Annotated in this window: 55 protein-coding genes and 7 pseudogenes (2 of these 62 only partly in view); 27 read left to right on the plus strand and 35 right to left on the minus strand. The window is 55.5% G+C overall.

Annotated elements, in window-relative coordinates:
• The 10 genes and pseudogenes from hemL to ACQ86N_RS47690 form a co-directional block, all read right to left on the minus strand.
• A protein-coding gene (gene hemL / locus ACQ86N_RS47645) for a glutamate-1-semialdehyde 2,1-aminomutase (protein WP_431213205.1) crosses the window boundary here: on the minus strand, window positions 1-1,239 show its 5' portion. 51 nt of this gene lie to the left of the window's left edge; 1,239 of the gene's 1,290 nt are visible here — the first part of the coding sequence; the start codon lies at window positions 1,237-1,239; its stop codon lies beyond the left edge, outside the window.
• Between the two features lie 15 nt (window positions 1,240-1,254).
• Window positions 1,255-2,232, minus strand: coding sequence for a porphobilinogen synthase (gene hemB, locus ACQ86N_RS47650; RefSeq protein ID WP_431213206.1), 978 nt, complete (start codon window positions 2,230-2,232; stop codon window positions 1,255-1,257).
• Window positions 2,233-2,240: 8 nt separating this feature from the next.
• Entirely contained in the window at window positions 2,241-3,158 is a 918-nt protein-coding gene (hemF, locus tag ACQ86N_RS47655) for an oxygen-dependent coproporphyrinogen oxidase (protein WP_431213207.1), read from the minus strand.
• A 3-nt stretch (window positions 3,159-3,161) separates the two neighbouring features.
• A complete protein-coding gene (gene hemE / locus ACQ86N_RS47660; protein ID WP_431213208.1) occupies window positions 3,162-4,193 on the minus strand; it encodes a uroporphyrinogen decarboxylase in 1,032 nt (343 codons plus the stop codon).
• Window positions 4,190-4,363: pseudogene (locus tag ACQ86N_RS47665) on the minus strand (hypothetical protein); the annotation flags it as partial. The pseudogene ACQ86N_RS47665 and the gene hemE, both read right to left, overlap by 4 nt.
• On the minus strand, window positions 4,354-4,479 hold the full coding sequence (locus tag ACQ86N_RS47670; RefSeq protein ID WP_431213209.1) for a hypothetical protein: 126 nt from the start codon (window positions 4,477-4,479) through the stop codon (window positions 4,354-4,356). The gene ACQ86N_RS47670 and the pseudogene ACQ86N_RS47665, both read right to left, overlap by 10 nt.
• Window positions 4,443-4,853, minus strand: a complete 411-nt coding sequence (locus ACQ86N_RS47675; protein ID WP_431213210.1) for a uroporphyrinogen-III synthase — start codon at window positions 4,851-4,853, stop codon at window positions 4,443-4,445. The genes ACQ86N_RS47670 and ACQ86N_RS47675 overlap by 37 nt, the downstream gene beginning before the upstream one ends.
• On the minus strand, window positions 4,846-5,760 hold the full coding sequence (gene hemC / locus ACQ86N_RS47680) for a hydroxymethylbilane synthase (protein WP_431213211.1): 915 nt from the start codon (window positions 5,758-5,760) through the stop codon (window positions 4,846-4,848). The genes ACQ86N_RS47675 and hemC overlap by 8 nt, the downstream gene beginning before the upstream one ends.
• A 19-nt stretch (window positions 5,761-5,779) precedes the next feature.
• Complete coding sequence (gene hemA / locus ACQ86N_RS47685; RefSeq protein WP_431213212.1) at window positions 5,780-6,742, minus strand: glutamyl-tRNA reductase; 963 nt, start codon at window positions 6,740-6,742, stop codon at window positions 5,780-5,782.
• Window positions 6,730-7,011 carry a hypothetical protein gene (locus ACQ86N_RS47690; RefSeq protein WP_431213213.1) on the minus strand — a complete coding sequence of 94 codons (282 nt, stop codon included), beginning with the start codon at window positions 7,009-7,011 and terminating at the stop codon, window positions 6,730-6,732. The genes hemA and ACQ86N_RS47690 overlap by 13 nt, the downstream gene beginning before the upstream one ends.
• Before the next feature lie 239 nt (window positions 7,012-7,250).
• Between ACQ86N_RS47690 and ACQ86N_RS47695 the strand changes: the two genes are divergently transcribed.
• From ACQ86N_RS47695 to ACQ86N_RS47730, 8 genes and pseudogenes are all read left to right on the plus strand, one after another.
• The gene (locus ACQ86N_RS47695) at window positions 7,251-7,376 is read left to right on the plus strand and encodes a ferrochelatase (protein WP_431213214.1); all 126 of its coding nucleotides are present in this window, start codon (window positions 7,251-7,253) and stop codon (window positions 7,374-7,376) included.
• Between the two features lie 2 nt (window positions 7,377-7,378).
• Entirely contained in the window at window positions 7,379-8,875 is a 1,497-nt protein-coding gene (locus ACQ86N_RS47700; RefSeq protein ID WP_431217897.1) for a ferrochelatase, read from the plus strand.
• 932 nt (window positions 8,876-9,807) lie between these two features.
• Entirely contained in the window at window positions 9,808-10,332 is a 525-nt protein-coding gene (locus tag ACQ86N_RS47705) for a class I tRNA ligase family protein (RefSeq protein ID WP_431213215.1), read from the plus strand.
• Window positions 10,333-10,604: 272 nt separating this feature from the next.
• Window positions 10,605-10,928 carry a hypothetical protein gene (locus ACQ86N_RS47710; protein ID WP_431213216.1) on the plus strand — a complete coding sequence of 108 codons (324 nt, stop codon included), beginning with the start codon at window positions 10,605-10,607 and terminating at the stop codon, window positions 10,926-10,928.
• A pseudogene (locus ACQ86N_RS47715) lies at window positions 10,868-11,837 on the plus strand (class I tRNA ligase family protein); the annotation flags it as partial. The gene ACQ86N_RS47710 and the pseudogene ACQ86N_RS47715, both read left to right, overlap by 61 nt.
• Window positions 11,838-11,873: 36 nt before the next feature.
• Entirely contained in the window at window positions 11,874-12,323 is a 450-nt protein-coding gene (locus ACQ86N_RS47720) for a class I tRNA ligase family protein (RefSeq protein WP_431217898.1), read from the plus strand.
• Window positions 12,230-13,741, plus strand: a complete 1,512-nt coding sequence (locus ACQ86N_RS47725) for a DUF5915 domain-containing protein (RefSeq protein ID WP_431213217.1) — start codon at window positions 12,230-12,232, stop codon at window positions 13,739-13,741. The genes ACQ86N_RS47720 and ACQ86N_RS47725 overlap by 94 nt, the downstream gene beginning before the upstream one ends.
• Entirely contained in the window at window positions 13,728-14,057 is a 330-nt protein-coding gene (locus ACQ86N_RS47730; RefSeq protein ID WP_431213218.1) for a TraR/DksA family transcriptional regulator, read from the plus strand. Before ACQ86N_RS47725 ends, ACQ86N_RS47730 begins: the two co-directional genes overlap by 14 nt.
• Before the next feature lie 34 nt (window positions 14,058-14,091).
• Here the strand turns inward: ACQ86N_RS47730 and ACQ86N_RS47735 are convergent, their stop codons facing one another.
• Window positions 14,092-14,763, minus strand: coding sequence for a PLDc N-terminal domain-containing protein (locus tag ACQ86N_RS47735; RefSeq protein WP_431213219.1), 672 nt, complete (start codon window positions 14,761-14,763; stop codon window positions 14,092-14,094).
• A gap of 811 nt (window positions 14,764-15,574) precedes the next feature.
• Here ACQ86N_RS47735 and ACQ86N_RS47740 point away from each other — a divergent pair.
• Window positions 15,575-17,544: pseudogene (locus tag ACQ86N_RS47740) on the plus strand (DPP IV N-terminal domain-containing protein).
• A gap of 134 nt (window positions 17,545-17,678) precedes the next feature.
• On the opposite strand, the pseudogene ACQ86N_RS47745 reads toward ACQ86N_RS47740, so the two are convergent.
• A pseudogene (locus ACQ86N_RS47745) lies at window positions 17,679-19,489 on the minus strand (ABC transporter ATP-binding protein).
• A gap of 54 nt (window positions 19,490-19,543) precedes the next feature.
• Here ACQ86N_RS47745 and ACQ86N_RS47750 point away from each other — a divergent pair.
• The gene (locus tag ACQ86N_RS47750) at window positions 19,544-19,939 is read left to right on the plus strand and encodes a ribosome-binding factor A (RefSeq protein WP_431213220.1); all 396 of its coding nucleotides are present in this window, start codon (window positions 19,544-19,546) and stop codon (window positions 19,937-19,939) included.
• Window positions 19,936-21,156 carry an FtsX-like permease family protein gene (locus ACQ86N_RS47755; RefSeq protein ID WP_431213221.1) on the plus strand — a complete coding sequence of 407 codons (1,221 nt, stop codon included), beginning with the start codon at window positions 19,936-19,938 and terminating at the stop codon, window positions 21,154-21,156. The genes ACQ86N_RS47750 and ACQ86N_RS47755 overlap by 4 nt, the downstream gene beginning before the upstream one ends.
• 89 nt (window positions 21,157-21,245) lie before the next feature.
• On the opposite strand, the gene ACQ86N_RS47760 is transcribed toward ACQ86N_RS47755, so the two are convergent.
• A complete protein-coding gene (locus ACQ86N_RS47760) occupies window positions 21,246-22,079 on the minus strand; it encodes a transketolase (protein WP_431213222.1) in 834 nt (277 codons plus the stop codon).
• Window positions 22,080-22,319: 240 nt separating this feature from the next.
• Here ACQ86N_RS47760 and ACQ86N_RS47765 point away from each other — a divergent pair, with 240 nt between their 5' ends.
• The 8 genes from ACQ86N_RS47765 to ACQ86N_RS47800 all read left to right on the plus strand — a co-directional run bounded on the left by ACQ86N_RS47765 (window position 22,320) and on the right by ACQ86N_RS47800 (window position 28,597).
• Entirely contained in the window at window positions 22,320-23,456 is a 1,137-nt protein-coding gene (locus ACQ86N_RS47765) for an MraY family glycosyltransferase (protein WP_431213223.1), read from the plus strand.
• Window positions 23,457-23,602: 146 nt separating this feature from the next.
• The gene (gene frr, locus ACQ86N_RS47770; protein WP_431213224.1) at window positions 23,603-24,121 is read left to right on the plus strand and encodes a ribosome recycling factor; all 519 of its coding nucleotides are present in this window, start codon (window positions 23,603-23,605) and stop codon (window positions 24,119-24,121) included.
• A gap of 179 nt (window positions 24,122-24,300) precedes the next feature.
• Entirely contained in the window at window positions 24,301-25,050 is a 750-nt protein-coding gene (locus tag ACQ86N_RS47775; RefSeq protein WP_431213225.1) for a PPK2 family polyphosphate kinase, read from the plus strand.
• A 51-nt stretch (window positions 25,051-25,101) separates the two neighbouring features.
• A complete protein-coding gene (locus ACQ86N_RS47780; protein ID WP_431213226.1) occupies window positions 25,102-25,338 on the plus strand; it encodes an MscL family protein in 237 nt (78 codons plus the stop codon).
• Complete coding sequence (locus ACQ86N_RS47785) at window positions 25,335-25,478, plus strand: hypothetical protein (RefSeq protein WP_431213227.1); 144 nt, start codon at window positions 25,335-25,337, stop codon at window positions 25,476-25,478. Before ACQ86N_RS47780 ends, ACQ86N_RS47785 begins: the two co-directional genes overlap by 4 nt.
• Window positions 25,479-25,562: 84 nt before the next feature.
• On the plus strand, window positions 25,563-26,549 hold the full coding sequence (locus tag ACQ86N_RS47790; protein ID WP_431213228.1) for a DUF3078 domain-containing protein: 987 nt from the start codon (window positions 25,563-25,565) through the stop codon (window positions 26,547-26,549).
• Window positions 26,550-26,783: 234 nt separating this feature from the next.
• Complete coding sequence (locus ACQ86N_RS47795; protein ID WP_431213229.1) at window positions 26,784-27,659, plus strand: segregation and condensation protein A; 876 nt, start codon at window positions 26,784-26,786, stop codon at window positions 27,657-27,659.
• 209 nt (window positions 27,660-27,868) lie between these two features.
• Window positions 27,869-28,597: a pirin family protein gene (locus tag ACQ86N_RS47800; protein ID WP_431213230.1), complete on the plus strand. Its 729-nt coding sequence runs from the start codon at window positions 27,869-27,871 to the stop codon at window positions 28,595-28,597.
• Here ACQ86N_RS47800 and ACQ86N_RS47805 read toward each other — a convergent pair.
• Window positions 28,594-29,325 (minus strand): murein L,D-transpeptidase catalytic domain-containing protein, encoded by a 732-nt coding sequence (locus tag ACQ86N_RS47805; RefSeq protein WP_431213231.1) that lies wholly within the window; start codon window positions 29,323-29,325, stop codon window positions 28,594-28,596. The two genes, ACQ86N_RS47800 and ACQ86N_RS47805, sit on opposite strands and share 4 nt — an antisense overlap.
• Window positions 29,326-29,555: 230 nt before the next feature.
• Here ACQ86N_RS47805 and ACQ86N_RS47810 point away from each other — a divergent pair, with 230 nt between their 5' ends.
• Window positions 29,556-30,581 (plus strand): aldo/keto reductase, encoded by a 1,026-nt coding sequence (locus tag ACQ86N_RS47810; protein WP_431213232.1) that lies wholly within the window; start codon window positions 29,556-29,558, stop codon window positions 30,579-30,581.
• On the opposite strand, the gene dxs is transcribed toward ACQ86N_RS47810, so the two are convergent.
• Window positions 30,582-32,513, minus strand: a complete 1,932-nt coding sequence (gene dxs / locus ACQ86N_RS47815; protein WP_431213233.1) for a 1-deoxy-D-xylulose-5-phosphate synthase — start codon at window positions 32,511-32,513, stop codon at window positions 30,582-30,584.
• 479 nt (window positions 32,514-32,992) lie between these two features.
• On the opposite strand from dxs, the gene ACQ86N_RS47820 reads away from it, so the two are divergent.
• The 5 genes from ACQ86N_RS47820 to ACQ86N_RS47840 are packed head-to-tail and all read left to right on the plus strand — an operon-like array spanning window position 32,993 to window position 37,352.
• On the plus strand, window positions 32,993-33,352 hold the full coding sequence (locus tag ACQ86N_RS47820; RefSeq protein ID WP_431213234.1) for a hypothetical protein: 360 nt from the start codon (window positions 32,993-32,995) through the stop codon (window positions 33,350-33,352).
• Complete coding sequence (locus tag ACQ86N_RS47825) at window positions 33,349-34,050, plus strand: sensor histidine kinase (protein WP_431213235.1); 702 nt, start codon at window positions 33,349-33,351, stop codon at window positions 34,048-34,050. Before ACQ86N_RS47820 ends, ACQ86N_RS47825 begins: the two co-directional genes overlap by 4 nt.
• Before the next feature lie 18 nt (window positions 34,051-34,068).
• On the plus strand, window positions 34,069-34,803 hold the full coding sequence (locus ACQ86N_RS47830) for a LytR/AlgR family response regulator transcription factor (RefSeq protein ID WP_431213236.1): 735 nt from the start codon (window positions 34,069-34,071) through the stop codon (window positions 34,801-34,803).
• Window positions 34,804-34,810: 7 nt separating this feature from the next.
• Entirely contained in the window at window positions 34,811-36,097 is a 1,287-nt protein-coding gene (locus ACQ86N_RS47835; RefSeq protein WP_431213237.1) for a M28 family peptidase, read from the plus strand.
• 10 nt (window positions 36,098-36,107) lie between these two features.
• A complete protein-coding gene (locus tag ACQ86N_RS47840) occupies window positions 36,108-37,352 on the plus strand; it encodes a hypothetical protein (RefSeq protein ID WP_431213238.1) in 1,245 nt (414 codons plus the stop codon).
• Between the two features lie 77 nt (window positions 37,353-37,429).
• Here the strand turns inward: ACQ86N_RS47840 and glgP are convergent.
• From glgP to ACQ86N_RS47935, 19 genes and pseudogenes are all read right to left on the minus strand, one after another.
• Window positions 37,430-39,978, minus strand: a pseudogene (glgP, locus tag ACQ86N_RS47845) (alpha-glucan family phosphorylase).
• A gap of 26 nt (window positions 39,979-40,004) precedes the next feature.
• Entirely contained in the window at window positions 40,005-40,610 is a 606-nt protein-coding gene (locus ACQ86N_RS47850) for a hypothetical protein (RefSeq protein WP_431213239.1), read from the minus strand.
• Entirely contained in the window at window positions 40,580-41,641 is a 1,062-nt protein-coding gene (locus ACQ86N_RS47855) for a hypothetical protein (protein ID WP_431213240.1), read from the minus strand. The genes ACQ86N_RS47850 and ACQ86N_RS47855 overlap by 31 nt, the downstream gene beginning before the upstream one ends.
• 201 nt (window positions 41,642-41,842) lie before the next feature.
• The gene (locus tag ACQ86N_RS47860; RefSeq protein WP_431213241.1) at window positions 41,843-43,273 is read right to left on the minus strand and encodes an amidohydrolase; all 1,431 of its coding nucleotides are present in this window, start codon (window positions 43,271-43,273) and stop codon (window positions 41,843-41,845) included.
• A 92-nt stretch (window positions 43,274-43,365) separates the two neighbouring features.
• The gene (locus tag ACQ86N_RS47865; RefSeq protein ID WP_431213242.1) at window positions 43,366-44,754 is read right to left on the minus strand and encodes a hypothetical protein; all 1,389 of its coding nucleotides are present in this window, start codon (window positions 44,752-44,754) and stop codon (window positions 43,366-43,368) included.
• 28 nt (window positions 44,755-44,782) lie between these two features.
• Entirely contained in the window at window positions 44,783-46,090 is a 1,308-nt protein-coding gene (gene argH / locus ACQ86N_RS47870; protein ID WP_431213243.1) for an argininosuccinate lyase, read from the minus strand.
• A gap of 11 nt (window positions 46,091-46,101) precedes the next feature.
• Window positions 46,102-46,458, minus strand: a complete 357-nt coding sequence (locus ACQ86N_RS47875; RefSeq protein WP_431213244.1) for a hypothetical protein — start codon at window positions 46,456-46,458, stop codon at window positions 46,102-46,104.
• Window positions 46,455-47,213 carry a M20/M25/M40 family metallo-hydrolase gene (locus ACQ86N_RS47880; RefSeq protein ID WP_431213245.1) on the minus strand — a complete coding sequence of 253 codons (759 nt, stop codon included), beginning with the start codon at window positions 47,211-47,213 and terminating at the stop codon, window positions 46,455-46,457. Before ACQ86N_RS47880 ends, ACQ86N_RS47875 begins: the two co-directional genes overlap by 4 nt.
• Window positions 47,206-47,988, minus strand: a complete 783-nt coding sequence (gene argB, locus ACQ86N_RS47885) for an acetylglutamate kinase (protein ID WP_431213246.1) — start codon at window positions 47,986-47,988, stop codon at window positions 47,206-47,208. The genes ACQ86N_RS47880 and argB overlap by 8 nt, the downstream gene beginning before the upstream one ends.
• Before the next feature lie 2 nt (window positions 47,989-47,990).
• On the minus strand, window positions 47,991-48,959 hold the full coding sequence (locus tag ACQ86N_RS47890) for an acetylornithine carbamoyltransferase (protein ID WP_431213247.1): 969 nt from the start codon (window positions 48,957-48,959) through the stop codon (window positions 47,991-47,993).
• 29 nt (window positions 48,960-48,988) lie between these two features.
• Entirely contained in the window at window positions 48,989-49,804 is an 816-nt protein-coding gene (locus ACQ86N_RS47895; RefSeq protein WP_431217899.1) for an aspartate aminotransferase family protein, read from the minus strand.
• Entirely contained in the window at window positions 49,801-50,148 is a 348-nt protein-coding gene (locus ACQ86N_RS47900; RefSeq protein WP_431213248.1) for an aminotransferase class III-fold pyridoxal phosphate-dependent enzyme, read from the minus strand. Before ACQ86N_RS47900 ends, ACQ86N_RS47895 begins: the two co-directional genes overlap by 4 nt.
• 48 nt (window positions 50,149-50,196) lie before the next feature.
• The gene (locus tag ACQ86N_RS47905) at window positions 50,197-50,814 is read right to left on the minus strand and encodes an Asd/ArgC dimerization domain-containing protein (RefSeq protein WP_431213249.1); all 618 of its coding nucleotides are present in this window, start codon (window positions 50,812-50,814) and stop codon (window positions 50,197-50,199) included.
• Between the two features lie 89 nt (window positions 50,815-50,903).
• Entirely contained in the window at window positions 50,904-51,185 is a 282-nt protein-coding gene (locus ACQ86N_RS47910; protein WP_431213250.1) for a hypothetical protein, read from the minus strand.
• Window positions 51,182-51,541 (minus strand): cupin domain-containing protein, encoded by a 360-nt coding sequence (locus ACQ86N_RS47915; RefSeq protein ID WP_431213251.1) that lies wholly within the window; start codon window positions 51,539-51,541, stop codon window positions 51,182-51,184. Before ACQ86N_RS47915 ends, ACQ86N_RS47910 begins: the two co-directional genes overlap by 4 nt.
• Window positions 51,538-52,733: pseudogene (locus tag ACQ86N_RS47920) on the minus strand (argininosuccinate synthase). Before ACQ86N_RS47920 ends, ACQ86N_RS47915 begins: the two are co-directional and overlap by 4 nt.
• 17 nt (window positions 52,734-52,750) lie before the next feature.
• A complete protein-coding gene (locus ACQ86N_RS47925; protein WP_431213252.1) occupies window positions 52,751-53,131 on the minus strand; it encodes a hypothetical protein in 381 nt (126 codons plus the stop codon).
• A gap of 35 nt (window positions 53,132-53,166) precedes the next feature.
• On the minus strand, window positions 53,167-53,484 hold the full coding sequence (locus ACQ86N_RS47930; protein ID WP_431213253.1) for a hypothetical protein: 318 nt from the start codon (window positions 53,482-53,484) through the stop codon (window positions 53,167-53,169).
• A gap of 400 nt (window positions 53,485-53,884) precedes the next feature.
• The gene (locus ACQ86N_RS47935; protein ID WP_431213254.1) at window positions 53,885-54,643 is read right to left on the minus strand and encodes a geranylgeranylglyceryl/heptaprenylglyceryl phosphate synthase; all 759 of its coding nucleotides are present in this window, start codon (window positions 54,641-54,643) and stop codon (window positions 53,885-53,887) included.
• Between the two features lie 85 nt (window positions 54,644-54,728).
• Between ACQ86N_RS47935 and ACQ86N_RS47940 the strand changes: the two genes are divergently transcribed.
• The gene (locus ACQ86N_RS47940; protein ID WP_431213255.1) at window positions 54,729-55,040 is read left to right on the plus strand and encodes a GNAT family N-acetyltransferase; all 312 of its coding nucleotides are present in this window, start codon (window positions 54,729-54,731) and stop codon (window positions 55,038-55,040) included.
• A gap of 46 nt (window positions 55,041-55,086) precedes the next feature.
• On the opposite strand, the gene ACQ86N_RS47945 is transcribed toward ACQ86N_RS47940, so the two are convergent.
• A complete protein-coding gene (locus ACQ86N_RS47945) occupies window positions 55,087-55,746 on the minus strand; it encodes a DUF2490 domain-containing protein (RefSeq protein ID WP_431213256.1) in 660 nt (219 codons plus the stop codon).
• 467 nt (window positions 55,747-56,213) lie between these two features.
• On the opposite strand from ACQ86N_RS47945, the pseudogene ACQ86N_RS47950 reads away from it, so the two are divergent.
• Window positions 56,214-57,671: pseudogene (locus ACQ86N_RS47950) on the plus strand (hypothetical protein) (its annotated part continues 1,323 nt past the right edge of the window); the annotation flags it as partial.

The following is a 57,671-nucleotide window of genomic DNA, read 5'->3' on the forward strand; positions in this document are numbered from 1 at the left end:
CAGATCGGTAGTACTCAATGCATTATTCAAAAACCAGCTTTCGAACGCAGATGGCGGCAGATAGACGCCCCTCTTCAGCATGGAATGGAAAAAGCCCTTGAAGCGCTGATTGTTGGCCCCCGACGCGGAGGTAAAATCAACAACAGGATGATCGCTGAAGTGGACGCTGATCATCGAGCCCAGCTGGTTGATCCGGTAGGGCTGCCCCCACGCCCGGAACACTTTGTCCAGCCCATCCCGAAGATAGATGGTTTTTGCTTCGAGCTCTTTATAAACAGAAGGATTGTTCTTCAACTCGTTCAGCATCGTAAAGCCCGCGATCATCGCGATCGGATTGCCGCTCAGCGTCCCGGCCTGATAGACGCTGCCCAGCGGCGCGATATGCTCCATGATCTCCTTTCTTCCCCCAAAAGCGCCCACCGGCATACCGCCCCCGATGACCTTACCATAAGTGACCAGATCGGCCCTGATGCCAAGCCGCTCCTGCGCACCGCCCGGAGCCAGCCGAAAACCGGTCATGACCTCGTCGAAGATGAACACGATGCCTTCCCGGTCACAGAGGGACCGCAGGCCCTCCAGAAATCCCGCCGACGGCAGGATACAGCCCATATTGCCGGCCACCGGCTCCACGATGATTGCCGCGATCTGACCCGGATGTGTCGCCACCAGCTGCCTTACCCCTTCGGGGTCGTTGTAGGCCGCCGTCAGCGTATCCTGCGCCACGCCCGGCGTGACGCCCGGCACGGTCTGTATGTTGAAGGTCGCCACGCCGCTGCCCGCCTTCACCAGAAAAGGATCGGCATGCCCATGGTAGTGGCCCTCGAATTTGATTATCTTATTGCGACCTGTATACCCGCGGGCCAGCCGGATAGCGCTCATGCAGGCCTCGGTACCGCTGCTGACCATCCGCACCAGGTCCACGTTCGGCACCATGCTCTTTATCAGCTCGGCCATCCCGATCTCCAGCTCCGTAGGCGCGCCGAAGGACGTCGAATAGCCCGCATATTCCTGAATGGCCTTCACCACCGGGTCCCACGCATGACCCAGGATCATCGGACCCCAGGACGCGATATAGTCGATATAGCGGTTGCCGTCGACGTCATAGAGATAGGCGCCCTTCGCGCTTTTCATAAAGACCGGCGTGCCGCCCACGCTGCGGAAGGCGCGTACGGGTGAATTGACGCCGCCTGGGATACTCTTCTGTGCCCTTTCAAAAAGTTCTTTGCTCCTGGTATACATAGCTGCAAGATAAGACTACCGGTTCAACAACTTCACCGCATCTTTTGCAAAATAGGTGGCGATCAGGTCGGCGCCTGCCCTTTTTATCGAAGTCAGCGTCTCGATGATGGCCTTGTCCTCATTGATCCAGCCCATCTTTGCCGCAGCCTTGATCATGGCGTACTCGCCGCTGATATTATAGGCGCTCACCGGCACGTGGACCGATTCCTTTACCTCCCGGATAATATCCAGATAGGGCAGGGCAGGCTTTACCATCACGATATCCGCCCCCTCTTCCACGTCCATCAGCGCCTCTTTTATCGCTTCCAGCCGGTTGGCCGGATCCATCTGGTAGGTCTTCTTGTCCCCGAAACCCGGCGCCGAATCCAGCGCGTCGCGGAAAGGCCCGTAGAAACAACTGGCGTATTTCGCACTGTACGCCATTATCCCCGTCTTTGTATAGCCACTCTCTTCGAAGGCCTGCCGGATCGCCCCGATACGTCCGTCCATCATATCGCTCGGCGCCACCCAGTCCGCTCCCGCAGCCGCATGGCTGAGGCTCATCCTTATCAGCGCCCCGACCGTTGCGTCGTTGACGATCTCGCCGTTCTCGACTATGCCGTCATGCCCGTAAGAAGAATAGGGGTCCAGCGCCACGTCGGTCATCACCACGATATCGGGAACCGCGTCCTTTATCGCCTTTATACTCCGCTGCATCAGTCCGTCCGGATTCCAGGCTTCCTTCCCCGTATTGTCCTTAAACTCGTCCTTGCTCTTGACAAAAAGCAGCACGCTCCGGATCCCCAATCCCCACAGCTCTTTTACCTCCGCAACGGTGCCGTCGAGGCTCCTGCGGAAATAGCCCGGCATCGACGGGATCTCCTGCACCACACCGGTGCCCTCATCGATGAAGAGGGGAACAATAAAATCATTCGGGGTCAGGATCGTCTCCGCCACCATGCTCCTTATCGAAGGAGTCTGTCTGAGGATTCTGTTACGACGTTGCAGGAACATATAAAAAGTTATTGTTTTAACCAGTCTTTCGGATGCAAACAGGCATCCAGCAGCAGCGCTTCGGGGCTCCCGGCCCCGGGCTGATAGTTATACCCCCACCTCGCGCGGGGAGGCAGGCTCATCAGGATACTCTCGGTACGGCCATTGGTCTTTAATCCAAAGAGGGTCCCGCGGTCATGTATCAGGTTGAACTCGACATACCGTCCCCTTCTGATCTCCTGCCACTCTATCTCCCGGTCACCATATCTCTCTGCCTTCCTTCGGCCAACTATCGGCAGATACGCCGGCAGGAATGCGTTCCCGTTCGCCTGCTGAAAAGCAAACAGACGCTCTGCATCAGCGTCGTCCTTAGGCCGCAGATGGTCGTAGAACACGCCGCCGATGCCCCGCATCTCGTCTCCCCTGTGCTTGTTGACAAAATATTCGTCACACCATTTCTTGTATTTCGGATAGAGCTCGCCGCCGAACGGTTCCATGGCATCTTTAAAGCATCGGTGAAAATGCTCCGCATCCTCTTCAAAAAGATAGTAGGGCGTCAGGTCGGATCCGCCTCCGAACCACCGGTCGGTCACGTTGCCCGCGGCATCGTAGGTCTCGAAATAGCGCCAGTTGGCGTGCGTGGTCGGAACATAGGGATTCACGGGATGGATCACCAGCGAGAGCCCGCAGGCAAACCAGCTGTCGCCTTCTATCTTCAGCTGCGCGCGCATCGGCTCGGTCACGGGGCCCCAGACCACCGAAGTATTGACGCCGCCTTTCTCGATGACATCGCCGCCCGCAATGACCATTGTCCTGCCGCCGCCACCGCCTTCCCTTTCCCACTTGTCGAGGACAAACACGGCCTTTCCGTCCTCCTGCTCCAGCGCTCCGCAGACGCGCAGCTGCAGGTCATGAATGAATTCTATCCATCGGTCCCTGAACGCCATAAACTAAAATTTGTATTCTTTCACCGTCTCCACAAAAGCCTTCGCATGATCCACCGGAACATCGGGCAGTATGCCATGACCGAGGTTCGCGATATGCGGGTAACCTTTAAATGCATCCAGCATCGCCTTCACTTCTTTCTTAATTACAGGTATCGGCCCCAAAAGTTTGGCCGGGTCGTAGTTGCCCTGCAGGGCTATGTGCGGACCCGCCAGCTGCCGCGCGGTAGAAGCTTTGATACACCAGTCGATGCCGAGCCCGTGCGCGCCTGTAGCGGCCATGGCGTCCAGCGACTGCCAGGCGCCTTTGGCAAAGATGATCGTGAGGACCTCGTCCTTCACGGCCGCCACGATCTGACGGATATACTGAAGAGAAAGAATTTCGAAATCATCGGGACCAAGCAGTCCGCCCCAGCTGTCGAAGATCTGCACTACGTCGGCGCCGGCCCTGACCTGCCCTTTCAGATAGGCGATAGTCGTATCCGTTATCAGTTGCAGAAGACGGTGGGCGGTCTCCGGCTGCGTATAGCAAAATGCCTTTGCTTCGTCAAAGGTCTTCGAGCCCTTGCCCTGTACCATATAGCAGAGAAGGGTCCAGGGAGAGCCCGCAAAACCTATCAGCGGGACCCTGCCGTCGAGTGTTTTCTTCGTGAGACGCAGCGCGTCGAAAACATAACCCAGCCGCTCTTCGACGTCGGGAACGACCAGCTTATTCAGATCGCCGGCCTTTTTGATGGGGTCGGGCAGGAAGGGACCTTTGCCTTCTACCATCTGCACTTCCATGCCCATGGCCTGCGGCACCACCAGAATATCGGAGAAGATGATGGCGGCGTCTACCCCCACCTGTTCTACCGGCTGAATGGTGATCTCCGTGGCCAGCTCAGGTGTCTGGCAACGCTCGAAAAATGTATATTTTTCCTTTAGCTTCATATAGTCCGGCAGATAGCGTCCGGCCTGACGCATCATCCATACCGGCGGGCGTTCTGTCTTCTCTCCTCTTAAGGTTCTTAATAATAGGTCGTTCCTGAGTGTTGTCATATCTTATTTTGAAAATGCTCGTTTACTTTATCCAGCAGCGCGCCGGCCTCGGGCCGATCGCTGACCACTACATTGTATCCTTTGAGAGCCGCCGCCGTCGTCCGTCCTATCGCAAAGAGTACCGTTCCTTCCGGGACCGCGTTCATCGAAAGATAGCTCTCTACGGCGCTGGGGCTGAAAAAAGAATACCCTTATAGTCCGTGACGATCTTCTGCGGCGTTGCCTCCGTCCGGTAAACGACGACCTCCCTTACATCGGCGCCCGTCCTGCGCAGGGCAGCCGGCAACTCTTCTCTTCTGAGGTCCCCGCAAAAAAATATACTTCCTTTTCCGCGATCAGTTCCGCCAGTTGGGACGCCGAATCCGCCGTACCCGCGATCACCGCTGATCCAAGACTTTCCTCTACCGCCCGGCGCGTGGCTCCGCTGAGACAATAGACCTTCCAGTCTCCTCCTTCTCCTACGGCCCCGACCGCATTGGCGCTGGTAAACACTGCCGTCAGCGGGCGTTCCTTCAGCGGGCGCAGCAGTTGTTCATCGGCAACCGTCGTCGTCACTATAAAAGGTATAACGTCGATGGCTATTCCTTTGCTCCGGGCGTTTTCGATCAGCGCGGCAGACAAAGGCCGGGTGGATAATACGCGTATATCGGGATCAGACATTTGAATTGGCTGCCTTTATCGCTTCTACGATGGCCCTTCCCCCGTTGTCGAGCAGCTCTTCGGCCGCCGTCTTTCCAATAACTTCCGCCATATCGATGGGCAGTATCTTTTCTATCGCGACTTTTTGCTTTCCGTCGGTCGACAGCAGCTCGCCGGCGAAATAGACGTCCCCGTCCTCTATCTCGGCCAGTGCGCTGATAGGGGCGGAGCAGCCGCCGAGAAGGGTCCTGAGGAAGTCCCGCTCGATCTTTGTACAGAGAGCGGTGTCGGGGTCATTCAGCGGCTGACAGGCCAGCCAGCTTGCCTCGTCTTCGGTGCGGCAGGCGACGAGGATGGCGCCCTGCGCGGGGGCCGGCAGCATCCAGTCGAGGACGATGCTTTTCCCGGGCCGGACGTTTATGCGCTCGAGTCCCGCCTGTGCGAAAATGGCGGCGTCCCAGGGTTCTTCGGACAGTTTTCTCAGCCTGGTATTGACGTTCCCGCGGAGGTTATTCAACTGGTGGTTGGGATATTTATGCAGCCACTGCGCCCTGCGGCGAACGCTGCTGGTGGCTATCTGCGCGGGTGCGGATGAATGGAGGAATTCGAGCCCCGTCTTGTAGACGAGGAGGTCGCGAACCGGTCCTCTCGGGAGCACCGCCGCCTGCCGGATGCCTTCGGGCAGTTGCGTCGGCACGTCCTTCATGGAGTGAACCGCGATATCGATCCTGTCGTTGATCAGGGCGGTATCGAGGCTGCGGGTGAACACCCCCTGCACGCCCATCTCGTAAAGAGGCGTCTTGAGATCGATGTCGCCCTCGCTCTTTATAAAGACCAGCTCCGCAGACAGACCCTCCTTTTCAAGGAGTTCCTTTACCTGTGTGGCCTGCCAGACGGCAAGCTGACTTTCTCTCGTGCCAATCCGCATCGGTGTTCGCATGGTGGAATTAATTCGCGGCAATATACTCGTTAATTGCCTGTATATAATGGCAGCCGCCCTGGTTCTGCTGGCGCATTCTGGTCGCCATGCCGTTGATCACCTGTTGAATTTGTTCGTCCATATCCGAAGTGCAGGGAATGGACTGTCCCGACAGCTGGCTGAACAATGGGCTTGTATGCAGTTCTTTCAGTTTGCTCTTTACCGCCCTAAGGACGGGTACGTGCCTGCGCATTTCGTACCATTCCATGAGTTCGGAGATATGCTCGGCGATGATCGCCTTTGCTTTCGGTACTTCCGCCTCTCTCTTCTGCAGCGTCTCGTCCTTTATCTTCGAAAGCTCGTCGACATTTATCAGGGTGATACCCGGAACCCCGACGACCGATTCCTCGATATTGCAGGGTATCGAAAGATCGATCAGCAGCTTCGGCCCGTGCCCTTCGACATGGCTGCGCAGCAGTGTGGGCAGTTCGGCGTTGGTGGCTACGAGGATGATATCGGCAGCGGCGGCCTTCTCTTCGATCTGCTCTAACGGCGCGGACTGTACGCCCATCTCGGCGGCCAGCTCGTCGGCCCGGCTCTCCGTACGGTTGATCAGCGTGATATTGCGCGTGGACAGGTAGTCTACCATATTCCGGCAGGTGTTCCGTCCGATCTTACCGGTGCCGATCAGCAGGATATTCTTTCCGGAAAGATCGTTTACGTTTTCGCGGATGTACTGTATTGCGGCAAAAGCGACGCTCACTGTCCCGCCGCTCAGCGCCGTCTGATTCTTGATGGATTTGGAGGACTGGAGAACGCAGTTGACGAGCCGCTCGGTAGAAGCCCCGATGAACTGACGTTCCCGCGCGAACTTTACGGCCTGTTTCAGCTGTCCGATGATCTCATAGTCTCCGAGGATCTGCGAGTCGATGCCGGCGCCAACGAGGAAGAGATGCTCGATTGCCTGCGATCCTTTTTTTACATACGCCATTTCCATAAAGCTGTCGACGTCTCCGATGGTCTCCGTGCAAAGCAGGCCGGCCAGCGCTGGCTGGCGTTGTCGGCAAATCCGTAGATCTCCGTCCGGTTGCAGGTAGATAAGATGAAGAGTTCGGTGAGATGGAGGGTGGGAGCGAGGGTGAGAATGCGTTCGTACTGTTCGTTATTGATGGCGAACTGGCCTCTGATAGCGGCGTCTGTCTTTTTGTAATTGATCCCCACAACGTAAAATCCCGAGATATCAGAGGTCCTTGTAACCATTTCTACAGCTTATACTTTATGAACGCAAATTTACTTTCAAGGGTTTCTATAAAACGAATTTTTCTGTCATTAGACTGTCATGTTTTTGTCTGACATTTCTCAGCCATACCCCTGATATTGATCTTAATCATCATATCCGGGCATTTCGGCAGCTTCCATGAGTAGCCAGGCTAAATGTCAACCATTCCCGTACCTTTACGCCCGATATGACACCTACAGGCAAGCGCGCTATCCTTTTAATGAATCTCGGATCGCCGGATTCCACCGCGACAAAAGACGTTCATACCTATTTGATGGAATTTCTCATGGATAAAAGAGTCATCGATTATCCCTGGCTTTTCAGAAAGATACTGGTCGGGGGTTGATCGTGCCCTTCCGTGCAGCCAAGTCCGCGGAAGCCTATTCCACTATCTGGACAAAGGAAGGCTCGCCCCTCATCGTCCTCACGCGTCAGCTGCAGGAAGCCCTTCAGTCCCACGTGAAGGAGCCGGTGGAGATCGCCATGCGCTATGGCAATCCGTCCATGGAGCACGCCTTCGAGCAGTTGCTGAAAATAGCGCCGCAGCTGGAGGAAGTCGTCGCCATTCCGTTGTACCCGCACTACGCCATGGCCTCCTACGAGACCGCCGTGGAGTGGGCACAGGAAGTCCACCGCAAAAAAGGCTACGGCTTCAAACTGAATTTTATCAAACCCTTTTATAACGAGCCCCACTATCTGCAGGCGCTCAGCGAACAGATCAGGCCCTTTCTTCAGCAGGACTATGACCATATCCTGTTCAGCTATCACGGCGTTCCGGGCAGGCACGTGCAGAAGACCGATCCAACCGGCAACCACTGTCTGCGCTCGGCCGGCTGCTGCGAAACGGCCTCTCCGGCGCACGCCTTTTGCTACCGGCACCAGTGTTTCGTTACGACAAAAGAGATGGTCCGCCTGCTGAATATTCCGGAGGGCAAATACAGCAACTCTTTCCAGTCGAGGCTTGGGAAGGGGTGGCTGGAGCCCTTTACCGACGTGCGTTTGGAAGAGATGCCGAAAGAGGGTATCAAGAAGCTGCTGATCCTTTGTCCCGCCTTTATCAGCGACTGTCTGGAAACGCTCGAGGAGATCGCCGTCCGCGGGAAGGAGTCGTTCCTTGCTGCCGGCGGGGAAGCCTATACCATGATCCCCTGCCTGAACGTCCATCCGAAGCTGGGTGCAGACGCTGGCCGGCTGGGTCAACGGCTATGCGGCGGGGGACAGGTCCATGCTGCTGGACCAGGAGGGCCGCAACTGACGCTGGGTGGGCCACCCATGACCCCGGATTCGGGTGGCCGTACACGCAAATTCCTTCCTATGTATAATTATGTAAAAGCGCTGCACATTATTTTTATCGTCACCTGGTTCAGCGGGCTGTTCTATATCGTGCGCCTGTTCGTTTATAATGCGGAGGCCGCGGAGAAGCCCGAGCCGGAACGGACGGTTCTCCAGAATCAGTTCAGAATTATGATCCGCCGACTATGGATGGGGATCACCTGGCCTTCGGCGATACTGACCCTTATCTTCGGCCCCTGGATGATGATCATGCTGGGTTCTGTGCCGACCTGGCTGGCCATCAAGCTGGGCTTTGTTATAGGACTCTATGCCTATCATTTTTCACTGCAGGCGATCTTCAGTCAGCAGATGCGCGGCGATTTTCGTTGGACCTCCCAGCGTCTGCGCATATACAACGAGGTCGCGACTATCTTTCTCGTCGCGATCGTGATGCTCGTCGTCGTCAAGCAGAATATGAGCTGGATCTACGGTCTTCTCGGGTTATTCCTGTTTGTGATCCTGCTGATGAGCGCGATCCGAATCTATAAGATCGTTCGTACCCGTAAAGGGTAGCCGCCGCCGGCGGAGTCCCGTCCCGACTACGGCACCCCGACGTCAATCACAATGGTTCACGCGAGTCTGCAATGGATATAAAAGGAAAACCCTCCCGGCAATTGGCCGGGAGGGTTCTTTCATCCGGGGTAAAAAGGTAGGTTTTCCGGAAACGAACTTCTTGTGCGACTTGGTAATTCAGGAATTGAGATCTTGGAGCCTGGTGCTTGTCGAACGGGTTTTTTGCAAGGTAATATCAGAGATTAAAAACGGGATGGCTACGGATCTCCATTGAATAAGGTAAAGAAAGAAGGTACACGGAATAAGGAGGAATGGGGTTGAGAACAGAATACGGCAGGCTTATATTAAAAGGAAGGGGAGTAGGAATACCCCCTTTTTAACCCCTAAACCCTAAACCGTAGAAAGAGTTGATGTATATAATACGGAGTGATTTGATCACTCTCTTTGTATCGCTTTTCTGCGGAATAAGTATCCATAAACTATGCCAAAGCTGGTTAATGTGGATAACTACGATGTAAAATTAGGTATTTTGGGCCGGTTTTCAGGCCGTTTTTACAAACTATTAACAAGGCTTTTCGGAGCGTTCGAGGCCACGACCCGCCTCAGTTTGCGGTCACTGCGCCCCTGCCGCAGCCGCCATTCGCGGGACCGCGGCCCGCCGCGGTTCACCACCCACGTTCCCCGCGGTTCACCACCCACGTTCCCCGCGGTTCACCACCCACGTCCCCCGCGCTTCACCAAGCCCGTCCCCCGCGGTTATCCAATCCCCTCCGAGTCCGTCGCCAACCCTCTCCCCGGCGGTATTCAGTGGAAAATTTCGTAAATTCGCGTCCCTTTATAATAGTATATGGCCAAGTATAAGGAATACCAACAATTGAACCTACCCGCAATAAGCCAGGAAGTTCTGGCAAAATGGGAGGCAGACCGGGCATTTGAAAAAAGCGTCGAACTCAGGGAAGGAGCTACCCCTTCGTATTCTACGAAGGCCCCCCAGTGCCAACGGACTCCCTGGTATTCACCACGTTATCAGCCGTACCCTCAAAGACCTCGTCTGCCGCTATAAGACGATGAGTGGCTTCCAGGTCAAACGCAAGGGCGGATGGGATACCCACGGCCTCCCCGTCGAACTCGGCGTCGAAAAAATGCTCGGCATCACCAAGGAAGATATCGGGAAAAAGATCTCCGTAGCCGAATACAACGAGACCTGCCGCCGCGAAGTCCTCAAATACAAGGATAAATGGGACGAACTGACCCGCCGTATGGGCTACTGGGTCGACCTCAAAGACCCCTATATCACTTTTGAAAGTAATTATATAGAGTCTCTCTGGTGGATCCTCGGCGAACTCTACAAAAAAGGGCTCCTCTACGAAAGCGTCAGCATCCAGCCCTACTCCCCGCCGCCGGCACAGGTCTCAGCTCGCACGAGCTCAACCAACCCGGCTGCTACAAGGACGTAAAGGATACCTCCGCCGTAGTCATGTTCAAGGCCATCAAAGACAAAAAAGCGATTTTCTCTTCAAAGACCTGGGCGCGAACGAAGAACTCTTTTTCATGGCCTGGACCACCACGCCCTGGACACTGCCTTCCAACCTCGGTCTGACCGTGGGCCCCAAAATTGACTATACACTTGTAAAAACATTTAATCCATACACACATCTGCCGGTAAACGTGGTGCTTGCGAAAGCTCTGCTGGGGAAATATTTCAAACCCGAGGCCGAAAACGGGGATTTTGCTTTCCCACTCCCCCGAGTCAAAAATCCTGCCATGGAAAATCCTCGGGGAGTATAAGGGCGCGCAGCTCGAAGAGCTACGCTATGAACAATTGCTTCCCTATGAAGCAAATACGCCGGAAATAGCCGGCGGCAATCCCTTTCGCATATTGCTGGGCGACTTCGTCACCACCGAAGACGGTACCGGCATCGTCCACACCGCTCCCGCATTCGGCGCAGATGACTATAAGGTCGGAAAAAGTACGATATCGGTATGCTGGTCATGGTCGACCGTCAGGGCAAGTTCATCGACGGCCTCGGCGAATTCAGCAACCGCTATGTAAAGAACTATAAGGACGATCCCAACTATATCGACGTGAATGTCGACATCAGCGTCAAGCTGAAGAAGGAGAACCGCGCCTTCCGCATCGAGAAATACGAACACAATTACCCCCATTGCTGGCGTACCGACAAGCCGGTACTATACTATCCCCTCGACGCCTGGTTCATCAGGACCACCGCGCTAAAGGACAGAATGGTAGAACTCAACAAGACCATCAACTGGAAACCCAAATCCACCGGCGAAGGCCGGTTTGGCAACTGGCTCGAAAATATGGTCGACTGGAACCTTAGCCGCAGCCGCTACTGGGGTACCCCTTCCTGTCTGGCGCACCGAAGATAAAGGAGAAGAGGTCTGTATCAGCAGTGTAGCCCAGCTGAAGGAAGCCCTCCGCGCGTCCATAAAGGCCGGCTTCATGTCACCCCCCGTAGGCGACGACGTCGGGTCCTATATAAATAAGATGACCTCCGACCTTCACAAACCCTATGTGGACGAGATCATCCTGGTCAGCCCGTCCGGTAAACCCATGCAGCGGGTCGCCGACCTCATAGACGTCTGGTTCGATAGCGGCGCCATGCCCTACGCCCAATGGCATTTCCCGTTGGAAAACAAAGAGACCTTCGCCAGCAACTATCCCGCAGACTTCATCGCCGAAGGCGTCGACCAGACCCGCGGGTGGTTCTATACGCTTCATGCCCTGGGCGCCCTGCTGAAGGAGTCGGTCCACGAAGAGCTGAAAAAGATCCTTCCTCCAGGCACAGACCTGGACGCAAAATACCCCGGCCTGGCGTACAAGACGGTTGTCAGCAACGGACTCGTTCTGGACAAGAACGGCAACAAGATGAGCAAACGCCTCGGCAACGTCGTCAACCCCTTCGAGACCATCGACAAGTTCGGCGCCGACGCCACGCGCTGGTACCTGATAACCAATGCCTCCCCGTGGGAAAGCATGAAATTCGACATCGAGGGCATCAGGGAAGTACAGCGCAAGTTCTTCGGAACGTTATATAACACCTACCAATTCTTCGCGCTCTACGCCAATGTCGACGGGTTCGACTTCAGGGAGGCCTATATCGCTCCGGTGGAAAGGCCGGAGATCGACCGCTGGATCCTCTCTTCTCTTAACAGCCTGATCGTCAAGGTTACAGAAAACCTCGACGACTACGAGCCGACCATCGCCGGACGCCTGATAGAAGAATTTGTAGACGAACACCTTTCCAACTGGTATGTGAGGCTTTGCCGGCGCCGGTTCTGGAAGGGCGAGTACGAACACGACAAGATCTGCGCCTACCAGACGCTCTATGAGTGCCTGGAAACCATCTCCCGCCTCATGGCCCCGATCTCCCCTTCTTCTCCGACTGGCTTTTCACGAATCTGGAGGATGCGACGGGCCGCATAAAGGCCGCCTCGGTACACCATGCCGACTTTCCGGTCGCCAATGCGGACTTTATCGACTTGCCCCTTGAAGAAAGGATGCAGATGGCGCAGGACGCGTCGTCTTTAATCCTCTCCCTGCGTAAGAAGGTCAATATCAAGGTCCGCCAACCCCTGCAGAAAGTCCTGATCCCCGTGCTCAACCCCGGGATGAAAGACCAGCTCGAAAAGGTGCAGGACCTCATCATGGCCGAGGTCAACGTGAAAGAAGTACAATATCTCTCTGGTACTGATGGCTTTATCAAGAAGAAGATAAAACCCAATTTTATTGCTCTCGGAAAGAAGCTGGGACCTAAAATGAAGGCCGTCAGCACTGCGCTGGCCGAATTCAGCCAGGAGAATATAGAAAAATTGGAAAAAGAAGGTAATATTACTTTATTTATTGATAAAGAACCCTTAATATTGACAATTAACGAAGTCGAGATCACCAGCGAGGATATTCCGGGCTGGGTAGTGGCCAACAAGAACGCCCTTACCGTCGCCCTCGACGTAACAGTCACCCCTGAGCTGGCCCAGGAAGGCAATGCGCGAGAATTCGTCAATCGTATCCAAAAGATCAGGAAAGACAATGGCTATGATCTAACAGACAGAATTTTAGTAAAAGTAGCAGACGTACCCGCCCTTTCAGATTCCCTTAACCGATTTAATGAGTATATTTGCGCGGAAATTTTGGCAGACTCGATCGAATTGGTTAAGGAGCCAGCCAATGGCACTGAAATTGAAGTGAATGATATTCTTTTAAAAGTGTTTGTTACTAAAAAGCCTAACTGTATGGCAACCAAGAAGAAGGCGGCGAAGCCCGCCAAAAAGACGGCGACAGTCAAGAAAGTAGCACCGGCGAAAAAATCGGCCTCAAAACCTGCCCACTCGTCAGGTTCGGGGAAGGCCGTGAAGAAGGCGCCGGTTGCAAAACCTCTTGCTAAACCCGTGGCTAAAAAGGTTGTCGCAGCTCCGGCCGTTAAGAAATCCGCCCCCGTCCAGACCAAAAAAACCGCTGTATCCAATATATCCAAGGCTACATCTGTAAAGGTTCCACCGTCGGTTGGCAAGACTCCGGTGCCCACCGCAGTATCGAAGACCTCCGCTACCCCTGCTGCTGCCGCTAAACAAAGCGTCACCGCACCTGTTGTAGCTAAGACAGTAGCAACTCCCCCTCCACCCCCTGTGGCGGCTATCCCGCCAAAAGCTGGAACCGAAGAAACCGGCTGCTCCACCCAAACCGGTGAAGGTAGTCATCCCGGAAATAAAGACAAAAACGGTTCGCAAATACGAGCCGGAATTCACAAAATCAGTATTAGACACCCCGCAAGAGGAACAAACTGGACCCACTATGAGATACAGCGACGCAGAACTTACCGAATTCAGGGATTTGATCAATCGTAAACTTGATATAGCTAAAAAGGAATTATCATATTTACAAGGTTTGATCACTCGCAAGGACGAAATGGGCGGCGACAACGACGACGCCCGGTATATGACCATGGAAGATGGAAGTATGAGTATGGAACGTGAGCAGCTTAGCCAGATGGCCAGCCGCCAGATCACTTTCATCGATCATCTGGAAAAAGCCCTGATGCGCATTGAGAACAAGACCTATGGCATTTGCCGTGTAACCGGCAAGCTTATCGATAAAGCAAGACTCAGAGCTGTTCCCCATGCTACCCTAAGCATCGAGGCGAAGCAGATGATGAACAAATAGGGTCAGCGTTCCTGTTGTCAGGTTGGCACCAATCTCAGCGATTTAGCTCTTCCTTTGCCTTGCCGATCCAGTTGCGGTTAGACCGTCTTTCCCTGGAGCTAAGGTGAGGGGCCTCGTCAGCTATGTCACCGAATACAAGCCGGGCCTCTTTCCCGCGTCCCGACGCGCGCAGGAACAGTCCATAGTGATACCTCGCCTCAAAATCCGCAAACCGCCCCTTCATTTTCAAATACTCCCGCTCGGCCCCTTCCAGGTCCCCCGTATTTTCCAGGGCCCGGGCATATAGCACGTGCTCTTTCGACCGGGCGAACTGCGGCCGGCCATACAGCTTCTTCGCCATGGCGATCGTCTCAGCGTACATCCCCTTCTGAAAATACGCCACGATCAATTGCTTGATCACGTGCTCATTCTCCGTAAAGGCGCCCGTCAGACTCTCCGTATATAATCCGATCGCCTCGTCCGTCCGTCCCACAGCCAGATAGGTATCGGCCAGCATTACACGATTGTTGAAGGTATCCGCAAACCGCAGGGTATTCTCCATCCTTCTGATCCGGCCCGCCGGATTGATGAGTCCGCTGAAGCTGCCCGGCTGCGGGGACCTTAAGCGCCGCAGGTCGACGACCTCTGTAAAAAAATAGGCGAGACAGCCGATCATCGGCAGGAAAATGATGAGATAGATCCATCTCTGTTCGTTGTGCTTCCGCAAACAATGGATTACGCAAATGGCTTGCAGCGCAATAGATATAAAATAAAAATAAACGGGAAGGCTGGGAAGGAGTGGTACCATATTCATCAGGTCTGGGTCTGAAACGAAGATATCCATTTATCCTCAATTGCTGCCGTGTATGGATATTAGTGATACAGGCTGCAGAAAGATGTTTTAACATAGTAGCCTCAAAACTCTACTGCACATGCCAAGGCTACTCCTCATCGCGCTGATGGTCATCGCTCTTAACAGCTACGCCCAGCAGCCCCCGTAACTACAGCCAACTACCAGGCTGCCGCCCGATTCTCACCGAAAAAGCTGGAGAAGATGATCTTCTCCACGCAGGTAGACCCCCACTGGCTGAAGAAAGGCAACCGCTTCTGGTATATGTACGAGACCACAGACGGGAAGCAAGTGGTATATCGTCGACCCGGTAAAAGGGGAGAAGAAGCCCATGTTCGACCGGGACCGGCTGGCCGCGGCCATCTCCCGTATCGTAAAAGATCCTTTCGAAGCCAAACACCTCGGCCTCGACAGCCTCAAATTCATTAAGGACGAGAATTGGATACAGTTCGAGGTAAAGAGCTCGCAGGACGTAGAGAAGAAAGATAGCTCGAAAAAGGCCGCCACAACCAACGCCACCGCCGCCGCCGCAAAAGAGAAAAAGATCTATTACTTCGAATACAACCTCAACGACGCCACGCTCAACGAACTCGTCGGGTTCAAAAAGCCCAAACACAAACCCAACTGGGCCAGCATTTCTCCCGACAGCAACACCATCGTATTTGGCAAACACTACAACCTCTACTGGATGGATCGCGCCAACTACGAAAAGGCATTGAATAAAGAAGACGACTCCACGATCGTCGAACACCAGCTGACTACCGACGGCGCGGAATACTACAGCTATCATGGCACCGGCGCACTGGGTGGCGGCGGCGGCGAGACCAACGTCGACAAGGAGAAGAACAAGGACAAACGCAAGCCAGCACAGCTGTTCTGGAGCCCGGACTCGAAACACTTCGTGATGTCCCGCGCCGACCAGCGCAAGGTGAAGGACCTCTGGGTCATCAACTCGCTCGCCGACCCCCGTCCAACGCTGGAGACCTACAAATACATGATGCCCGGTGACAAAGAGGCGCCGGTCGAACAGCTGCTGCTCTTCGACGTTAGTGCCAAAACACACCACACGATCAGCGCCGGTCAGTTCAAAGACCAGGACCTGGCGATATGGTCGGCTCCTCGCGCCGAACGCCAGCGCGACGACGAATATCGCCCGCAGCTGTGGCTCGGCACCGCCGGCAAATTCTATTTCACCCGCACCAGCCGCGACCTGCACCGCATCGACGTCTGTGAAGCTTCCGTCGACGACACGGCCGCCAAAGCCATTATCCAGGAACGGCTCAACACTTATGTGGAAGTCCGCCGCCTCGGGCTCGTGGACCGGGGCCGCGAGCTCATCGAATGGAGCGAACGCGACGGATGGGCGCATTTCTATCTCTATGACGGCGCCGGCAGGCTGAAGAACCAGATCACGAGCGGTCCCTTCCACTGCGAAGACATCGTCGGCATCGACGACAAAAAACGCATCCTCTATTTCTCCGCCAACGGCAGAGAGCAGGGCGAAGACCCCTACTATCTGCACCTGTATAAGATCGGATTTGACGGCAGCGGCCTGACCCTGCTGAACCCCGGCGAGTTCGAGCACGCCATGAGTATGGACGACGACCAGCAATACTACGTCGACAATTTCTCCCGCGTCAATACGGTTCCCAAATCCTCCCTCTACAACAGCCTCGGCAAAAAGGTCATGGACCTCGAGACTGCCGACCTCAGCTCGCTGTTCGCGGCAGGATATAAATTCCCGCAACCCTTCAAAGCAAAAGCCGATGACGGCATCACCGACATCTATGGCGTGATCTACAGACCCTTCATCTTCGATTCGACCCGGCGCTACCCGCTGATGGAATACGTCTATCCCGGTCCGCAGACAGAAGCCGTCAACAAGGCCTTCGGCCGCAGCATGGACCGAATGGACCGGCTCGCGCAACTAGGCATGGTCGTTGTAACCCTGGGCAATCGCGGCGGTCACCCTTCCCGAAGCAAATGGTATCATAACTACGGCTATGGCAACCTGAGAGACTACGGTCTGGCGGATAAGAAGGCCGTCGCCGAACAACTCGCCGACCGCTATCCCTATATCGACATCAACCGCGTGGGCATCCACGGCCACAGCGGCGGCGGCTTTATGAGCACCGCGGCCATGCTGGTCTATCCCGACTTCTTCAGCTGGCGGTATCGTCCTCGGGCAACCACGACAACGCCATCTACAACCGGTGGTGGAGCGAAAAACACCACGGGGTCAAAGAGGTGGTCAGCGAGAAAGGGGATACATCGTTCGTATATAGCATCGAGAAGAACCCCGAGATCGCGAAGAATCTGAAGGGGCATCTGCTGCTCTCCACCGGCGACATCGACAACAACGTCCATCCCGGCAATACCATCCGCGTGGCCAACGCCCTGATCCGCGCCAACAAGCGCTTCGACCTGGTCCTGCTCCCCGGGCAGCGCCATGCCTACGCCGACATGACCGAATACTTCTTCTGGAGGATGGCGGACTATTTCTCGCGCTACCTTATCGGCGATACTTCCGACCGTCCCGTTGCGATCGAACAGATGGACCGGGAGACCGAACAGGTGGGGACCAAAGCCCCGGCCGGCCGCAGCCCGGAAGACGAAGAGGGGTGGGGGGATGAGGGCGACGACGAGGACCTGGAATAGCGCCGCGGCGCTATTTCTTTTTTCATCTGCTTGCTCAGGGCCGCCATGGGCTTATGCTGCGAATAGGCTGCAAGTGGCCCCGGGGAGGAGCCAGATCAAAAGAAGGGAACAATATCTCATTTGTAAGGTTGAATCTACTTCACCTCCTGCATCTCCACCAGCTTTTTATAAAATCCCTGCCTCGCGATCAGCTGATCATGCGTCCCACGCTCAACGATCTTCCCCTTCGACAGCACAATGATCTCATCGGCATGCCTGATCGTACTCAGCCTGTGGGCGATCACGATACTCGTCCTGTGCTCCATCATCTTGTTGATGGCGTCCTGAACAAGCCGCTCGCTCTCCGTATCCAGCGAGGAAGTAGCTTCGTCGAGAATAAGTATCGGCGGGTTCTTCAGAACCGCGCGGGCTATCGTGAGCCGCTGTCTTTCGCCGCCGCTGAGCTTGCTGCCCCGGTCGCCGATATTGGTGTCATAGCCCTGTTCTTTCTGCACGATGAAATTGTGGGCATTCGCGATCTCGGCCGCACGGATGATCTCCTCCCGGGTGGCGTCGGGCTTGCCCAGCGCGATATTGGCAGAGATGGTATCGTTGAAGAGAATGGGCTCCTGGGTGACAATGCTCATCTGCTCGCGCACCGACTTCAGGGAATAGTCTTTTATATTCACCCCGTCGATCAGCAGCTGCCCCCGGTAACGTCGTGGAATCGGGGTACCAGATCGGCCAGGGTCGACTTCCCCGCTCCCGAGCTGCCCACCAGCGCGATCGTCCTGCCCTTTTCGATGGTAAGATTGATATCTTCCAGTATGACCGCGTCGTCGTATGAAAAACTAACGTTGCGGAACTCTATGCTGTCCCCGAACGCGACCAGCTTCTTACCATTCGGATCGTCGGTGATGTTGACGGGCGCCTTCAGGAGGTCCTCTACCCTTTCCATCGCAGCGGCGCCGCGCTGAATATTGAAGATGGATGTCGAAAGCGTCTTGGCCGGGTTGATCAGCATCGCAAAGACAGCGATATAGGAGATCAGATCGCCGCCGGAAAAGCCCTTACCATGCGTGTTGAAAACGAGCATGCCGCCATAGTAGAGGATAACCGTCAGGATCACCACCCCCAGCACCTCCGTCAGCGGAGAGGCCAGATCGCGGCGGGCGTTCATCCGGTTGCGGATCCGGAAAAGGCTGTTGTTGATCCGGACGAATTTCGTGCGAAGCAGCTTCTCAGCGCCAAATCCCTTGATAACCCGGATCCCTCCCAGCGTCTCGTCCAGCACGGAAAGGCTTTCCCCAAGCCGGGTCGAGGCATCCTTGGACTGACGCTTCAGACTGCGGCTGATTCGCCCGATGAGGAAGCCCGTCACGGGCAGCAGGATCAATAAGAACAGGCTAAGATGCGGGCTCAGATAGATCATATAGGCCAGATAACCGATGATGGTCAGCGGGTCCTTGATCAGACCTTCCAGCGTACTCACCACGGATGACTCGATCTCATAGATATCATTGGTCATCCTCGAGATAAGATCTCCCTTCCTTCTTTCCGTAAAATAGCCGATCGGCAGCGCAAGTATCTTTTCATAGACGTCGTTGCGCAGGAAAGTGATGGTCGCACTGCGGATAGGGGAGGAGATATAGGAGGACCAGTAGTAAAAGAGGTTCTTCAGAAAAGTCGAGATCACGATCAGCAGACAGACCACGATCAATGCCGTTGACTTGTCATGGGTCTGGACAATGCCGACCAGGATCTCTTTCAGCGCGCCGATCGCGTTCGTATTCAGCGTAACCTGGCTCGTCGAAGCCCCCTCGTTGAACAACATTTCCAGGAAAGGGCTCAGCATACCCAACGAGATCAGCCCAAAAACGATAGAAAGTATATTAAAAAACATATACAGAACTATCTTCCCTTTGTACCTTGACAGGTACTGCAAAATCACCGAGAATTTCTTCATGCTAAAATATGCCGTAAATTTGGGGACAAATGTAGTTGTTATAATGTTAATAATATGCAAGAAGGCAAAAGACAAAAACAGGTAGGAGCGTTGCTGATGGAGGAATTGAGCAGTATCTTTCAACGACTTGGCCTGAGCATGATCGATGGCGGACTGGTATCCCTGACCGCTGTAAAGGTCACTCCCGACCTGCTCGAGGCGCGGGTGTACCTCAGCATCTTCCACGCAAAGGATACGGCCGCGGTTATGAAAAAGGTCGAAGACAGGGGCTGGGAGATCAAGCGGGAGCTGGCTGACAGGGTCAAGCACCAGCTGCGCAGAATACCCATTCTTACGTACTACAATGACGATACACTGGAGCACGCGGATAAAATGGAGGAGTTGTTCAGGAAGATCAAGGCGGAAAAACCGCCGGATAGCGACTCTGCCGGGGCGGGCAGTGACCAATGAACCTCCTCTTCGCGTGGCGTTATTTCCGTGCAAAAAAGTCGACCAATGCGATCAATATTATAGCATGGGTGAGCATGTCGGCCATCGTCGTAGGCGCCGCCGCACTGATCCTGGTCCTCAGCGTCTTCAATGGGTTCGAAGACCTTGTAAAATCGCTGTACACCAGTTTTTACCCCGACATGAAGGTCAGCCCGGTCTCCGGCAAGACCCTCACGCTGACGCCGCAGCAGCTGCAGCAGCTGACCTCCATCAAAGGCATGAAAGCGTACTCGCTGGTAGTGGAGGACAAAGCCATTCTCGAGAACGACTCCACGACCTATCCTGTCTATCTCAAAGGCGTGGACAATAATTTCCTGAAAGTTTCGGGCGTCGGCGCGCACGTGGAGCGCGGCAATTTTGACCTCGGTACAGGCGACCACCCGATGGCCATCCTCGGCTCGGGCGTCGAATACGCGATACGCGTGGAAGCCGAGCGGTCCCTGCTGTCACTGGGCGTCTACCTCTTCAGAAAGGGCAGCGACTATTCGGCCGACCCCGCCTCCTCCATCAGCCACGAGACCATGGGCACGTCGGGTGTTTTTCGGATCCAGCAGGACTTCGACAACAGCTATGTCATCACCAATATGGCGTTTGTGAAAAGGATGCTGAACCTGCAGCCCGACGAGTACAGTTATATCGAACTAGCCATCCCCGACGCCACACAGACGGAATCCGTCCGGCAGCAGCTGGCCCGCCTGCTGGGCAAGGACTACCGGATACAGACCCGATACGAACAAAATCAGAATCTCTACAGCGTTATGGGCGCGGAAAAGTGGTTTATTTATGTCGCGCTGACCCTGATTCTGATCGTAGCCGCCTTTAATATGGTGGGAGCGCTGACCATGCTCGTCTGGGAGAAACAAAAGGATATCAACGTCCTCAAGGCGCTGGGCGCGCGCAACGGGCTCGTGCAAAAGATCTTTCTCAGCGAGGGAATGCTATTGGGGGTGATGGGCGGCCTCTCCGGCATGCTGATCGCCCTGATCATCTGCTTCCTGCAGATCAAATACAAGCTGATCCCGCTGCAGGGGGACTCCTTCCTCATCGACTACTATCCGGTAAAGCTTGTCGCGTCGGACTTTGTAATGGTGTTCCTGACGATCCTGGTCGTGGCGCTGCTGGCCTCCTGGCTGCCTTCGCGCAAGGCCGCCGCGCAGCCGATCGAACTGAAGTCCTAAAATAAAATATTGTAGTCCAAAAACTACAAACCCTGATCCGTGCGATCAGGGTTTGACATTTATCAAGCAAACTTTTTATAAATAGTCGCCTAGTAGTCTCCAAGCGTCTCGGGCAGCTGCGCCAGCGCCTTGGCAAGCTGCTCGTCATTGGGAGCGATACCGTGCCAGTGGTGGTCATTCTGCATAAAATCGACGCCCTTGCCCATGATGGTATGCATCATGATGCCGATGGGTTTGCCCTGTCCGACCAGGCCCTTCGCCTTGTCCAGCGTGGCTACGACCTCGTCCATATCGTTGCCGTTCATTTCGAGTGTGGTCCATCCGAAAGCATTGAACTTCGCGTGGATATCGCCGAGGTCCAATACGGACTTCGTAGTTCCGTCGATCTGCTGGCCATTCCAGTCTACCGTAGAGATAAGATTGTCCACTTTGTGGGCTGCGGCGAACATGATCGCTTCCCAGTTCTGACCCTCATCCAATTCACCGTCTCCATGGAGTGAGAATACAATATTTTTGTCGTTATTGAGTTTCTTAGCAAGTGCGGCTCCGATGGCAACGCTCATGCCTTGACCAAGAGATCCGCTCGCAACTCTTACGCCGGGAAGATGTTCATGAGTGGTGGGATGGCCCTGAAGACGGGAATTGATCTTCCGGAATGTAGCTAGCTCTTTGATGTCAAAATATCCGGACCGTGCCAGGGCTGAATAAAAAACAGGGGAAATATGACCGTTAGACAAAAAGAAGAGGTCTTCATTCTTCCCATCCATATGAAAATTGGGGTCGTGTTTAAGCACTTTGAAGTAAAGAGCGGCGAAGAAATCAGCACAACCAAGAGAACCACCGGGGTGACCGCTTTGGGAGCCATGGACCATTCTTACGATATCTCTTCTGATCTGGGAAGCTACTGCTTTTAAGTCAGCCATATTGTTGGATTTGTTGAATCTTTTTGTTAACTGGTAGGCAAATCTAAAGGTTTTTGTCAAAACCCAGGACTCAATTTTTTGTCGTATTCAGCGGATTTTTCTATCTTTCCATTGCAAATCTCCTGCTGTCCTCCTTATTCCAGCTTACCTGCCATGACCCGGGAACATCATTAGTGAATTACTCGTATTAGTAGCATCCAGAAAGAATCGTTATTTTTGTCATGAATCAAAATCAGACTGATGTTTGATGTTTTACTTTCGATAGCTATTTCATTTACCATTACGTTCCTTGCCATTCCCGCCGTCATCAATGTGGCAGAAATGAAAAAGCTTTTCGATATGCCCGACGCCCGCAAGGTGCACAACGCGCCCATCACCCCGCTAGGGGAGCTGGGTATTTTTGCAGGCTTCATCTTTGGCTGTCTCCTCACCGTCCATTTCGGTCAATACCCTGAGCTTCAATATTTTATGGCGGCTTCTTTTGTGATCTTCTTCCTCGGTCTGAAAGATGATATCCTCATCATCTCACCCGTGAAAAAGTTCATCGGCCAGGTGCTTGCCGCCTTTATCATCATCTACTACGGCAATATTCAGATACGCAGCATGCATGGATTCCTGGGCATCTATCAGGTGCCCGAGATGTTCAGCCTTCTGCTGACCTATTTCGCGGTTATTGTCGTCATCAATTCTTTCAACCTGATCGATGGCATCGATGGTCTGGCCGGCAGTCTCGGCCTTCTGTCGACCACCATCTTCGGGGCTTATTTTCTTTATGTCGGGATGCTGCCCTATGCGGTGATAGCTTTTGCGCTGTCGGGTAGCCTGCTCGCCTTCCTGATCTTCAACTTCCAGCCCGCCAAGATCTTTATGGGAGACACGGGTTCCCTGCTGGTAGGGACGATCAACGCCATTCTCGTATTGAAGTTTATCAATATCGCGGGCTCCGGTGACGTTCGGTTCCCCATTCCCGCCACTCCGGCGGTCGGATTCACGATCCTGATGATACCGCTGCTGGATACGCTTAGGGTATTTGGGATCCGGATCCTTCACCGCCGTTCGCCCTTCAGCCCTGACAGAAACCATATTCACCATCTGCTGCTCGACCGCGGATTCTCCCATCGCATGATAACGCTGACCCTGGTTGCGGTCAATGCCGTAATGATCGGCCTCGTCTTCATGGCCCGTTCGGTCAACTGTACGATACTGTTATTTGGCGTCTTCGCTGTTTTCTTTGCCATGATCGCGGGCATCTACTACCTTATGCCTGCACCGCGTCTGTTCGTCGCCAAGACGGCAAAAGAAGAGAACGCCCAGCTCACCAAGGCTTCTCACCTTGTTCCCCTGACGAAAGATTCTATGCTGGAACAAAATAATTAGAGACCGGCGGGAACAAAAGACCCGGCGGAATTTTGGTCCAATTCACTTTTGTCAAATTTTCCCATTTGACGTAGGTTTGCAATGTCTCAACCAATTAGCTATGTCAGACGATCTGGAATTTATCCTGGAAGAAGCCAGGGGACGGCATGAAAAAGGCAATCAATCATCTTGAATCTGAATTAATTAAGATACGGGCAGGAAAGGCTAGTCCCCAGATGCTCGACGGGCTTACCGTTGACTATTATGGTACCCCTACTGCGCTGAACCAGATCGGTAATGTATCCGCGATGGACGCAAGGACGCTTACGATTCAACCCTGGGAAAAGAATATGCTCCAGCCCATCGAAAGGGCGATCATCAATGCCAACCTGGGCGTGACCCCCCAGAACGACGGCAATATCATCCGGCTTTTTATGCCCCCGCTGACGGAAGAAAGAAGAAAGGAATTCGTCAAGAGGGCCGGCGGTGAAGGCGAACAATCCAAAGTAGCCATCCGCAGTATCCGCCGCGACGCTATCGAACAGATCAAAAAATTACAAAAGGACGGTCTCAGCGAAGACGAAGCCAAAGACGCGGAAAAAGAGATCCAGGACATCACCGACAAGAATATCGCACTGGTGGAAAAGCACCTGGCCTCCAAGGAAAAAGAGATCATGTCCGTGTAAACCGCTCCGTTACCCTGTTGACAAATCTTAGCTGACCAATTTACGAAGATCGTTACCGGCGGGAGTTCACACACCAGGCCTTCTGCGTGCACCTGTCCGGCACGCCGTCAGGGTTCCTGCCATTATGGATACCTTTTATATCCTGCAACCTGTCGCATGCTTGCATAAAACAAAGAGGTATGGGAAAAATTAAATTGGGGGACATCGACACGCGCGCCCCGAAAGACTGGGACAAACAGGAGACGAAAAACAGGCTGATAGACATACTGGCCGAACTCGACGAACTGCAAAATCTTTTATATGCAGAATCAAGGCATTCCCTACTGATCGTCATCCAGGGGATGGACGCCAGCGGCAAAGACGGTCTTATCCGCAATGTCTTTGGCAAACTGAATCCCCAGGGCGTACTGGTAAAATCTTTTAAGGCCCCTACTGCGGAAGAGCTGGCTCACGATTTTCTGTGGCGGATACACGCCAATGCCCCGGAAAAAGGATATATCCGGCTCTTTAACCGCAGCCAGTACGAAGACGTCCTGGTCACCCGTGTACACAAGTGGATCGATGACGAAACGGCCTACAAGAGGATGAAGGCCATCAACCGCTGGGAGAACCTGCTCGAGGAGCACAACAGCACCCATATCCTCAAATTCTATCTCCATATCTCGCCGGACGAACAGCGGCGGCGTCTGGACGAGCGGATCAGAAACCCGGCAAAACAGTGGAAGTACAACGAAAACGACTACAAGGAAGCCAAACTTTGGGACGACTACATGAAGATGTACGAGGACTGCTTCCAGAACTGCAACGATGTCCCCTGGACGATCATCCCCGCGGACCAGAACTGGTATAAGGAATACCTGGTTGCCACTACGGTGAGGGACACCCTGAAGGGCCTGAATATGCAATATCCGGGCCTGAAGAAGAAGTAGTATATTCAGTATGTCTTAAAACACGCTTATTCAATAACTAAATCAACTATCATGGGAATGCTAAAAGAGTTCAAAGACTTCGTAATGCGTGGCAATGTTCTCGACCTTGCCGTAGCCGTGGTCATCGGCGCCGCCTTTAGCGCCATCGTGTCTTCAATGGTTGAGCACATCATCACACCCCTCCTCCTTGCCCCCGCGTTAAAAGCCGCCAATCTGCAGGATATCGACAAATTGGCCTGGGGGCGGTCAAATACGGGAGCTTCCTGGCCGCCATCATCAAATTCGTGATCATCGCCTTTATCCTCTTCCTCATCGTAAAATTCTTTAAGAGCCTTGAAAAGAAGAAGGTTCCCGCCGCAACGGAACCTACTCTTTCTGAAAAACTGCTGGCGGAGATCCGCGACGAGTTGAAGAAAAGGCCCGCATAAATAAATGATTATTTCAGTTGCCAGGCCCGGCCCTGGCAACTTTTTTGTTATATAGATTTTCACTGTAAATTAAACCGACGAGTTATGACGTATTTTAAGAAGACGCTTATCCTTCTGATCATCGCGACGGGCTCTATCACCGTAGCACATGCGCAAAACAGGATACAGCAGCTGAGAGACGAGGCCAACGGAGCCGTTATCGTAAAGGACCCTAAAGACACGACGAAGATGACCTGGAAGACCGGGGGACTCTATAACCTCAATTTCAACCAGGCCGCCCTCAGCAACTGGTCGGCCGGTGGTGACAAATCGGCCCTCTCGCTGTCCACTTTGCTCAACGTCTATGCCTTCTATAAGGATGGCCGCCGGTCGTGGGACAACACGCTTCTTCTGGCTTATGGCATAACCAATACCACCAGCCTCGGCACCCGCAAGTCCGACGACAGGATGGACCTGGTGTCCAAATACGGATACGACGTGGGCAAAAAATGGTACCTCAGCACGCTGTTCAATTTTAGAAGCCAGTTCTCTGCGGGGTACAACTACCTGGACCAGAACAATAAACTGCTTACCTCCAATTTCCTCTCGCCGGGTTATTTCCTGCTTTCCCTTGGTATGGACTATAAACCCAACGACAATTTCTCTCTCTTCCTGTCGCCGCTGACCGCGCGCATGATCGTCGTCAACAATGACTCGCTGGCCGCCGTCGGCGCCTTCGGAGTAGACTCGGGCAAACACTCCCGATTCGAGCTGGGTGCATTCGCCTCCATCAACTACAAGACCAACCTGAGCAAGACCGCAGGTTATACGGGCAGACTGGACCTCTTCTCCAACTACCTGCGCAGACCCCAGGACGTCACCCTCTACATGACCAATATCCTTGCGGTCAAGGTCAACCGGCTGATCAGCATGAACCTTTCCGTAACGCTGATCTACGACAACGACATCAAGTCCGTCCACAGCGACGGCAGCGTCGGCGGCCCGGCCCTCCAGCTGCAGGAGATCATGGGTATCGGTCTGGCCTACCAGTTCGACAACAAGAAGCGCCTGCCGCCTAAGCCGGCGCAATAAGATATGACGGGCGGCCCGCCTGTTGCGGTGGGCCTCTTTCCGACCTCTCCCCAAAAAAGGGCGTGAACCACGCGGTTCACACACCTCTACGAATCTTTACCCGCCTTCTCCCGGTGGCGCGAACCACGCGGTTCACACTACTTTCCGCGAGTTATCCACGGGTAATCCCCGCGTCAACAACTTGGGGAAAACACGCTCTCCCTTTCCCGGAAATTGAGGTATTTTCGTTGGGTTATGACGAATTCCGAAACGTACCAGATTCACTTACCTCAATTCGAAGGTCCTTTCGACCTCCTTCTCTTCTTCATCGAAAGGGACGAACTGGACATCTATAATATACCGATCCACAGGATCATCCAGGACTTCCTTACCTTTATCCACGGCCAGGAGCACCTGAATATCGAGCTGTCGAGCGAGTTCATCCTCTTCGTCAGTACCCTCATGCGGATCAAGGCCAAGATGCTTCTGCCCCGCAAAGAACTCGACGAACAGGGCAACGAGATCGACCCCCGTCAGGAACTCATCGACAAGCTGCTCGAATACAAACGCTACAAGGAAGCGGCCGCTACACTGGCCGAGATGGAGGCTATCCGCCAACTGATGGTCAGAAGGGGCAATCTGCAGAAAGAAATGTCGCAGATCGGGGAAGAGTCCGGTGAAGGCACCGAGATCCAGACCATCACCCTATTCAAATTGATGAAGACCTTCGAGAAGGTGATGCAACGCATTCAGCAACGACAGAACAAACCCGTCCATACGGTTGTTCAGTATAACTATACGATGGAGAGCAGCAGGAAATATATCCTGTCCTCCGTCCGCGAGCAGCACACCATGCCCTTTGACAAGATCTTCGAAATATGCCGCGACCGACTACAGGCTATCTTTCTGTTCTTGTCCATGCTCGAGCTGGTGCAGCTCAACTATATGAGCATTCTCGTCGGAGAAGGCCGTAACAATTTCATCGTGGAGTTTAACCCGGAACGGCCCGAAGACCCAATGGACAGCGGCCTGTTCGAAGAAGGCGGCGGCGACGGCCCCGAAGACGGCAGCGATCGTCCCTCGGACAGCGGTGGCCTCTTCCCGGGCTACCTCGAACCATCGGCGAACTAGGTAGGTCCCGGGTACCGCGGTGGCGATTCGCGGTTCACCGCTCGGTTCACGACAAGGGCCTGCCCCGATCTATGGGACGGTTCACGACAGGGGCCTGCCCCGGTCTGCGTGACGGTTCACGACAAGGCCCAGCCCCGACCTACAGGACGGTTCACGACAACGAACCCGTCCCGACCCGGGGAAGGTCCGCAACAAAGGCAATAGGTTTTATGACCAATAAGTTTTATCCGGCCTCCGAGAGAGGCCATGTCAATTTCGGGTGGCTCGACAGCCACCACTCCTTTAGCTTCGGAAATTGGCACGACAGGGAAAAAGTACATTTTGGCGCTCTTCGCGTCCTCAACGACGACGTGGTCGTTGGCGGCGGCGGCTTTGACAATCATCCCCATGAAAACATGGAGATCATCTCCATCCCCCTCAAGGGCGCCCTCTCCCACAAAGACAGTACCGGCACCGAAGGCTTTATCTATACCAACGACGTCCAGGTCATGAGCGCGGGCAGCGGCATCAGCCATTCCGAGTATAACGCGTCCCACTACGACGCCGTCCAGCTTTCTCCAGATCTGGATCTTTCCGAAACAACCGAATATCAGACCCCGCCACGACCAGCGAACCTTCTACCCGGACGGCCGCCGGGACCAGTGGCAGGTCATCGTAAGCCCCCGCGCCGAAGACCACGCGCTCTGGATCAACCAGGACGCCCGCCTCGCCCTCGCCGTCCTCAGCGCCGGCAGGTCGCTCACCTACACTCCCGCCTTCCCCGGCAACGGCGTGTATATCTTCCTGCTGGAAGGCAGCGTGGAAGTAGACGGCCTCCAGCTGCAACCCCGCGATGGCGTCGGCCTCACCGAAACCAGCGGCGTAACCCTGACTACCACGTCCTCCCCCGCAAATATCCTTGCGATCGAAGTACCGATGTTTGCGTAGTTACCCTTTAATTAAAGATACACAACAACACCGGCTTCTTCGACCGGTCGATCATCGGCTGCAGTTGATGTAAAAAGGCCGGAGACACCATCGGGCATCCCCGGCTGTTACAAATGGGATAGGGATAGGTCTCGGCATCCGGGACATCCTTCCAGGAATGAAGCACTACATTGCGCTGGAACGCCTGATTATTGGTTGTGTCCAGCCCATACAGCTTGTACGACCGACCGCACATCCCGTTGTAGGGATAGCCGATACGGTACCTTCCCAGAGAGGTACACCCGCTGCCGTTGGTATTGGAAAAAGAAGGAGTTGCACTAAAATTGGCGCTGCCTGCCCCGTGTGCCACCAGTCCCGCCAGAAGGATCGAATCTTTGCGGAGGTCATAGACAAAGAACCTGTACATCCCCGAAGGCAGCCCCATATCAACCAAAAAACAAAACTCGCCGTTGACCCTATGCCCGCGCAGATAACTCTTCAGCACCGCAGCCTCCGCCACCAACCGCTGCCGCTCATCGTTCGCCGCGGCCGACGCCGCACCCGCCCCGGCTGCACCGGCTCTCGCCGCACCCGCCCCGGCCGCGGCGGTTCCACCACGCATCCCCGAACTCCATACCATCCGGCGATGCCAGTTCGCAAGGTCGCCCCAGCCATCCCGATAATAAATCCGGCCCGCCACGCCAAGTGTAACGATAATCGATATCCCAACGGCCAATCCAACGCGGCGAAGCCATCTCATAAAGAAAGTTTAGGTCATCAAAAGATGAAATAACCTCCCCTTTCCACAGCGGTGCGCCGCGCGACCGCGTAAGCCACGCGAACCACGTTCCCCACCCACCCGCGTCAATACAGTCCGAACAAAAAACGCAACAACCCTTCTTGACAGCGTAAATCCACCCATAACGGAAATGTAATTCTTAACATAAGGTAGGCCGGAGAATCTAAAAAGTTGCCTAAATTTATCACCCTATGAAATATACAACCCTCGGCAATACCGGCCTTATCGTCTCCAGACTGTCCTTCGGCGCCATGACGTTCGGCGACCATCCCTCTATAACCTCCATCTATAAAGTAGACCAGACCACAGCGGAAAATATGGTCGGCAAAGCGCTCGACGCCGGCATCAATTTCTTCGACACCGCCGACGGCTATGCCAACGGGCAGTCCGAAGAGATGCTCGGAAAAATACTTAAACCCCGCCGCAACGACGTGATCGTCGCGACCAAAGCCGGATTCCGCACCGGAGACCCCGTCACACAGGCCGGCCTGTCCAAAAGACATATCCTCTTCTCCTGCGACGCCAGCCTTAAACGCCTCGGCACCGACTATATCGATCTCTATATCCTTCACAAGGAAGATCCCTTCACCCCGCTGGAAGAAACACTCTCCGCCCTCAATTCCCTCGTCGAAGCGGGCAAGGTCCGCTATGTAGGCTTCTCCAACTGGTCCGCATGGAAGGCCGCCCTCGCCTGGCAAATGCAAAAGGAGCGCGGCTGGGCGACGTTCTGCAACGGGCAGATGAACTACTCCCTGGTCGGGCGCGACGTCGAATGGGATATCGTACCCTTCATGCAGCAGGCCGGCATCGGCATGACCGTCTGGAGCCCGCTCGCAAGCGGCTTCCTCAGCGGAAAATATACAAGGGAAAATTTAAAGGATCAGGACAACCGCCTTTCAGGTTTTGACCTCCTGCCCTTTGACAAGGAATTTGGCTTTAAAGTCGTCGAAGCGATGAGGCCCATCGCTGCGGCGCACGGCGCCACCGTCGCACAAACCGCTCTCTCCTGGCTGCTGAGCAAAAAAGTAGTCTCCAGCATCATCGTGGGCGCCAGCAAAATGCACCAGCTGGAGGACAACCTGAAAGCAATAGACGTGGAACTGACAGCCGCCGAACTCCAACAGCTGGACGATCTGACACAGCCACATAATATATACCCCCACTGGTTCAACCAGCAGCTGGTAGACCAAAAGCACAAGGAGATATTTGGCGCGTAATTAACCCAACAACTGATTGACGCTGACTTTGTCCTTCATCATCTCCCGCGCCGCCGCGGCAATCGCCGGTGCGTCATAACCGCACTCGCGCTGCAACTCCTTCGGCGTGCCATGCTCGACGATACGGTCGGGGATACCCATGATCCTGACGGTGGCATGGTAGCCATGGGCCGCCTGGAATTCGAGGATCGCCGATCCAAATCCGCCGACGACCGTTCCGTCTTCGACAGTGATGATACGGTCATACCTGCTGAAGACCTCGTGCAGCATCTCTTCGTCCAGCGGCTTGACAAACCGCATGTCGTAGTGCGCCGGGTCCAGGCCTTCTACCCGAAGCTCGCGGATAGCGGCAGTGACAAAGTTCCCGGGATGCCCCAGCGAGAGGATCGCGAGGTCTTTCCCGTCTTTTATCTTCCTTCCCTTCCCGACAGGTATCTCCTGCATCGGCGTACGCCATTCCGGCATCACGCCTTCGCCGCGGGGATATCGGATGACAAAGGGGTATTCGCTGGAGTCCAGTTGAGCGGTATATAGCAGATTGCGCAGCTCACTCTCATTCATCGGCGAGCTGATGATCATGTTGGGGATACAGCGCATATAGGGAATATCGTAGGCGCCATGGTGCGTCGCGCCGTCTTCTCCTACGAGACCCGCCCTGTCCAGACAAAGCACAACCGGCAATTTCTGGATGGCCACATCGTGTATCACCTGGTCGTATGCCCTCTGCATAAAGGAGGAATAGATATTACAGAACACCCGCATACCCTGCGTCGCCATACCGGCAGACAGCGTAACGGCGTGCTGTTCGCAAATGCCTACGTCAAAAGCGCGGTCGGGCATCTTGTCCATCATGAACTTCAGCGAAGACCCGCTGGGCATAGCCGGCGTGATCCCGAAGATCTTTGGATTCTGCTCCGCCAGCTCGATCAGCGTATGGCCGAAGACGTCCTGATATTTGGGCGGCTGAGGAGAGGGGAACTGTTTCTTATAGATCTCGCCGGTGATCTTATCGAAGAGACCGGGCGCATGCCATTTGGTCTGATCCTTCTCGGCCAGCGCATACCCCTTGCCTTTGACGGTGACGACGTGCAGCAGCTTGGGACCGGGGATCTTCTTCAGGTCGGCGAGGGTATCGACGAGCTTGGTGATATTGTGTCCGTCGATGGGACCGAAATAGCGCAGGTTCAGCGCCTCGAACAGGTTGCTGCTGCGGCTGACAAAACCCTTGATGCTGTGTTCGATCTTGCTCGCCATCTCGCGGCTGAACTGGCTGCCGGGCAGTTTGCCCAGTGCTTTCCAGATATCGTCCTTCAGCCTGTTATACGTTTTGGAAGTAGTTATGTCCGTGAGGTATTCCTTGAGCGCGCCGACATTGGGGTCGATGCTCATACAGTTGTCGTTGAGGACGATGAGCATATCGGTATCCGCGACACCAGCGTGGTTCATCCCCTCGAAGGCGAGACCCGCCGTCATGGCGCCGTCGCCGATAACAGCCACCGTCTTTCGGTCCGTCTCTCCCTTGTATTTGGCGGCCATCGCCATACCCAATGCAGCACTGATGGAAGTAGAGGAATGGCCGACCCCGAATGTGTCGTATTCGCTTTCACCCCGATTGGGGAAACCGCTGAGACCCTTGTATTTTCTGTTGTTTGCAAACTGGTCGCGCCTCCCGGTGAGGATCTTGTGCCCATAGGCCTGGTGGCCTACGTCCCAGACCAGCTGGTCGTAAGGAGTGTTATAGACATGGTGCAGGGCCACGGTCAGCTCGACAACACCGAGGCTGGCGGCGAAATGACCGCCGTGTACGCTCACGGTGTCGATAATGTATTGACGAAGTTCGTCGCTCAGCTGATGCAGCTGTTCCTTAGTTAGCCGTTTAAGGTCTGCGGGGGAATTGACCGCCTTCAACAGCGGCCCCGGGGTAATTTCCATTCTTTCTCCTTTTGTTTGTGCCGGGCCAAAAGAGTCCGATCGACTTGTAAATGTACAATTTTTGAGCCGAACCCACAAGGGGCCGACAGGCCCCTCATCGTAGGCCCTGCCAGATGCCGAAGGTTCCCGAACGGAGTGAAGGGAACGACCGAGGAAAAGCGAGGAACGAAGCTTTGACGAAGGTCTGTACAGGACAGCCAGATAAAAGGGTAATAAGGGAAGCTGGCCGTTGGAAAATCGACTGCCGCGAGTCTCCACCCGCCCCACCGCGAGCCTCGGGGCCCCCTTCCCGGCCCTCCTGCCGGGGGCCCGGGGAGCCTGGTCAACGGCTAAACATCAGTCCCTCAACCCCCGTCCATCAGTACCGGACCGATGGCCGGCTTAAATTAGCCATTAGTACAAAATAAGGGGTCCTGGCTCAGGGAAAACCCTAGCTTTGGCAATCACCGGAAGGTAAAACGGCCGGATAACTTACTATTATGCCCAAAAGTGGAAGCAAATATTATTGGTGGTGCCAGATCGGCGGCTGGGCTTTTTTGGTATTGATCCTCATATACGCGGCGCTGACGACCTCCGTCGAACAGCGCGTCACCGAACAACATATCTATAACGCGCTGATAGTCGCCGTCTCGGGCCTCATATCCACGCATATTTTCAGGGAGATCATCCGAAAACGCGGCTGGATACAGCTGCCCGTCGATAAGGCCCTCCCAAAATTCCTGGTCGGGATAATCCTCACCTGCGTCGCCGGCAGCCTGCTCCGGATAATCTTCGGCAGCGTCATCGGCGTGGGCGCCTCCTCAAGACCGCCACCTTCACCGGCCGGCTGGTCCCCATGATGGCCGAATACGGCCTGATGATCTTCCCCTGGACCCTGATCTATTATGTCTATCACTATATAGATAAGTACAGCAAGCAGCAGCTCGACACCCTGAAACTGGAAGCCCTCGTCAAGGAACTTGAGCTCAAAACGATAAAAGCCCATATCAACCCCCACTTCATCTTCAACGCCCTCAACAGCATCCGGGCCCTCATCGACGAAAATCCCGTCCGCGCCCGCACCGCAGTCACCGAACTGAGTAATATTCTCCGCAGCAGCATGCAGGCCGAGAAGCTGGAAACGGTCACCTTTGAAAAAGAACTCAACATCGTAAAAGACTATCTCGCCCTTGAACATATCCGGTTCGAAGACCGCCTCCAGGTGGAATACGAGATCGACGAGGACACCCTCGACCAGCCGGTACCGCCGATGATGCTCCAGACCCTGGTGGAAAACGCGATCAAACACGGCATCAGCCGGCAGGTAGACGGCGGAAAGGTCAAGATCATCTCCGATTTCAGGGACCACTACCACGAGCTGGTTATCCTCAATACCGGCGTCCTCAACGGCAACCGGAATAAAGACGGCTTCGGCCTGGCAAGCACCCAAAACCGGCTGCAAATACTTTTTGGACAAAAAGCTAACTTTGATATCCGGGAGGTTAACGGTAACACCGTCGAAGCGCGTGTTCTTATCCCCGTCGACCTGACCAAATAATCAACAAATTGCCCAACCATGATCAGAGCCGTAATCATCGATGACGAACGCCTTGCCAGAAACGAACTCAAGAAATTATTGCTCGACTTCCCCGAAATAGAGGTCATCGCCGAAGCCGCCAACGCAGCGGAAGGCATCGAAAAAGTAGACAGCCTCAACCCCGACCTGATCTTCCTCGACATACAGATGCCCGGCAAGACCGGATTTGACATGCTGGCCGAACTGGAACGCGCCCCCAATGTGATCTTTACCACCGCCTACGACGAATACGCGCTGAAGGCCTTCGAGGTCAACGCGCTGGACTACCTCCTCAAACCCGTCGAACCCAAACGTCTGGCCGACGCGCTTCAAAAACTACAGGTAGAAGAGGATAAAGACCCCATCTCCGACCATACGATCTCCGTCAACCGCAGCATCCTCAACGAACACGACCAGGTATTCGTCAAGGACGGCGAGCGCTGCTGGTTCGTCAAACTGTCCGATATCCGCCTGTTCGAGAGCGTAGGCAACTACGCCAAGGTCTATTTCGGACCCAACAAGCCCCTGATCCTGAAATCACTGAACGCCCTCGAGGAAAGACTGGACGAAAAGGTATTCTTCCGGGCGAACCGTAAACATATCGTCAACCTCCGGCTCATCGAGAAAATAGAGCCCTATTTCAACGGTGGCCTGCTGCTGGAAATGAAAGGCGGAGAGAAAATAGAGGTCAGCCGTCGCCAGACGGTCAAGTTCAAGGAAATGATGAGCTTATAATCAAACCATGAGAATACCTGTCATTAGCACCATCCTGCTGCTGTCCGCGGCGCATCTGTCCGCGCAGAACATCGACCAGATCATCAACCCGGCCGCCGTAGAGAAGATCGAAAAGACCCTCTCTTCCGACGACATGCAGGGCCGCGCCACCTTTACACCCGGCATCGAAAAGGCCGCGGTATTCATCGAATCCCAATTCCGTCAGGCCGGTCTGAAGACGCTGAACGGCGCCGCCAGCTACCGCCAGCCCTTCACGATGCTGACGACGACACCCGTGTCCGCCAGCGCCACCGTAGATGGCCAGGCGCTCAGCGCCGACCATATCGTCGTCGTCAGCGCCTCCACCCATGTCAAAGCCGACGACCACAGCGGATACGAGAAGGCCTCCATCAAAGCCGGCGCCCCCTTTGGCCCGGAAGTCCTGAAATACATAAAGGCAAAAAAGAATACCGTGGTTCTCGTCGACAGTTCGTTTGCAAAGAACTTCCCGAGACTGGCGCGCTTCACCAGACAACAATTCAAATCGGATATCACCGTCATCTTCCTCCTAACCTCCGCCGAACCCGCTGCATGGTCCGTCACGGCGGAACAGCAGGTCGCCGAAAAGAACCTGGCCAATATCGTCAGCATCCTCCCCGGCAAAAGCAAAAAGGAGGAATACGTTATCTTCTCGGGTCACTATGACCACCTCGGAACCGGCAAGCCCGACGCCAAAGGCGATTCCATCTACAACGGCGCCAACGACGACGCCAGCGGCACCACCGCGGTCATCATGCTCGCCAACTATTTCGCCAAAAAGAAGGACAACGAACGCACCCTGGTCTTTGCCGCCTTCACGGCAGAAGAGATCGGCGAATTCGGATCGGAATATTTCTCGAACCAGTTCGAGCCCGCAAAGGTCATGGCCATGTTCAATATCGAAATGATCGGCACGGAGAGCAAGTGGGGAACAAATTCCGCCTATATCACCGGGTTTGAACGGACCGATATGGGGAAGATCCTCGAAAAGAACCTTGCAGGCTCCGGCTTTACCTTCTATCCCGATCCCTATCCGCAGGAGAATCTGTTCTATCGCTCGGACAATGCTACCCTCGCAAAACAAGGCGTCCCTGCCCATACCATCTCTACTTCGAAAATGGATTCCGAAAAATATTATCATACCGCAGGCGACGAGATAGGCACGCTCGACATGAAGAACATGGCCGCGATCATACGGTCCATCGCCATCAGCTCGAAGTCTATCGTCGACGGGAAGGACACGCCGAGCCGCGTGGACACCAAAGATCTGCGATAAAACTTATGCTATGACACAAGAGGCAGCCATCGGGCGGTGCAGATCGCTCATTGAGGATTCGCTCGGCTGGGGCGACACAGCCTCCTGGACAAACGATGATTTCAGTACGCTGAGCGAGCGCCTGTTCGAAGAGACGGGAGTTCGTCTCAGCGTTAGTACGCTAAAAAGGGTCTGGGGCAAAGTGAAATATGACAGCTCGCCGACCCTGGCTACCCTCAACACCCTCGCGCGCTACGCAGGATTCGAAGGATGGAGGGATTTTTTGCAGCGTTCAAACCAGCCGGCCGCGGCAGCCCCGACCCCGCCGCCACCGGCCCCCGAAACGACCCCGACCCCGACCCCGCCACCGCCGGCACAGACGCCGGAACCGAAGCCAAAACCCGCGCGTCGCAGCTACACCACCCCCATCATCATTATCTCATCCACCATCATCGCGGTAGTATCCCTGCTTAGCGCCCGCCTCATCCACCACAATTCCACCGTCATCGGCCCACCGCGTTTCGACGCCCGCCGTACCTCGGACCAACTGCCCAACTCGGTGGTCTTCGACTACGACGCCACCTCCTTTCACCCGCACTCCGTCATCATACAGCAGTCATGGGACACCCGTCGCCGTGAGTCCGTAAACCCCGACGGCAAACAGCATACCTCTCTCTATTATAGTCCCGGATACTTCCGCGCCAAACTCATCGTGGACAACGAAATAAAAATGCAGACCGACGTATTCGTCCCTTCCGGCGGCTGGAAAGGCATCGTTCAGAAAGACCCCATACCTATCTATTTAAAAGCTGACGAGATCAAACACGATTCCCTCACCTCCGGCGGCGCTCCAGGCCGTGTCGTCGGCATCACCACGGCTACACTTCATGACAAGCTGGGCACTGATGTATTCAGCGGTCACTGGGTCGACTTCTGTAATATCCGGCCCTTCCCGGCATCACCGGCGACCAGTTCACGCTGGCGGCCACAGTCCGCAATACCTCCACTGTCGAGGAATGTCTCTGCCGGAAAGTTCAGGTCATCATACTCGGCAAACTCAGCGCCATCGTCGTCCCGCTCTGCGACAAAGGCTGCATTTCCGATATCGGTCTCTACGCCGGCAATACAGGCATCAGCGGCAAAGACCACGACCTCAGCGCCTTCGGCTGCGACTTCACCCAGTGGCAGCGGCTCAAATGCACAAGTGGACCACGGTCAATTCGGGATACAACTCAACGGGAAGACGATCTTCCAAAAGAAAAGATCCCTTCGATAGGGGACGTCGTTGGTGTTCGCGTCGACTTCGAAGGGACCGGTATGATAAAAGAGTTGGATCTGAACGATCTCAATCTGCTAGTGCTGCCATAAGATCCTCTTATACTCCAGCGGCACCTCGATATCCGCATTCCTGGCTACGATCCTCGGCGTATAATCCCCAGCAGGCCGGCTATCCGGAACCAAAACACTATACTTCATCCACCCTTCCGCGTGCCCCGGCGCCCCAGTCATCTCCTGCCTGAAAAGCCCGCCGCCCTGCGCCGCGCCGGCAACAACTTCCACTGACAGCGACGAGACGTCCATCTTGTCTACAAACACTTCCGCCTCGATCCGGTGTTTTCCCTCTTCCGCATGATCGGTCACGGTCATCTGCCCAAAACGCAGCCGGGGCCACTGCTGGTCCATCTCCTCCTTCCAGTTTACGATCCGTCTCCCCACTTCGCTGCTGTGCGCAGAGCGGGTTTGATAGAGCCCGGCCGCGGGCATATAGTATTTCTCCGCGTACTCCCTCACCGTCCGGTTGGAAGAGAACCGCGGCGTCAGACCCGACATGCTCTTCCGCACCCTGTCGACCCAGGCCTTCGGTATATTGTCGCCGTTGCGGCCATAGAATTCGGGCGCCACCTGCTGCTCGATGATCGAGAACAGCGCCTCCGCCTCCTGCTTGTCCAGCGCGGGGTCGTAGCCGTGCTCGAGCCCGTCACCCAGCGCCCAGCCGACCTCCGGATCGTAGGCTTCGACCCACCAGCCGTCGAGCTCCGACAGATTGAGACCTCCGTTGACGAGGACCTTCATCCCGCTGGTTCCGCTGGCTTCCCAGGGACGCTGCGGTGTATTGAGCCAGACGTCCATTCCGCCGACCAGGCGCGAAGCCAGCAGCATATCATAGTCCGGCAGAAACACGACATGTCCGGAGAGACCGGTATTGTGAATGAACTGGATCCACCTTCTGATCAGCTCGACACCCCCTGGTCGGTGGGCGGCGCCTTTCCGGCGATGACCAGCTGTACCGGCTGCTGATAGTTGGTCAGCAGACGCGTGAGCCTGACAGGGTCTTCCAGCAGCAGGTCGGGCCGCTTGTAGGAGACGAAGCGTCTGGCGAACCCGATCGTCAGGACGTTCGGGTCGAACATTTTGCGTGCTCCCTCGACGGCCTCCGCCGGCGCCCCATAGGCAGACAGCATCGTCGCGGTTCGCTGACGGATGCAGTTGATCAGATCGGCCCGGGCCTCGTTGCGCATGTTCCAGATCTTTTCGTCGGACAGAGATTTGATCGCCTCCTCGAACATCTCCGTGGTCCCCTTCCAGCGGTCTTTGAAAGTGGCGTCGGTCCAGAGACGGTCTGCCGCGTCGCCCTCCCAGGTAGGCATATGCACGCCATTGGTGACATGCGCCACCGGCACTTCTTCCGTCGGCCAGCGCTGGAATAGTGGTTCGAAAAGATGGCGGCTTACGCGACCGTGCAACTCGCTGACCCCATTCACCCACCTGCTGCCATGTACTGCGAGAAAGGCCATATTAAAACGTTCATAGGGATTGGCGGGATCCTGCCGGCCCATGGCCAGCAGCGCGTCGGTCGAAATGCCGAGGCTGTGCCGCGCATAGTCGCCCAGGTAGCTGGTTACCAGCCCAGGGTCGAATAGGTCGAAGCCAGCCGCCACCGCCGTATGGGTGGTGAACAGATTGCCCGCCCGCGTCACGGCCATCGCGACGTCGAAGTTCTCTCCGGTCTTCTCCATATAGCTGCGCGCACGCTCCAGCACCGCGAAAGCCGCGTGGCCTTCGTTGAGATGACATACCTCCGGCGCGATGCCCATCAGCTCCAGAATACGCCACCCGCCGATGCCCAGCACGATCTCCTGCATGATGCGCATATCCTGCCCGCCGCCATAGGTCTCGCCCGTGATCTCGCGGTACTCCGGCAGATTGGCGGAATCGTTGGTGTCCAGCAGGTATAGCCGGACACGCCCGACACGGGCTTCCCAGGCCCTTATCCACAACGGCCGGCCACGCATATGGACCTCGATCCGGAGCCATTCGCCATTGGGCAGCCGCAGGGGCTGTATCGGCAACTGACCGGGATCGTTATATGGCCTGTACGGCACCTGGGTGCCGTATTCGTCGATGTACTGACGGAAATAGCCGCGCTGGTACAGCAGGCCGACGCCGATGACCGGAACGCCCAGATCACTCGCCGACTTCAGCTGGTCGCCTGCTACATTGCCGAGTCCGCCGACATAAATTGGCAGCGCCTCGCTGAGCATGAACTCCATGCTGAAATAGGCCACCGTCTTCAGCGGCGTATCGGGGTGGGTCTTCTTTAGCCAGCTGTCTTCGGCGTCTTCTTCCTCCTTTGCGCGGGTCAGGTCGTCCAGCCTGCTGCGAAAGGTCGGAGAGCTCAGCAGGCGCTGCAGCTGTTCGCCGGAGACGGTTTGCAGTATCAGCCAGGGATTGCGCGACTGCTCCCACAACGCCGGATCCAGTTGCTCCCACAGCTCGTCAGCCGTGCCATTCCACGACCAGCGCAGGTCCATCGCCAGATCTGCCAGCTGGGAGAATCCGTCTATATCCATCACATGCGGGCTGCAGGCTATCGTGCCATAGTGTTTCTTACTTAAGTTCATAACCGATATTTTTTACAGAATAAATTTTATTTCCCGGTCGCTTTGTCTACTATCGTCTGTGCCTCCCCGAGGATCCGCTGCAGGTGATCCCTGCCCTGAAAACTTTCCGCGTAGATCTTATAGATGTTCTCCGTCCCCGACGGCCTCGCCGCAAACCAGCCATTCTGCGTGCTGATCTTCAGCCCGCCGATGGCCGCCCCATTCCCCGGCGCGGTGGTCAGCATGGCCTTTATCGGCTCGCCCGCCAGCTCTTTCTGGCTGATCTGATCCGGAGACAACGCCGACAACTGCTTCTTCTGTTCGGGACTCGCGGCCGCGTCGATGCGGTCATATACGGGTTCGCCGAGCTGCTGCGTCAGTCCCGCATAGATCTCACCGGGATCACGACCGGTGATCGCCATGATCTCGGCAGACAGCAGGGAAGGGATCAGACCGTCCTTGTCCGTCGTCCATACCTTACCGTCACGACGGAGAAAGGTGGCGCCAGCGCTCTCTTCGCCTACAAATCCGAGGCTGCCGTCGACCAGCCCGTCTACAAACCATTTAAAGCCCACCGGCACCTCATAAAGCTTGCGGCCGACATGGTAGGTCACGCGGTCGATCAGCTGGCTGCTGACAAGCGTCTTCCCCACGGCCGGCTTATCCCCCAGCCCGGACGGTGCCGGAAGAGATATTCTATACATACGCAGAGATAGTGGTTGGGTGGAAGAAGCCCCGCATGACGAGTGACGATGCCGTGCCTGTCGTGGTCGGTGTCGCAGGCGAATGTAATATCGTACTGTTCCCGGTGGTCGATGAGGCTTTTCATGGCATACGGCGATGAAGGGTCCATCCGGATCTTCCCGTCGTGGTCCACCGTCATGAAGCGGAAAGTGGGGTCCACGGTCGTATTGAGAACGGTGAGATTCTTCAGCCCGTATTTCTCGGCGATCGGCCCCCAGTAGTGTACCCCGGCCCCGCCCAGCGGGTCTACGGCAAGCCGGATCTGTGCGCCGCGGATGGCGTCCATGTCCAGTACGCTGGCCAGGTCGTTGACGTATGCGTTGAGATAGTCGTAGGGGTGGCTGGCCTGGAGGGCCTTCGCCAGAGACACGCGCGCCACGGTCTCGCCCTTCTCCAGTATCGCGTTGGCGGTATTCTCGATCCACTTCGTAATGACGTTCTCCGCCGGTCCGCCGTTGGGCGGGTTGTATTTGAAACCTCCGTCGTCGGGCGGATTGTGGGAAGGCGTGATGATGATCCCGTCTGCCAGCCCGGTCGTCCGGCCTTTGTTGTACTGCAGTATCGCGAGCGAGACGGCCGGGGTAGGGGTGTATTCGGTGCCTGTGGCGACCATGACGTCGACCCCATTGGCGGCCAGCACCTCCAGCGCGGTAGCGTGCGCCGGCGTCGAGAGGGCGTGGGTGTCCATCCCGATGAACAAAGGCCCGTCGATACCATTCTGTTTCCGGTAAAGACAAATAGCCCTGGTGATGGCCAGAATATGCGATTCGTTAAAAGAATTTTTTAGCGACGACCCGCGGTGCCCCGACGTTCCAAAACTTATACGCTGGTCGGCGACGGCAGGGTCGGGGACTCCCGTATAATAGGCGGCGACTACGGCGGGAGTATTGATGAGCAGGGAGGCTGGGGGCAGATGGCCCGCTAAAGGATTTGGCTCCATATGTCTGAATTTATCGGCTTCCCGAAGTTCAGACAGTTTCGGCTAATACTGTGTTACTTTTGGTGGGATTTAATGTAGATTTCATGTCTTTAACAAACGGCCCGCGTGAACCGCGTGAACCGCGTGAACCGCGCGTCCCGCCGCGTGAACCGCGCGACCCGCCGCGTGAACCGTGATACCCGCCGCATAGGCGGCTTGGTTTTAGTCTCTGTAGTTGAGCGCCGGCTTGCGGTCGCCGAGCAGCGCTTTGTATTGGTAGTCTCCTTTGGCCTTTTTGAATTCTTCCTTCGCGCGCGTCACCAGCCCCGCGTCGCTGAAAAGGTCGACAGCCGTCAGCGCCATCGTCTTCGCCGCGACCATCATGCCCTTGATCCCGATGTCCGTCCCGCCGCAGGCCGTCGCCTGCCAGCTATGCGCCGGCGTCCCCGGCACCCAGGTAGCGGCCCTGAGCCCGACCGTAGGCACGGCATAGCTGACATCCCCCACGTCGGTCGACCCGCCTCCCGCGTCCTGCTCCGCCTTCAGCGGCTGCACAACACCCGCACTCGCAACAGAGGGCACCGTATAAGTGAATGAAGCCTGGATCTTGCGTCCGAATTCGGTTTCCGCCGGTGTGTAGGCAACGCCGCCGACGCGCAGGAGATTCTGCTGCATGTCCTCCGCGAGCGTGCTGTTCAGCAGCAGGTCGTGCGTCCCGCCGATGACCTCGTAGTCGACGCTCGTCTGCGTCCCCATCGCGGCGCCCTGCGCGGCCTTGACTACCCAGTCGAAGATCCGGACCACTTCCTCCTTCTTCGGATGACGGACATAGTAATAGACTTCGGCGAAATCGGGCACCACATTGGGCGCCTTCCCGCCGTTGGTGATCACATAGTGGATCCGTGTCTCCTGCGGAATATGCTCCCGCATCATATTGACCATATAGTCCATGGCCTCGACGCCGTCCAACGCCGACCGGCCCTTATCCGGCGCCGCCGCCGCATGCGCCGCCAGCCCGGTAAATCTGAATTTTGCACTCTTGTTCGCCAGCGCGCTCGTCAGCGTCACCGCATTGTCCGCGCCCGGATGCCAGTGGATCACGACGTCCACGTCGTCAAATAACCCCGCCCTCACCATATAGACCTTCCCCGACCCGCCCTCTTCTGCCGGGCAGCCATAAACGCGGACAGTCCCCGAAATCTTTTTCTCCGCGATCAGCTTCCTCAACTCGATGCCCGCCGCAACGGAGGCAGTGCCGAACAGATGGTGACCACAGCCATGCCCCGCATTCTTTCCTTCGATACCCGATTTTTCAGGAACAGCCTGCTGCGCCAGCCCGGGCAGCGCGTCGAACTCGGCCAGGATCCCGATGACCGGACTCCCAGAGCCATAACTCGCCACAAAGGCCGTCGGAATGCCCGCCACTCCCGCCTTTACCGCAAAACCATTATCTGTAAGCGTCCTTTGCAATAGCGCCGAGCTGCGAGCCTCCTTATACCCGACCTCGGCATAGTCCCAGATCTGCAGGGCTATCTTCTTATAGTCGTCATAACGGGACTGTATATCCCCGATCGCCTTTGTCTTTAAGGCCGTATCGCCTGACTGGGCGTACAAACACACCGGAAGCAGCAGCAGCAGAATTGATTTTCCCATATAGCGCTAATTATGAAGTTCGACCTCTTCGATCACGTATTGCCGGGTATCGGGATTATAGTAACCAACCCATCTCCCGTTCGCCAGTTGCGTCATCTTCTTTTTTCGGCAGTCCCGACATAATCCTCCACCTCATCCGAGACGGGACGCGCCGTCTTCCCCTGCATGGGTTTCAGCGTCGCAGGATCCAGCAGCAACCGGACGTCTGTCCTGCCATACCAACGGTAGGCGGGCTTGAGCTTAACGTAAGAAAGGGTAGTCGAGAAGGTGCTGGTTACAGAGTTGGGTACCCAGACAGGCGGCGGTGCGTTGCCACCCACAGCCGTGCCGGACGGCTGGAACCCGCCGTGTGTAGCAGGGCCTGTGGAGCCCGTTGACCACCTTGAATACTGTATGCTGAAATCGAACGTACAGAGCATAACCATCACCCGTCCATCTTCCGTCGGGACGGCCCAAATTCCCTTGACATCATCGGAGAAGGCCCGGACCGCCTTCTTTACATCCTGCTCCTTCGAAGAGACCAGCTTGTGATTCCACTTCTCGTATTTTGGCGTTTCCGCCAGCATTTCCGCGCCCGCATCCGCAGAGATCGAATATTTTTTGAGCAGCTGACCCGTAGCCGGGTTGTGCGCAAAGACGGTAAGCTCTCCCTTTGTGACGACCATGGAAAAGAGCCTGTCGTCCACCAGCCAGGAAGTCCCCGGGCCGATATTGATCGCTTTGTCGGAGACCCGGCAGTCGGGCAGCGTTACCGTAATTACATGGGTCGGCCCATTCTTGTCGTTGACGACGAACCGGACGTCTTCCGGGCGGTAAAAGACCTTGCGCATCTGCGTACCCGCTATCGGATCGTATTCGGACCGATTGCTCAGGCACAACGGCTGCGACAAATATGCACTGATCTTATCACGCTTGCTTGCGTCGGCAGGTATGGTAAAGGGATTGCTTTTTCTGGTAATGGCGCCGGAAGCCCCGATGGTATACACCACCAGCTGTCCCGCCTTGTCGTCGGAAGCCAGTACGTAGAAATTATTGTTCCCGGCGAAATGGGCGAGGAACCTTTCGTCGGGGGTCAGCTCGAGTGAAGGTTGGTCGACGACGGTCGACGCACTAAAATCCACCGTCTCCAGTGTATAGACCAGCTGGCTGGTGTTGTTGAAGAGCAGCTCGTACCGGCCGTCTTTACCGATACTGCCCACCAACTCGTTGTCGCGTACTCCGGGCGCCGTCTTCCCGACCGGCATCCCGATCTTTCCCTTTACCGAGAACTCTCTGTCGACGCAGACAAAGTCTGTATTTTCATTGTTCTTTAAGATCAGAAGCCCCGATGAGTCCGGAAAGTCACGCTGCATCTGGGCGGCCCATTCCCCCTTTTCCACAGAACGCTTGTCGAGCTGAAAGGGATACTCCAATACTTTTTTCTGGGCAAAGACAGGGGAAAACACGGCAAGGGATAGGCCAGCCAGCAGCAGTTGTTTCATGTAACCATAGTTACAGAAACTTTGTCAATTATTCAAATTTCGCCAATACTTTCTCCATCTCCGCAGCGATACGGTCATTCGACAGGTTGCCGATGCTTCCTTCGTGAGTATGGTGCAGCTGTTTGTAGTCGTAGTGGAATTCGCCCTTGTCGATCTGGTTGCCGACCTGCTTGTAGGCCTCACGGAAAGGCACGCCCTTATTGACCAGATCGTTGACGGCCTCGACGCTGAAGAGGTATTTGTATTTCGCGTCTTCCAGTATTGCGTCTTTGACCTGAATATTCGACAGCATCAGCCTCGTCATCTGCGCACAGGCCTTCACCTCCTCAATCGCAGGGAAAAGGATCTCCTTCGTCAGCTGCATATCGCGGTGATAGCCGGAAGGAAGATTGTTGATCAGCAGCGTCAGCTCGTTGGGCGTCGACTGGATCCGGTTGCACTTCGCGCGTATCAGCTCGAAAACATCGGGATTCTTTTTATGCGGCATGATGCTGCTGCCCGTTGTCAGCTCGGAAGGGAAGGAGATGAACCCGAAGTTCTGATTGATATAGAGACAGCAGTCCATCGCCAGCTTGCTCAGCGTCGCGGCAACGGAGGCCAGACCCATGGCGACGATCTTTTCGGTCTTGCCCCGGCTCATCTGAGCGTATACGGAGTTGTAGTTCAGCGTCCGGAAATGCAGCAGCTTCGTTGTCATTTCCCTGTCCAGCGGGAAGCTGGAGCCATAGCCTGCGCCGCTGCCCAGCGGGTTCTTGTTGGCCACCTGCCAGGCCGCAGCCAGCACTTCGAGGTCATCGACCAAACTCTCTGCATATGCGCCAAACCACAACCCGAAGGACGATGGCATCGCGATCTGCAGATGGGTATATCCGGGAAGCAGCTTGTCCTTATACTGTTCGCTCAGCTGCATCAGCAGCGCGAAAAGCTCGCACGCCTCTTCTTTTACCGCCTGCACCTGGGCCCGCAGATAGAGCTTGATGTCTACAGCGACCTGGTCGTTGCGGCTGCGGCCGCTGTGGATCTTCTTGCCGGCCTCGCCAATCCTTTCCGTCAGCATCCACTCTACCTGGGAGTGTACGTCTTCGATATCGGGAGCGATAGCGAAATGGCCGCCCCTGATCTCGCCTAATATAGTATTCAGTCCCTCGTGGATGAGGTTGAGGTCCTCCCTGCTAAGCAATCCAACCGATGCAAGCATCTCCGTATGGGCCAGCGAGCCCAGCACGTCGTATTCCGCGAGCAGCACGTCGAATTCCTTGTCCCTGCCGACCGTGAAAGTCTCGATCAGGGCTGACGTACTCGTACTCTCCTTGCTCCAAAGTTTGTTACCGCTCATAGTTGTATGCTTTAGTCAATATACTCTTTCACCTTTTGGGCGGTCGGCCGTACCAGCACGGGCGTCAGCAGGTCGATATAACCCCGGATGCCTTCGCCGATCTCGTCAATAAAAATAAATTCATCGGCCGTATGACTCCGCGCCGAATCACCGGGTCCCGTCTTGAGGGCGGGGAAAGGCATCAGCGCCTTGTCCGAGGTCGTTGGGCTGCCATAGCAGGTCCTGCCGAGGTCGAGCCCTGACAACACCACGGGATGGTCCAACCCAATAGAGGACGACCGCATCCGCAGACTGCGCGGCGTCACTTCACAGCCGACATTCTCCCGGATGATGCCCAGCAGTTCCTCGAAGGTATACAGTTCGTTCACCCGCACGTCCACCACAAAATGACACTGGGGGGAACGACATTGTGGGCTTTGTTGTCGGTATCGATGACGGTGACGCTCATCTTCACGGGCCCGAGCAAGCTGCTCACTTTCGGTGCACGAAACCCATGGAACCATTCAATATCCGGCAGCGCCTTGTAGATGGCGTTCTCGCCTTCCTCGCGCGCCGCATGCCCGGCCTTGCCCTGGCTCACGCAGTCCAGCACCAGCAGCCCCTTCTCCGCCACGGCCAGCTGCATCTTCGTCGGCTCTCCCACCACGGCCCAGTCTATCTTACCCAGTACGGGAAGCAGCAGCTCGATGCCGTTATGCCCCGAGATCTCTTCCTCCGCGGAAGCCGCCAGTACGATATTGTGCGACAGCCCTTCCTGTTCATAAAAATAGAGGAAGGTGGCGATCAGCGCGACCAGACAGCCGCCTGCGTCATTGCTGCCCAGGCCAAAGAGCTTTCCGTCTTTTTCCAGCGGCTGGAAAGGATCGAGCGTATAGTTCTTGTTCGGCCGAACTGTATCGTGGTGTGAATTGAGCAGCAGGGTAGGCTTTGCCGCGTCGAAATGTTTATTCCTCGCATAAACATTGTTCTGGAGCCGTGCGGCAGAGACCCCTGCCGCACCGAGCCAGTCGGCGAGTATCTGCGCGGTCTGGTCTTCCTCCTTGCTGAAGGAAGGCGTTGCGATCAGCCGTCGTAACAACCCGGTCGCCCCGGAGATCAGTTCCTCGATATTGTCTTTACGCATGGGTTATAGTTGTTCCTGAGACACCGGACAGCAGGTCGGGCAATTCCTCCGCCTTCCCGATGATGACCCGGCTCACCCCGCTGCGCAGGGCGGCAAAGGCATTGTCGAGCTTCGGGATCATACCTGCAAAGATAGCACCGCTGGCCTTCAGCTCTTCATAGTAAGCCGGATGGATGCGGCCGATGACGGAAGACTCGTCTTCGGCATTCAGCAGGACGCCGCTCTTTTCGAAGGAGTAGACGAGGCTCACTTCAAAGCCGGCGCTGAGCCCGCGGGCCAGTTCCTGTGCGATGGTGTCCGCATTGGTATTCAGTAAAAGTCCCTTTCCGTCGTGGGTGATGGGCGCGAAGACCAGCGTCTTGTCCAGCAGCAACAGGCTGGTCAGAAGACTGCTGTTCACCCTATCCACGTCCCCGACATAGCCATAGTCGATGCTGGCGTGTGTCCTTTTATGAGAGAGGATCGCGTTGCCGTCGGCGCCTGTAAGCCCGATGGCATCGCAACCACGGGCCTGTAAGCCCGCGACGATATTTTTGTTGATGGTCCCAGCATAGACCATCGTCACGATCTTCAGCGTTTCGGCATCCGTGATGCGCCGGCCGTCGACCATCTGCTGCTGCACGCCAAGTCCTTCGGCGACCTTTGTAGCCAGCTTCCCGCCGCCATGCACCAGGATTTTTTTGCCCGGCACAGCGGAAAAACTATCCAGAAATGCGGCGAGCCTCGCCTCGTCGTCGATGATATTGCCGCCTATTTTAATGATCGAAACCTGCATAGTTATTTTTTATTTCGCAACAGTTCGGCCAGCACAGCCTGCGCGGCCCATACCCTGTTCGAAGCCTCCTGGGTCACGACGCTGTTGGGTCCGTCGAGGATCTCGTCGCTGAGCTCCACGTTGCGGCGTACCGGCAGACAGTGCATGACCTTCGCATTGTTCGTCGGCTTCAGCTTGTCATTCGTCATCATCCACTCGGGGTCGTTGGTATAGATCTTGCCGTAGTCGTTGTAGGTGCTCCAGTTCTTTACATATACAAAATCCGCGTCCTTCAGCGCCGCGTCCTGGTCGTGCGTGATCGTGGCGCCCGTGGTGAACTTCGGGTCCAGATCGTAGTCCTCGGGGTGTGTAATGACAAAATCCGCCTTGCCCCACGCATTCACCCACTGAGCAAAGCTGTTGGGGACCGCCTGCGGCAGCGCCTTTACGTGCGGCGCCCAGGTCAGCACGATCTTCGGCCTGCGGCCTGCGGCCACGCCGCCCTTCATAACCTCGTTGATCGTTATGATATCGGTAAAGCTCTGCAGCGGGTGCAGCGTACCACTCTCCAGACTCACGACCGGAATACCGGAGTACCTGATGAACTGGTTAATATAAAGTTCGCTGTAGTCCTCCTCCTTGTTCTTCAGGGAAGGAAAGGTCCGGATACAGAGAATGTCGAAGTAATTGCCCATGATGGGAGCCGCGTCCTTGACGTGCTCGACCTTATTCCCGCTCATGATCGCTTCTTCCTCGAATTCGAGGGCCCAGCCTTCCTTGTCGACGTTGAAGACGATGGGTTCCGCACCCAGATTTTGGGCGGCTATCTGGGTCGAGAGACGGGTACGCATACTCGGGTTGAGGAACAGCATACCGATACGCTTGTTGGTGCCGAGCGTCTTGTCTTTAAAAGGGTCGGCCTTGTAAGCCAGTGCCGACTGAACCAGTCCGTCGATGTCTTTTACGTCGTGAGCGGAAATAAAATTTTTCATGGTGTTGCTATGATCGCGGTGTTTCTATTTTATTTTACAGCTTTTGCCGATGTTTCCATCATATGGATCTCTTCCTGCAGCGCCTCGAGGAATTGGTCTGCGTCCTTCTTCCTCAGTGCCAGCGATGGCAGCAGACGTATCGTATTCGGCTTGGCCTCTCCCGTGAAGATCCGCTGTTCGAGGAGCAGATTCCTCCGCAGGTCCTTCAGACCATCCGGCAGGTCAAATCCGATCATCAGCCCCTTGCCCCTGACCTTCTGCAGCTGACGCACTTTCTTCAGCTGCGTCATGATATAGTTGCCCGTCTCGGCGGCGTTGGCGATCAGGTTCTCCTGTTCGATGACCTCCAGGACGGCCAGTGCAGCGGCGCAGGCCAGATGGTTGCCGCCAAAGGTAGTGCCAAGCATCCCGTGTTTGGGCTTGATATGCGGGGCGATGATGATGCCCGCTACCGGGAAGCCGTTACCCATGCCCTTCGCCATGGTATAGATATCGGCGTCGACGCCGGCAAAATCGTGGGAGAAGAATTTGCCGCTCCGGCCATACCCGCACTGGACGCTATCCGCGATAAACACGGCATTGTGCTGCTGACAAAGCCTGCTGATGGTCTGCAGGAAAGAAGCCGAAGCCTCCCTGATACCGCCTACGCCCTGGATCCCCTCGACGATGACGGAGGAGATCATGTCACCCTGTTTCCTGAAGCATTCTTCCAGCGCCTCTTCGTCGTTGAAAGGCAGGAATATCACGTTGTCGGTCTGGTTGACCGGTGCGACGATCGCGGGGTTGTCCGTGGCGGCGACCGCCAGCGAGGTCCGGCCATGAAAGGACTTCGAGAAGGCGATTATTTTTTACGGCCGTTGTGGAAGGAAGCCAGCTTCAGCGCATTCTCGTTGGCTTCGGCGCCGGAGTTGCACATGAACAGCTGATAGTCGGGCTTTCCGGAGACCTTGCCCAGTTTCGCTGCCAGTTCTTCCTGCAGGGGAATATGCACCGAATTGGAATAGAAGCCGACCTTGTGGAGCTGCTCGGTGACCCGCTGTACATAGTGCGGATGGGTATGTCCTATGGAGATGACGGCGTGGCCGCCATACAGGTCGAGGTACTGCTGTCCTTCCCCGTCCCAGACGTAGGAACCCTTTGCCTTAACAATAGTTATGTCGTTCAGCGGGTAAACATCGAATAAGTTCATAGTACTTTCTTTTGTGACCGTCCCGGACGAAGCCGGCACCGGCCGGATTTAAAATGCGTTCGCCTTGAGATGCAGCCCTGTCGTTTCCTCAAAGCCAAAAAGTAGATTCATATTCTGTACAGCCTGTCCCGACGCGCCCTTCAAAAGATTGTCGATAGCCGAATGGACCACCAGCTGGTGTCCCACCTGCTCCACCTGGATCAGACATTTATTGGTATTGACCACCTGCTTCAGCGCGATCGGCTTGCGGGTGACGATGGTGAAAGGGTGGCCTTTGTAGAAGTCTTCGTAAAGCGCCAGCACTTCCTCCGGACTCTTCTCACATCGCAACTGCGAAGAGATGAAGATGCCGCGCGTAAAATCTCCCCTCCACGGGGTAAAATGTATGGATGCCGGGGAGCCCTGCAGCTGCTGCAGCGACTGGCCCACTTCCTTCATATGCTGGTGGGTCAGCGTTTTGTATGCCTGTATGTTGTTGGCCCTCCACGAAAAATGCCCCGTGGACGACAGCGACTGGCCGGCGCCGGTAGAGCCCGTGATCCCGGTGCTGTAGACTTCGGTCAGCAGGCCGGCTTTCGCCAGCGGCAGCAGACCCAGCTGGATGGCTGTGGCGAAGCAACCCGGATTTGCAATGGCGTTCGCCTGGCGGATTTCCTCCCGGTTCATCTCGGGCAGACCGTATACAAAACTATGTTCGCCTATCTTCGGCCGCTCGCCGCCGCTGTGCAGGCGATAGTCCTGCGACAGGTCGATGATCAGTACGCCGTCCAGACCTGACCCGGACTCGTCGAGGAATTTTTCGCCTCTCCGTGTCCCAGACAGAGGAAAACCACGTCGACGTCGCTATGCCATTCCGCGTCGAATTTCAGATCGGTATCGCCAAGGAGGTCTTCGTGTACCTCATAGACATTCTTACCCGCATTGCTCTTGCTGTGAATGAACCGGATGTCTACGCCGGGGTGGTTGACCAGCAGCCGGATCATCTCTCCGCCCGCATAACCGGCCCCACCTATAATGCCTGCTCTAACTTGTCTCATATATTTTCGTTTGAAATGTTCACTCTGTCCCCCGCCGTCGAAGGCTGGGATGACAGAATAAATTCCAGATCTTCTTCTGTGTCGTTTATTATCCTGTGGCGAAGCAATGGCGGTATCTCCAGCCCTTCTCCGGCCGTGACCTCAACGGCGCCTTCTTCTGTATCGAATGTGGCCCTGCCTTTCAGGATAAAGAAGAACTGCCGTGCCTTCCCGTGGTAGTGCATTTCTTCGGAAGTATGCGGCGGCATCTTTTCCAGCTTTACCGAAAGACCGGGCTGGTCTACCATATTCCAGCCGTCGCAGCCCGCACCCCATATATAATGCTTTAGCGGGTGCTCGCGGCTTACCGGTTTCATTTTACGTCGTCGTTGACCTTATGGAAGATCGACGTCTGGTTGCCGAAGATGCGGGCAAAACCCTTTACGTCGTCGCCGGAGAAGCCCTTGTTCATTTCGCCGTAGCTGCCGAACTTGCTGCTCATCAGGTCGTGTGCGCTCTCGATGCCGGTGACGGTATAGCGGTAGGGCTGCAGCGTGACAAATACTTTTCCGCTGACCGTCGCCTGTGTGTCTTCGAGAAACTTTTCGATATTGCGCATCGTGGGGTCGAGCATCTGACCTTCATGGAGCCAGTTGCCGTACCAGCGCTCAGCTGGTCCTTCCAGTAGAGCTGCCATTTGGTGAGCGTATGTTTTTCGAGAAGGTGGTGTGCCTTGATGATGATGACGGGGGCAGCGGCCTCGAACCCGACGCGGCCCTTGATGCCGATAATGGTATCGCCGACGTGGATGTCACGGCCTACGCCGTAGGGCTGCGCGATGGACTGCAGCAGCTGGATGGCTTCTACGGGATTGGCGAAACGCTTGCCGTCGACGGCCTTCAGTTCGCCCTTTTCGAACTCCAGTTCGACCTGTCTCGTGCCGGTCGCCGTCACCGGTGTGGGCCAGGCGTCCTCGGGCAAATAGTCTTTGGAAGTCAGTGTCTCTTTCCCGCCGACCGAAGTACCCCAGAGGCCCTTATTGATGCTGTATTTTGCTTTTTCTGCGTTCATCCCGACGCCGTTCTCTTTGAGGAAGGCGATCTCCTGTTCGCGGCTCAGCTTCATATCGCGGATGGGGGTGATGATCTCCACGCCGGGAAGCATGCTCTGGAAGACCATATCGAAACGCACCTGGTCGTTGCCTGCGCCGGTGCTGCCGTGGGCGACGGCCGAAGCCCCGACCTTTTTGACGTGGTTGGCGACGGCGATAGCCTGTACCATCCGTTCGGCGCTGACGCTCAGCGGGTAGGTGGCGTTCTTCAGCACGTTGCCGAAAACGAGATATTTGATACAGCTCTCGTAGTATTCCTTTGTTACGTCGACGCATTCGAAGGACGCGACGCCCAGTTGCTTCGCACGGGCCGCGATCTGCTCGACTTCTTCTTTGCTGAATCCTCCGGTGTTGACCGTCAGCGCGTGTATTTCGAGGTTCTTTACTTTCTTCAGATAAACCGCACAATAGGTAGTGTCCAATCCGCCGCTGTACGCAAGTACGACTTTATTGCTCATGACCGATAGATGGTTGTTTAGAGATTAAAAAAATGGAAGAAGGATCTGTGACGGACGCTGTTGCCGCCGCCGCCTTTGCCGGCGGTCTCGTGGGCTTCAGAATGGTGCTTGACGAAGGGCGCCAGCAGTTTCCACTGCTTGATGCGCATGAAACGTTCGTATAGTTTCGAGTGTTTCTTGAAGTCCTGGGTCGTCTCCTCGGGCTCGTAGTGGTCCTTCGGATCGTAGAGCATGGCCGTACACATACAGTTCTTCCGCTCTTTGCTCATGAGGATCTCGTAGTTGACACAGCTCTTGCAGCCCGCCCAGAAGGCGTCGTCCTGGGTCAGCTCGGAGTAGGTGACGGGCTCGTAGCCCAGCTCGGAGTTGATCTTCATTACGGCGAGACCCGTGGTCAAGCCGAAGATCTTGGATTCGGGATAGGTTTTGCGGCTCAGGTCGAAGATCTTCCGTTTGATCTGCTTGGCCAGCCCGCTCTTGCGGAAGACAGGGAGACGATCAGTCCCGAATTGGCGACATACTCTCCGTGGCTCCAGGTCTCGATATAGCAAAAGCCGGCCCAGACGCCGTCGGTGGTAAAGGCGATGACGGCCTTGCCCTGGCGCATCTTCTCTTTGATGTATTCGGGACTCCGTTTGGCAATACCGGTGCCCCTCGCTTTGGCCGAAGATTCCATCTCGTCGACGATGATCTGCGCGAAATCCTGGTGAGACTCGTCAGCGATGATTATCTGAAATTGTTGTTGTTCCATGTTCTTAAAAAAACGCTCTTAATGGTGAATGGTCTTCCATTTCTGGAAGTGAAATGATCAGTGGCCGGACAATGGATTGTGCCGTCTACGACAGTGGTCGGTGTATAAGAATAGTATCAACGTCGCACCCAAAAGGGAATGGGGCGAAGGGAAAAAACTGTGCACACGGGCGCAGCAAAAAACCCACGCTTATTGTAGGCGTGCAATATCACAAGGAACCGTGATATGGGTGAGTTTTTTTCATTTCAGAGTTGATGAAATTGTTGTAAATATTTTTACAACGCAAAGAAAGACAATTTTTAAGATCATTTCGGATTTATAATTAAATTTTATGTAAAATTTATAGGGGACCACTCAGTCCCCTGAATTATAAGCTACTGATTTATAATGATCTGTGATTTTACTGCTTCTTCACCGGCACCGAGTGTACAGCGGCGGACATCTCCCGTATAAGCGAAGCGTCCTTTTCGATGGCATTTCCGACGACGATGACGTCGGCGCCGGCCTTACAGTTGAGGTAGGCTTTTTCCGGCTCACGGATCCCGCCGCCTACGACCAGCGGCACCTCGATATGGCTGGCTACTGCGGCGATCATCTCCTCGCGGATGGGGTGGCGGGCGCCACTGCCGGCATCCATATAAATGAGTTTCATCCCGAGCATTTCCCCGGCCATAGCGGTACAAAGGGCGATCTCGTTCTTGTCCGCCGGAATCGGCGACGCATTGCTGATATAGGACACCGTAGTGGGGGCGCCTCCGTCGACGACCATATAACCCGTGGATATGATCTCCAGCCCGCTCTTCCTGACAGCCGGCGCGGAGATGACGTGCTGCCCGATCAGCAGCTCGGGGTTACGACCCGAAATGAGGGAGAGATAAAGAAGCCCGTCGGCGTAGCGGGATACCCGGGACGGCGTGCCCGGGAACAGGATGACCGGAATGCTGCAATGACTGCGGATATGCTGAACCACCTCGTCGAGATGGTTGGAAATAACGAGGCTTCCCCCAACCAGCAAATAGTCTACTTCCGCGCTGACGGCCAGACTGGTCAACTCTTCGATCTTCTTTGCATTCACATTGTCCGGATCGATCAGCACGGCGAAAGATTTCTGCCCCCTTCTCTTTTTGGCCAGCAGTGATTCGTAAATAAATTGCTTCATTCGCTATTGCCGTTGGATTATGCAAAAATGCGAAAACTTTTCGGCATCACACAATATTCCCTAAGTTGCGGACAAATTCCCGGGAATGGAACCACTGACCGTCAAAGACAACCTGCAGAACCAACAATTCGAGATATGGCTGGAGGACGACCGCGCCTACCTCGAATACCGGATAAAAGACGGCAATCTCGTTCTCATGCACACCGAAGTGCCCGACAAACTCGGCGGCAAAGGCATCGCCTCCGCCCTTGCGGCCCACGCGTTTAACTATGCCCGTTCACACAATATGAGGGTAAAGGTCTACTGCCCCTTCGTTGCTACCTGGCTGAAGAAACATTCCGAACAGAACGATATCGTCATCCCGCCTCCCGCTAACCTCGACAGCCCGGGCCATTGATCAATACGCCACGACGATTTCCCTTTACGTACCGAGGTCTCACGGTTCACAATCTCACATACGTGGCCAGCTGCACGATATGATTATTCGTAGAATTACTACCAGCCCCGCTGATATACTGATTCATATACCCCACCTCGAGATCGAACTGTTTGCACATCCGGTATCCCGCCGCGACATAGGCCCGGTTCTGGTCGAAGACCTTGCCATTGACAGCGGACGCATCCCCGAGATTGAAGAAGGTCTCGTTCTGCAGCGCCGCAAACCAGCCCTTCTCGAACTTGCCGCCGGTTGGAGCCAGCGGAGCGATGCCCCGCGCAAAATACCGGAGGCGATGCGCACTGCGGTGGCCGTCGCGCACCAGCTGATCATTCTCCGGATGATGTTTCGGCAGATAGCGCTGCTCCAGGCGGAGACGATGCGTGAGCCTGGCTACTTCGTGGTGATGCAGTTTTATGGGATGCGTATACATCAGCTGTTCCCATATGCGATGCTCCGGAAGATAGCCTTCCACGCCGCCGGATATGCGCTGCTGAGGGATATAGGCGTATCCGACCGTGCCTGTAAGAGTAGGTGTAAAATAGAGGTTCAGTCCAGGCCTTAATAACAGTGCGTGCATCTGTCTGACCTGATCCGTCGACCGCCACTGAGCGTCGAAATAGAACCCCGTCCGGGAAGACAGCTTATAATTCTGGAATGTACCCACCCAGCCCGCAAATTGTGTCTGGGAGAAGGCGGGACTCGCGAGTCCCGAAAAATCAACGTGCTGACAATCAGCAATTTGGTGTATTTGGTTAGCATACCCAAAGAGAATGAATTAAGTCTAAACGAAATGGTAAAATTGGTGTTATTTATTTATACCCCGCGACAGGCTTGGACCGGCGAAAATCCACACCTGATTGTGCACACACGGTGGAAAAGTGAACCAAGGAAATATGAAAATGAAAAAATACTTTCGTTAGACCACCGACCCGCCGCAAAACTGTTTTACAACAATCTTTTTTCAACTAACTAAGGACCTGAATATGGCAACGAAAAAGCAATCTGTAAAGGGCTTGCAATTCCCCCGCCGCTTTACGAGGGACGACATCAGTGTATTCGATCAGTTTACCTACGATTATCGCAGTTCTGTTATCCGCAACCCCAGCGGTGAGGTCGTATTCGAAATGAATAATGTCGAAGTTCCCTCGGGATGGTCCCAGATCGCTACCGATATTCTTGCCCAGAAATATTTCCGCAAAGCCGGCGTCCCTCAGCCGGACGGCTCGCTGGGCCGCGAGACCTCTGTACGACAGGTTGCCCACCGTATGGCCAACTGCTGGCGGGTCTGGGGCGAGCGCTACGGCTATTTCGCTTCCGAAAAGGACGCCCAGGTCTTTTATGAAGAGCTGGTATACAGCATCCTCGACCAGGCCTGCGTACCCAACTCTCCCCAATGGTTCAATACCGGTCTGCACGAGAGCTACGGCATCACCGGTAAACCTCAGGGACACTATTTCGTAGACGCCAACGACGGAGTACTGAAGAGGTCCACCTCCGCCTACGAGCGTCCCCAGCCCCACGCCTGCTTTATCCTCAGCGTGGAGGACGACCTCGTCAACGAAGGCGGTCTCATGGACCTCTGGGTCCGCGAAGCCCGTATTTTTAAATACGGTTCCGGCGTCGGCACCAATTTCTCCCATATCCGCGGCGAAGGTGAAAAGCTCGAGTGGCGGCGGAACCTCCAGCGGCCTCATGAGCTTCCTGAAGATCGGCGACCGCGCCGCGGGCGCCATCAAATCCGGCGGCACTACCCGGAGGGCCGCCAAAATGGTCTGTCTTGACCTCGACCACCCCGAAGTAATGGACTTTATCAACTGGAAAGCTGGAGGAGGAAAAGAAGTGGCCGCTCTTATAGCCGCCGGCTATCCCAGCGACTACGAAGGAGAAGCCTACAAGACGGTATCCGGTCAGAACTCCAACAACTCCATCCGCATCCCCAACAGCTTCTTCCACAAGCTGGAGAATGACGAAGACTGGGAACTCACCGCCCGCCACGACGGCCGCATCATGAAACGCCTCCCCGCCCGCGAGGTCTGGAACCAGATAGCCTACGCGGCCTGGCGCTGCGCCGACCCCGGTACACAGTACGATACCACCATCAACGAATGGCATACCTGCCCCGCAGGCGGACCCATCAGGGCCTCCAACCCCTGCTCGGAGTACATGTTCCTCGACAATACGGCCTGTAACCTGGCTTCGTTCAACCTTCGCCGTTTCTACAACGAGAAGACCAACACCTTCGACGTCGAAAGCTTCGAATATATGACCCGCCTCTGGACGACAGTTCTCGAAGTATCCGTCCTGATGGCCCAGTTCCCCTCACAGGAAGTGGCGCAGCTGTCATACGACTACCGCACTCTGGGTCTGGGCTACGCCAACCTCGGGTCGATGCTGATGATCATGGGCATTCCCTACGACAGCGAAGAAGCCCGCGGCATCGCGGGCGCTATCACCGCCATTATGACCGGCATCGCCTACAAGACCTCCGCGGAAATGGCCGCCGTGCTCGGCGCCTTCCCCCGCTATGAAGACAACAGGGAAAGCATGCTCAGGGTCATGCGCAACCACCGCCTGGCCGCCTACGACGCC

It is taken from the genome of Puia sp. P3 (assembly GCF_050632245.1).
Classification (GTDB): domain Bacteria; phylum Bacteroidota; class Bacteroidia; order Chitinophagales; family Chitinophagaceae; genus Puia.

Coding starts and splice junctions, on each gene's coding strand:
- hemB (WP_431213206.1), bottom strand. CDS start 2,232: ATGTTCCTGCAACGTCGTAACAGAATCCTCAGACAGACTCCTTCGATA.
- hemF (WP_431213207.1), bottom strand. CDS start 3,158: ATGGCGTTCAGGGACCGATGGATAGAATTCATTCATGACCTGCAGCTG.
- hemE (WP_431213208.1), bottom strand. CDS start 4,193: ATGACAACACTCAGGAACGACCTATTATTAAGAACCTTAAGAGGAGAG.
- ACQ86N_RS47675 (WP_431213210.1), bottom strand. CDS start 4,853: ATGTCTGATCCCGATATACGCGTATTATCCACCCGGCCTTTGTCTGCC.
- hemC (WP_431213211.1), bottom strand. CDS start 5,760: ATGCGGATTGGCACGAGAGAAAGTCAGCTTGCCGTCTGGCAGGCCACA.
- hemA (WP_431213212.1), bottom strand. CDS start 6,742: ATGGCGTATGTAAAAAAAGGATCGCAGGCAATCGAGCATCTCTTCCTC.
- ACQ86N_RS47690 (WP_431213213.1), bottom strand. CDS start 7,011: ATGGTTACAAGGACCTCTGATATCTCGGGATTTTACGTTGTGGGGATC.
- ACQ86N_RS47695 (WP_431213214.1), top strand. CDS start 7,251: ATGAATCTCGGATCGCCGGATTCCACCGCGACAAAAGACGTTCATACC.
- ACQ86N_RS47720 (WP_431217898.1), top strand. CDS start 11,874: ATGAAATTCGACATCGAGGGCATCAGGGAAGTACAGCGCAAGTTCTTC.
- ACQ86N_RS47750 (WP_431213220.1), top strand. CDS start 19,544: ATGCAAGAAGGCAAAAGACAAAAACAGGTAGGAGCGTTGCTGATGGAG.
- ACQ86N_RS47755 (WP_431213221.1), top strand. CDS start 19,936: ATGAACCTCCTCTTCGCGTGGCGTTATTTCCGTGCAAAAAAGTCGACC.
- ACQ86N_RS47760 (WP_431213222.1), bottom strand. CDS start 22,079: ATGGCTGACTTAAAAGCAGTAGCTTCCCAGATCAGAAGAGATATCGTA.
- ACQ86N_RS47765 (WP_431213223.1), top strand. CDS start 22,320: ATGTTTGATGTTTTACTTTCGATAGCTATTTCATTTACCATTACGTTC.
- frr (WP_431213224.1), top strand. CDS start 23,603: ATGAAAAAGGCAATCAATCATCTTGAATCTGAATTAATTAAGATACGG.
- ACQ86N_RS47775 (WP_431213225.1), top strand. CDS start 24,301: ATGGGAAAAATTAAATTGGGGGACATCGACACGCGCGCCCCGAAAGAC.
- ACQ86N_RS47780 (WP_431213226.1), top strand. CDS start 25,102: ATGGGAATGCTAAAAGAGTTCAAAGACTTCGTAATGCGTGGCAATGTT.
- ACQ86N_RS47790 (WP_431213228.1), top strand. CDS start 25,563: ATGACGTATTTTAAGAAGACGCTTATCCTTCTGATCATCGCGACGGGC.
- ACQ86N_RS47795 (WP_431213229.1), top strand. CDS start 26,784: ATGACGAATTCCGAAACGTACCAGATTCACTTACCTCAATTCGAAGGT.
- ACQ86N_RS47800 (WP_431213230.1), top strand. CDS start 27,869: ATGACCAATAAGTTTTATCCGGCCTCCGAGAGAGGCCATGTCAATTTC.
- ACQ86N_RS47805 (WP_431213231.1), bottom strand. CDS start 29,325: ATGAGATGGCTTCGCCGCGTTGGATTGGCCGTTGGGATATCGATTATC.
- ACQ86N_RS47810 (WP_431213232.1), top strand. CDS start 29,556: ATGAAATATACAACCCTCGGCAATACCGGCCTTATCGTCTCCAGACTG.
- dxs (WP_431213233.1), bottom strand. CDS start 32,513: ATGGAAATTACCCCGGGGCCGCTGTTGAAGGCGGTCAATTCCCCCGCA.
- ACQ86N_RS47820 (WP_431213234.1), top strand. CDS start 32,993: ATGCCCAAAAGTGGAAGCAAATATTATTGGTGGTGCCAGATCGGCGGC.
- ACQ86N_RS47825 (WP_431213235.1), top strand. CDS start 33,349: ATGATGGCCGAATACGGCCTGATGATCTTCCCCTGGACCCTGATCTAT.
- ACQ86N_RS47830 (WP_431213236.1), top strand. CDS start 34,069: ATGATCAGAGCCGTAATCATCGATGACGAACGCCTTGCCAGAAACGAA.
- ACQ86N_RS47835 (WP_431213237.1), top strand. CDS start 34,811: ATGAGAATACCTGTCATTAGCACCATCCTGCTGCTGTCCGCGGCGCAT.
- ACQ86N_RS47840 (WP_431213238.1), top strand. CDS start 36,108: ATGACACAAGAGGCAGCCATCGGGCGGTGCAGATCGCTCATTGAGGAT.
- ACQ86N_RS47855 (WP_431213240.1), bottom strand. CDS start 41,641: ATGGAGCCAAATCCTTTAGCGGGCCATCTGCCCCCAGCCTCCCTGCTC.
- ACQ86N_RS47860 (WP_431213241.1), bottom strand. CDS start 43,273: ATGGGAAAATCAATTCTGCTGCTGCTGCTTCCGGTGTGTTTGTACGCC.
- ACQ86N_RS47865 (WP_431213242.1), bottom strand. CDS start 44,754: ATGAAACAACTGCTGCTGGCTGGCCTATCCCTTGCCGTGTTTTCCCCT.
- argH (WP_431213243.1), bottom strand. CDS start 46,090: ATGAGCGGTAACAAACTTTGGAGCAAGGAGAGTACGAGTACGTCAGCC.
- ACQ86N_RS47880 (WP_431213245.1), bottom strand. CDS start 47,213: ATGCGTAAAGACAATATCGAGGAACTGATCTCCGGGGCGACCGGGTTG.
- argB (WP_431213246.1), bottom strand. CDS start 47,988: ATGCAGGTTTCGATCATTAAAATAGGCGGCAATATCATCGACGACGAG.
- ACQ86N_RS47890 (WP_431213247.1), bottom strand. CDS start 48,959: ATGAAAAATTTTATTTCCGCTCACGACGTAAAAGACATCGACGGACTG.
- ACQ86N_RS47900 (WP_431213248.1), bottom strand. CDS start 50,148: ATGAACTTATTCGATGTTTACCCGCTGAACGACATAACTATTGTTAAG.
- ACQ86N_RS47905 (WP_431213249.1), bottom strand. CDS start 50,814: ATGAACCGGGAGGAAATCCGCCAGGCGAACGCCATTGCAAATCCGGGT.
- ACQ86N_RS47910 (WP_431213250.1), bottom strand. CDS start 51,185: ATGAGACAAGTTAGAGCAGGCATTATAGGTGGGGCCGGTTATGCGGGC.
- ACQ86N_RS47915 (WP_431213251.1), bottom strand. CDS start 51,541: ATGAAACCGGTAAGCCGCGAGCACCCGCTAAAGCATTATATATGGGGT.
- ACQ86N_RS47930 (WP_431213253.1), bottom strand. CDS start 53,484: ATGGAACAACAACAATTTCAGATAATCATCGCTGACGAGTCTCACCAG.
- ACQ86N_RS47935 (WP_431213254.1), bottom strand. CDS start 54,643: ATGAAGCAATTTATTTACGAATCACTGCTGGCCAAAAAGAGAAGGGGG.
- ACQ86N_RS47940 (WP_431213255.1), top strand. CDS start 54,729: ATGGAACCACTGACCGTCAAAGACAACCTGCAGAACCAACAATTCGAG.